45 protein-coding genes (2 of these 45 running past the window's edge) are annotated in these 57,671 nt (G+C 36.7%); 24 read left to right on the top strand and 21 right to left on the bottom strand.

Going from position 1 to position 57,671, the window contains the following annotated elements:
- The 4 genes from ACUNWD_RS07060 to ric all read right to left on the bottom strand — a co-directional run.
- Window positions 1-478, bottom strand: the 5' portion of a protein-coding gene (locus ACUNWD_RS07060) for an HPP family protein (protein WP_445587088.1). The gene continues 200 nt to the left of window position 1, outside the view; the window shows 478 of its 678 coding nt (coding positions 1-478); it begins with the start codon at window positions 476-478; its stop codon lies beyond the left edge, outside the window.
- Window positions 453-911 carry a hypothetical protein gene (locus tag ACUNWD_RS07055; protein WP_445587087.1) on the bottom strand — a complete coding sequence of 153 codons (459 nt, stop codon included), beginning with the start codon at window positions 909-911 and terminating at the stop codon, window positions 453-455. The genes ACUNWD_RS07060 and ACUNWD_RS07055 overlap by 26 nt, the downstream gene beginning before the upstream one ends.
- A gap of 193 nt (window positions 912-1,104) precedes the next feature.
- Window positions 1,105-1,536: an RrF2 family transcriptional regulator gene (locus tag ACUNWD_RS07050; protein WP_445587086.1), complete on the bottom strand. Its 432-nt coding sequence runs from the start codon at window positions 1,534-1,536 to the stop codon at window positions 1,105-1,107.
- 21 nt (window positions 1,537-1,557) lie between these two features.
- Window positions 1,558-2,286 (bottom strand): iron-sulfur cluster repair di-iron protein, encoded by a 729-nt coding sequence (gene ric, locus ACUNWD_RS07045; protein WP_445587085.1) that lies wholly within the window; start codon window positions 2,284-2,286, stop codon window positions 1,558-1,560.
- Window positions 2,287-2,433: 147 nt separating this feature from the next.
- Here ric and ACUNWD_RS07040 point away from each other — a divergent pair, with 147 nt between their 5' ends.
- Window positions 2,434-4,689 (top strand): nitric-oxide reductase large subunit, encoded by a 2,256-nt coding sequence (locus ACUNWD_RS07040; RefSeq protein ID WP_445587084.1) that lies wholly within the window; start codon window positions 2,434-2,436, stop codon window positions 4,687-4,689.
- Between the two features lie 68 nt (window positions 4,690-4,757).
- Here the strand turns inward: ACUNWD_RS07040 and ACUNWD_RS07035 are convergent, their stop codons facing one another.
- From ACUNWD_RS07035 to ACUNWD_RS07015, 5 genes are all read right to left on the bottom strand, one after another.
- The gene (locus ACUNWD_RS07035) at window positions 4,758-5,210 is read right to left on the bottom strand and encodes a JAB domain-containing protein (RefSeq protein ID WP_445587083.1); all 453 of its coding nucleotides are present in this window, start codon (window positions 5,208-5,210) and stop codon (window positions 4,758-4,760) included.
- 78 nt (window positions 5,211-5,288) lie between these two features.
- Window positions 5,289-5,546 (bottom strand): hypothetical protein, encoded by a 258-nt coding sequence (locus ACUNWD_RS07030; protein WP_445587082.1) that lies wholly within the window; start codon window positions 5,544-5,546, stop codon window positions 5,289-5,291.
- Window positions 5,547-5,596: 50 nt separating this feature from the next.
- Window positions 5,597-6,571 (bottom strand): DUF3871 family protein, encoded by a 975-nt coding sequence (locus ACUNWD_RS07025; protein WP_445587081.1) that lies wholly within the window; start codon window positions 6,569-6,571, stop codon window positions 5,597-5,599.
- 2 nt (window positions 6,572-6,573) lie between these two features.
- The gene (locus ACUNWD_RS07020) at window positions 6,574-7,410 is read right to left on the bottom strand and encodes an AAA family ATPase (RefSeq protein WP_445587080.1); all 837 of its coding nucleotides are present in this window, start codon (window positions 7,408-7,410) and stop codon (window positions 6,574-6,576) included.
- A 141-nt stretch (window positions 7,411-7,551) separates the two neighbouring features.
- A complete protein-coding gene (locus ACUNWD_RS07015; RefSeq protein WP_445587079.1) occupies window positions 7,552-7,917 on the bottom strand; it encodes a hypothetical protein in 366 nt (121 codons plus the stop codon).
- A 259-nt stretch (window positions 7,918-8,176) separates the two neighbouring features.
- Between ACUNWD_RS07015 and ACUNWD_RS07010 the strand changes: the two genes are divergently transcribed.
- Together ACUNWD_RS07010 and ACUNWD_RS07005 are read left to right on the top strand one after the other, a co-directional pair.
- The gene (locus tag ACUNWD_RS07010; protein WP_445587078.1) at window positions 8,177-10,462 is read left to right on the top strand and encodes a glycosyltransferase; all 2,286 of its coding nucleotides are present in this window, start codon (window positions 8,177-8,179) and stop codon (window positions 10,460-10,462) included.
- An 80-nt stretch (window positions 10,463-10,542) separates the two neighbouring features.
- Window positions 10,543-10,857: a hypothetical protein gene (locus ACUNWD_RS07005; RefSeq protein WP_445587077.1), complete on the top strand. Its 315-nt coding sequence runs from the start codon at window positions 10,543-10,545 to the stop codon at window positions 10,855-10,857.
- A 17-nt stretch (window positions 10,858-10,874) separates the two neighbouring features.
- On the opposite strand, the gene ACUNWD_RS07000 is transcribed toward ACUNWD_RS07005, so the two are convergent.
- Together ACUNWD_RS07000 and ACUNWD_RS06995 are read right to left on the bottom strand one after the other, a co-directional pair.
- The gene (locus ACUNWD_RS07000) at window positions 10,875-11,642 is read right to left on the bottom strand and encodes an SOS response-associated peptidase (protein ID WP_445587076.1); all 768 of its coding nucleotides are present in this window, start codon (window positions 11,640-11,642) and stop codon (window positions 10,875-10,877) included.
- 2 nt (window positions 11,643-11,644) lie between these two features.
- Entirely contained in the window at window positions 11,645-11,887 is a 243-nt protein-coding gene (locus tag ACUNWD_RS06995) for a hypothetical protein (protein WP_445587075.1), read from the bottom strand.
- A 221-nt stretch (window positions 11,888-12,108) separates the two neighbouring features.
- On the opposite strand from ACUNWD_RS06995, the gene ACUNWD_RS06990 reads away from it, so the two are divergent.
- Both ACUNWD_RS06990 and ACUNWD_RS06985 read left to right on the top strand, forming a co-directional pair.
- Complete coding sequence (locus ACUNWD_RS06990) at window positions 12,109-12,852, top strand: DNA/RNA non-specific endonuclease (RefSeq protein ID WP_445587074.1); 744 nt, start codon at window positions 12,109-12,111, stop codon at window positions 12,850-12,852.
- 26 nt (window positions 12,853-12,878) lie between these two features.
- Window positions 12,879-13,445 (top strand): hypothetical protein, encoded by a 567-nt coding sequence (locus tag ACUNWD_RS06985; protein ID WP_445587073.1) that lies wholly within the window; start codon window positions 12,879-12,881, stop codon window positions 13,443-13,445.
- 11 nt (window positions 13,446-13,456) lie between these two features.
- On the opposite strand, the gene ACUNWD_RS06980 is transcribed toward ACUNWD_RS06985, so the two are convergent.
- The 9 genes from ACUNWD_RS06980 to ACUNWD_RS06940 all read right to left on the bottom strand — a co-directional run bounded on the left by ACUNWD_RS06980 (window position 13,457) and on the right by ACUNWD_RS06940 (window position 23,638).
- Window positions 13,457-13,891, bottom strand: a complete 435-nt coding sequence (locus tag ACUNWD_RS06980) for a hypothetical protein (protein WP_445587072.1) — start codon at window positions 13,889-13,891, stop codon at window positions 13,457-13,459.
- 462 nt (window positions 13,892-14,353) lie between these two features.
- Window positions 14,354-15,688 carry a hypothetical protein gene (locus tag ACUNWD_RS06975; RefSeq protein WP_445587071.1) on the bottom strand — a complete coding sequence of 445 codons (1,335 nt, stop codon included), beginning with the start codon at window positions 15,686-15,688 and terminating at the stop codon, window positions 14,354-14,356.
- Between the two features lie 6 nt (window positions 15,689-15,694).
- Window positions 15,695-17,734, bottom strand: coding sequence for a hypothetical protein (locus tag ACUNWD_RS06970; RefSeq protein ID WP_445587070.1), 2,040 nt, complete (start codon window positions 17,732-17,734; stop codon window positions 15,695-15,697).
- Complete coding sequence (locus ACUNWD_RS06965; protein ID WP_445587069.1) at window positions 17,734-18,717, bottom strand: DNA-methyltransferase; 984 nt, start codon at window positions 18,715-18,717, stop codon at window positions 17,734-17,736. Before ACUNWD_RS06965 ends, ACUNWD_RS06970 begins: the two co-directional genes overlap by 1 nt.
- Window positions 18,718-18,821: 104 nt before the next feature.
- Window positions 18,822-19,766, bottom strand: a complete 945-nt coding sequence (locus ACUNWD_RS06960) for a DUF4268 domain-containing protein (RefSeq protein WP_445587068.1) — start codon at window positions 19,764-19,766, stop codon at window positions 18,822-18,824.
- Window positions 19,767-19,924: 158 nt separating this feature from the next.
- Window positions 19,925-21,169, bottom strand: a complete 1,245-nt coding sequence (locus ACUNWD_RS06955; RefSeq protein WP_445587067.1) for an AAA family ATPase — start codon at window positions 21,167-21,169, stop codon at window positions 19,925-19,927.
- A gap of 5 nt (window positions 21,170-21,174) precedes the next feature.
- Window positions 21,175-21,468, bottom strand: coding sequence for a helix-turn-helix domain-containing protein (locus tag ACUNWD_RS06950; protein ID WP_445587066.1), 294 nt, complete (start codon window positions 21,466-21,468; stop codon window positions 21,175-21,177).
- A gap of 178 nt (window positions 21,469-21,646) precedes the next feature.
- Window positions 21,647-22,375: a hypothetical protein gene (locus tag ACUNWD_RS06945; RefSeq protein ID WP_445587065.1), complete on the bottom strand. Its 729-nt coding sequence runs from the start codon at window positions 22,373-22,375 to the stop codon at window positions 21,647-21,649.
- A gap of 72 nt (window positions 22,376-22,447) precedes the next feature.
- Window positions 22,448-23,638: a phage integrase SAM-like domain-containing protein gene (locus tag ACUNWD_RS06940; protein WP_445587064.1), complete on the bottom strand. Its 1,191-nt coding sequence runs from the start codon at window positions 23,636-23,638 to the stop codon at window positions 22,448-22,450.
- Between the two features lie 473 nt (window positions 23,639-24,111).
- Here ACUNWD_RS06940 and ACUNWD_RS06935 point away from each other — a divergent pair, with 473 nt between their 5' ends.
- Window positions 24,112-24,774 carry an IS6 family transposase gene (locus ACUNWD_RS06935; protein WP_445587063.1) on the top strand — a complete coding sequence of 221 codons (663 nt, stop codon included), beginning with the start codon at window positions 24,112-24,114 and terminating at the stop codon, window positions 24,772-24,774.
- A gap of 281 nt (window positions 24,775-25,055) precedes the next feature.
- Here ACUNWD_RS06935 and ACUNWD_RS06930 read toward each other — a convergent pair whose 3' ends face one another.
- Window positions 25,056-26,102: a LacI family DNA-binding transcriptional regulator gene (locus tag ACUNWD_RS06930; RefSeq protein WP_445587062.1), complete on the bottom strand. Its 1,047-nt coding sequence runs from the start codon at window positions 26,100-26,102 to the stop codon at window positions 25,056-25,058.
- Window positions 26,103-26,689: 587 nt separating this feature from the next.
- On the opposite strand from ACUNWD_RS06930, the gene ACUNWD_RS06925 reads away from it, so the two are divergent.
- From ACUNWD_RS06925 to ACUNWD_RS06840, 18 genes are all read left to right on the top strand, one after another.
- Window positions 26,690-28,909, top strand: coding sequence for a GH92 family glycosyl hydrolase (locus ACUNWD_RS06925; RefSeq protein ID WP_445587061.1), 2,220 nt, complete (start codon window positions 26,690-26,692; stop codon window positions 28,907-28,909).
- A gap of 123 nt (window positions 28,910-29,032) precedes the next feature.
- On the top strand, window positions 29,033-29,707 hold the full coding sequence (locus ACUNWD_RS06920) for a D-lyxose/D-mannose family sugar isomerase (protein WP_445587060.1): 675 nt from the start codon (window positions 29,033-29,035) through the stop codon (window positions 29,705-29,707).
- Between the two features lie 3 nt (window positions 29,708-29,710).
- Entirely contained in the window at window positions 29,711-30,928 is a 1,218-nt protein-coding gene (locus ACUNWD_RS06915; RefSeq protein WP_445587059.1) for a carbohydrate kinase family protein, read from the top strand.
- Window positions 30,925-32,067: a hypothetical protein gene (locus ACUNWD_RS06910; RefSeq protein ID WP_445587058.1), complete on the top strand. Its 1,143-nt coding sequence runs from the start codon at window positions 30,925-30,927 to the stop codon at window positions 32,065-32,067. Before ACUNWD_RS06915 ends, ACUNWD_RS06910 begins: the two co-directional genes overlap by 4 nt.
- Window positions 32,068-32,120: 53 nt before the next feature.
- Window positions 32,121-34,601: a glycoside hydrolase family 38 N-terminal domain-containing protein gene (locus tag ACUNWD_RS06905; RefSeq protein ID WP_445587057.1), complete on the top strand. Its 2,481-nt coding sequence runs from the start codon at window positions 32,121-32,123 to the stop codon at window positions 34,599-34,601.
- 461 nt (window positions 34,602-35,062) lie between these two features.
- Window positions 35,063-35,656, top strand: a complete 594-nt coding sequence (locus ACUNWD_RS06900; RefSeq protein WP_445587056.1) for an RNA polymerase sigma factor — start codon at window positions 35,063-35,065, stop codon at window positions 35,654-35,656.
- 65 nt (window positions 35,657-35,721) lie between these two features.
- Complete coding sequence (locus ACUNWD_RS06895; RefSeq protein ID WP_445587055.1) at window positions 35,722-36,933, top strand: FecR family protein; 1,212 nt, start codon at window positions 35,722-35,724, stop codon at window positions 36,931-36,933.
- Window positions 36,934-37,062: 129 nt separating this feature from the next.
- The gene (locus tag ACUNWD_RS06890) at window positions 37,063-40,440 is read left to right on the top strand and encodes a TonB-dependent receptor (protein ID WP_445587054.1); all 3,378 of its coding nucleotides are present in this window, start codon (window positions 37,063-37,065) and stop codon (window positions 40,438-40,440) included.
- 46 nt (window positions 40,441-40,486) lie between these two features.
- On the top strand, window positions 40,487-42,286 hold the full coding sequence (locus ACUNWD_RS06885; RefSeq protein WP_445587053.1) for a RagB/SusD family nutrient uptake outer membrane protein: 1,800 nt from the start codon (window positions 40,487-40,489) through the stop codon (window positions 42,284-42,286).
- 271 nt (window positions 42,287-42,557) lie between these two features.
- The gene (locus ACUNWD_RS06880; protein ID WP_445587052.1) at window positions 42,558-45,800 is read left to right on the top strand and encodes a glycosyl hydrolase; all 3,243 of its coding nucleotides are present in this window, start codon (window positions 42,558-42,560) and stop codon (window positions 45,798-45,800) included.
- 17 nt (window positions 45,801-45,817) lie between these two features.
- On the top strand, window positions 45,818-47,878 hold the full coding sequence (locus ACUNWD_RS06875; protein ID WP_445587051.1) for a hypothetical protein: 2,061 nt from the start codon (window positions 45,818-45,820) through the stop codon (window positions 47,876-47,878).
- 57 nt (window positions 47,879-47,935) lie between these two features.
- Window positions 47,936-49,264 carry a family 43 glycosylhydrolase gene (locus ACUNWD_RS06870; RefSeq protein WP_445587050.1) on the top strand — a complete coding sequence of 443 codons (1,329 nt, stop codon included), beginning with the start codon at window positions 47,936-47,938 and terminating at the stop codon, window positions 49,262-49,264.
- Between the two features lie 12 nt (window positions 49,265-49,276).
- Entirely contained in the window at window positions 49,277-51,475 is a 2,199-nt protein-coding gene (locus ACUNWD_RS06865; protein WP_445587049.1) for a hypothetical protein, read from the top strand.
- Between the two features lie 176 nt (window positions 51,476-51,651).
- Window positions 51,652-52,794 (top strand): glycoside hydrolase family 43 protein, encoded by a 1,143-nt coding sequence (locus ACUNWD_RS06860; RefSeq protein WP_445587048.1) that lies wholly within the window; start codon window positions 51,652-51,654, stop codon window positions 52,792-52,794.
- Window positions 52,795-52,874: 80 nt separating this feature from the next.
- Entirely contained in the window at window positions 52,875-54,713 is a 1,839-nt protein-coding gene (locus ACUNWD_RS06855; protein ID WP_445587047.1) for a hypothetical protein, read from the top strand.
- Between the two features lie 289 nt (window positions 54,714-55,002).
- A complete protein-coding gene (locus ACUNWD_RS06850) occupies window positions 55,003-56,598 on the top strand; it encodes a glycoside hydrolase family 43 protein (RefSeq protein WP_445587046.1) in 1,596 nt (531 codons plus the stop codon).
- A gap of 162 nt (window positions 56,599-56,760) precedes the next feature.
- Window positions 56,761-57,081, top strand: coding sequence for a hypothetical protein (locus tag ACUNWD_RS06845; RefSeq protein ID WP_445587045.1), 321 nt, complete (start codon window positions 56,761-56,763; stop codon window positions 57,079-57,081).
- Between the two features lie 328 nt (window positions 57,082-57,409).
- On the top strand, window positions 57,410-57,671 hold the beginning of the coding sequence (locus ACUNWD_RS06840; RefSeq protein WP_445587044.1) for an RNA polymerase sigma-70 factor. 323 nt of this gene lie beyond the right edge of the window; 262 of the gene's 585 nt are visible here — the first part of the coding sequence; the start codon lies at window positions 57,410-57,412; its stop codon lies beyond the right edge, outside the window.

Below are 57,671 nucleotides of genomic sequence, written 5' to 3'. Positions count from 1 at the left end.
TAAATACTGGATAAATGATATAAAAATATCCCAGGCTAAGTACTTTGGGGGTTCCCAGGTTTGCAATTAAGGCAGTTGCACCTCCAGGAGGATGCAGTGTCTTGGTGCATTGCATAGCTACTATTGATAACGAAACAGCCAATGCTGCATTTAACCAAAGCATTTCATAATCAGCTAAAAGTTTATAAATGCTAACCCCAACAAAAGCACTTAGTAAATGTCCTCCAATTAAGTTGCGAGGTTGTGCCAATGGACTGTTGGTTGCACCGTAAATCAGTACTGCTGATGCTCCAAATGACCCAATTAAAAACACCTTATCGCTAATGGCAAACGAAGAAAACACCTCGTGAGTGAATCCAATTAATCCAATGCCCAAAAATGCACCAATAAATGTCCAAAGGTGGTCTTGTGGGTTTACTATTGTTTGTCGATAGAGAATATATCGAACTACTCTATAATTTCGATGAAACCTTTTCACTGGAATTAAGAACTTTAATTGACAATGTTATCAATAAAATAAGTTTGACTGCTTCAAACAAAATGAATATCAAATGAACAGGCGAATCCGCTGGCTCATAGCCTGCAATTATTTGTTCAGCTCTTTGTAATAACTGAGGTAAAAGCCAAAATGTTTGAGACATTAATATAATTGTAATCAGCCCAAACAGTCTAATTAGTGCCGGTCTTTTAAGAAGGTTTCTTCTATAAAGAAGATAAAAGAATCCCCATCCAATCGATAAAACTGCTAATTCTATACGGTTTAAAACAGTAAAGACCAAACTACCAATACTTAATCCAATTTCCCTGGTTACTCCATCTGCCCGGAACTTGAGCCATGCTTCCAGAAAACTTATTGAGCTAACGAATCCAGCCCAAAAAGCAAGATACATAGATGTGACTTTTACAAGCATAATAAATCATTTATAAAGATTCAATTACAGAAGTATATAGTTAGAGTTCATATTTCAGGTAGTTCCTCAATAGACAAAGCATTTTAAGAAGTAAAAGCCTAACGAATGAAATCAAGACAAGGAAACAACTGAAATAACGCTTTCAATTACCTAAAAAAAAGCTCTGCTGCTATGCGAAATACCTATAGCAGAATTAGTGGATCAACACTGCGTCCCCTTTTTGTATTTTCCTTGCCAATGACTGAATGGTTTCTTTATTGACAAGTTCTTCAAATCCATCCCTGATTTTTGCGAAGTCATCGTGTAAAGGACATTTATTGTTTGCATCACAACTTTTAAACCCAAAACTGCATTTTGTGAAAACCCTCTGCCCATCCATGGCAAGAATAATTTTTACCAGTTTTAATGGTTCATCGTCTTCATCAAAAGCAAATCCACCATTTCGTCCTCTAATACTGTAAATTAAATTAAACCGGGTCATCAACTGCAGAACCTTTGCGGTAAAATGTTCAGGAGACTCAATTTCACGAGCTACTTCCCGATACCCCGGACGCTTACCTTCCCAGTTCTGTAACTGGATATAAACCAAGGCACGTATCGCATATTCTGCAGATTTTGTAAGCATTTAATTTAGTTTTTCGCAAATTTAACTTTTTTTCATTACTTCTTGCTCCAACTTAGCAGCCATGGGAAACAGAATATTATTCTCTAAGTGAATATGCCGATGCAGATCTTTCTCAAATGCATGTAGTGTTTCGTAGGCAGCCCTGTATGTATTGCAGGCATCATCCGGCACTATATAATTTTTCGTCAATGAAGAAATTTTTTCAAAACGTGCCCCTTCATTTTCATGCTCTCTAACCATTGCTTCAATTGGTTGGTTCACTGAAGAGCCATTACCAATGTCTATTTGCTTGTTTTCATTATTGAGGTACATTAATTTCTTTGCTAACGGGAATAAGATCAATTCTTCCTTTTGCATGTGCATCGTTAGTTGACCTGCGGATTCTTTAAAAAGTGCATTGATTTCCTTTAGCTCAGGATGCCGGTCACCATGAACTTCCTCTATCTTATCCAATAACTTTATCAAGAGTGGGATATTTTCTCGAACAAAAGAATGATGTTTAGAGATTATGTAATCTATCAAATCATTTGCTGACATCGTATTGAATTGTGTCGTAGTATCATCCTTTGTGATCGATTCTTCCAGTTGTTTCAATATCCAGGATTCCTGAATTGACTTTTCCTTACATACATCTTTTAAGCTTTGCCCACCACCACAGCAAAAATCAATATGATATTGATCAAATACCTGAACGGTCTGAAAATAATTCCTGGCGATTTCTCCAACGGGTGTTTCTATACTGATCATCATGCTTAGTTTCTAAAAATTAACAATTAAAAATCCAAAATTCAAATTAATGTGGATATTAACGTCCACATATCGACAAAACTAAAAGAATATTTTTATATTTGCAATAGACGATCAATGGAGTTTTATATCTACTAAATTATAATACTTATGAAAACAAAGAAGTTATGGTATGGATTCACCGCAGTTATGGTACTATCATTTGCGGTTTTGCTTTTTTTTGGTTGGGAAATTTATCGGAAAGCCCCTCCCATTCCAAAGCAGGTTGAGACCGTCTCTGGTCAGGTCATTTTAAGTGAACAAGACATCCGTGATGGACAAAACATCTGGCAGTCTATTGGAGGCCAGGAATTAGGCACTGTATGGGGACATGGAGCCTATCAAGCCCCGGACTGGACTGCAGACTGGTTACACAGGGAAGCAATGTTCATGTTAAATTACTGGGCAAAAAATGACTTTAATAAGACGTACGAGGAGCTAAATAGTGAGCAACAAGCAGCACTTGAAGCGAGGGTCCAGATGGAAATGAGGACCAATACATACAATAATGAAAATGGGAAATTATTGATTTCAAAGCTTAGAGCCAATGCTTTTCTGGAGGTTGGGAACCATTATAGGTCGCTCTTTATGGATGGAAAGGAAACAGCTGACCTTCGGGAAGCGTATGCGATTCCCGTTAACACGATCAAAACACAGGAGCGTATGGATAAAATGAATGCCTTTTTCTTCTGGGCAACCTGGGCAACAGTCACAGAGCGTCCTGGAAAAGATATTTCATACACAAACAACTGGCCACCAGAGGAATTGGTTGGGAATAAACCTGGAAGTTCTTTAATTCTTTGGACAGGTTTTAGCGTTATTATTTTACTTGCCGGTATTGGCTGGTTGGCATGGTATTATGCTTCTAACAGGGATGAAGATGAACATTTGGAAGTACCTGCTGTAAATCCGGTTTCAGGGATGAAACTCTTCCCTTCGATGAAAGCAACTCTGAAATACTTCTGGATTGTTTCCCTTTTAATGCTGGTACAGATTATAGCAGGTGTTATCACCGCACATTACGGGGTTGAGGGAAGTGCGTTTTATGGTATTCCGATGGATAAATGGTTACCTTATTCCATTTCAAGGACCTGGCATGTACAGATTGGTATTTTCTGGATAGCTACATCTTGGCTGGCAACAGGTTTATTCTTTGCTCCGGCGATTGCAGGTAAAGAGCCAAAGTTTCAAAGAATAGGCGTGAATGTATTGTTTATTGCCCTTCTGGTAATCGTTGTTGGATCGTTGGCAGGACAATGGATGGGAGTTATGCAAAAGTTAGGACTTGCTGAGAATTTCTGGTTTGGTCACCAAGGTTATGAATACGTAGATTTAGGACGTTTCTGGCAAATATTCTTGTTTGCAGGACTGTTTATCTGGTTGTTCTTAATGGGTAGGGCTTTATTACCTGCATTAAAAGAAAAGTCTGAAAATAGAAATCTACTGATCATGTTTTTAATTGCTTCAATCGCAATTGCTTCATTTTATGGAGCAGGGTTAATGTGGGGGCAACAAACCCATTTAGCTATTGCAGAATATTGGAGATGGTGGGTGGTCCACCTTTGGGTTGAAGGTTTCTTTGAGGTGTTTGCTACAGTTATAATAGCTTATCTTTTCGTCAGGATGCAACTAATACATTCACGTATTGCCACTACTACAGTATTATTCTCAACGATTATCTTCTTAAGTGGGGGTATTTTGGGAACTTTCCACCACTTGTATTTTACCGGAACACCAACTGCAGTGCTGGCATTGGGTGCAACCTTTAGTGCTCTTGAAGTAGTTCCCCTGGTACTTATGGGTTTTGAGGCCTATCATAATTTAACGTTAAGTAGGTCAGGGGAATGGGTCAAAGCATATAAGTGGCCAATTTATTCCTTTATTGCAGTAGCCTTTTGGAACTTCCTGGGGGCTGGTATCTTTGGATTCTTAATCAATCCTCCAATTGCACTTTATTATATGCAAGGACTGAACACCACACCTGTTCATGGTCATACTGCACTTTTTGGAGTTTATGGGTTCCTTGGCATTGGGCTTATGCTGTTTGTTCTTCGTGACATGAATTTGAATAAAGAATGGAGAAACGGACCAATCAAATTTGCTTTCTGGGCAATTAATATTGGTTTATTACTGATGGTACTTATAAGTGTTCTGCCTGTTGGTCTCGCCCAAACATGGGCAAGCGTGAAGTATGGATTGTGGTATGCCCGATCAGCTGAATTTATGCAACAACCTTTCATGGCAACCTTGAAGTGGCTAAGAGTTATTGGTGATACCATCTTTGCCGCAGGTGTATTTGTCCTGGTCTACCATATTTTTGGTCTCGCATTTGGCTGGTCGTACGAAAAAGACTCGTTAGAAAATTAGTAAAGACTACTCTGTAACTCACTAGGGGAACTCCTATAAAATAGCTGTTCCCCTTTTCTAATATCAGATCAAATCATCCCTTCATCCGCAAAAGACAGATAACCTTCAGAAAGCATAATCAAATGATCTAACACCTGTATTTCCATAAATTTTCCAGCCTCCTTTGCTTTTTCAGTAATCTTTAAATCTGCATCACTAGGCTTGGGATTACCAGATGGATGATTATGAGCCAGGACTAAAGAACTTGCGTTAACCTTTAAAGCTGTCTGAAATATTGTTCGGATATCAATCACCGTTCCTGAGATTCCCCCAACTGATACCAATAAGTAACCGAGTACTTTATTTGCCCTGTTTAGGAACAACGCATAAAAGCATTCCTTTAATTCCAATGGGTATTCCCAAATCTGACGAAATACTTTTTCTGCCTCACCAGAGCTAGTAATCTTCACCCTTTCTGATGGTCTTATTTTAGGCTGATAACTAACTGTGATTTCAGCTATCTGAAATGGATTATGCTTCATTTTTATATGATTTTTTGTTATTCGGAACATCGTCCATCCATCCAAATCCCTTAGGAAAAAGACGGACGGACAAAAATCCTATGCTTTAATTGTGAAGTACCAGACAAAATAAGCTTTGTCGTCAATGATAAAAACCTCTTCCAGTTTCAGTGTCATTTTAACGGCTTTTACACTGTATATATGCCCTCTTAGAAGTGGTGGGACATCAACCTTACTAATAACTTTGAAGGGGCAATAGAGCCTTAATAGCTTTCCATTTGAAGTAATTACAAGGATGCTATCTGTACCCACAATTTTAAATAAATCAATGATGTACTTTCTGGCCTGATCAGTCATTCTACTTGGGATTATTAATGATAAAAAAATAGTTCAGCTAACAAATATTATTAGCTGAGATACCAGGATTTGTTATCACTACTAATTTGATCGGTCAGGAATCGTATGAATGAATAACAGGATGAACTTCTGTCCAGAAAAGTATCAATGTATGATGATTTATTAGCCCCGGTGAAGAGATTATAGAGCTTCCAAAGATCAATATCACCATTGGTCTCCCTACTAAATGACTCATCGTGATAATATTCCCTGGCTACCAATCCAATTTGTGTATCACTGAGAGGAAATGGTATAGCTTGCTTTTTCATTTTAGCAGGTAGGTACTGGTACAATCTGGCTTTCCCCAGTAAATGGGCAAATTGTGATTCTGAAAGACCATGATTACAAAATGAACTGAGCATGTTTATCATAACAGAAGGTTCAAACTCCGTCAGTAGGTTGAATATACCCATCGCCAGCTCCCTTACATTCCGGGCCCTCAGCTCCATCATAGCCCCATCTGTTGAAATACAGAGATTGGTACATACCCAGTTTTTATAACCGATAAACACCTTGAACCGCTCTTCATTCTTTTTGCTGTAGAGGTTTTCATGATTATATGCTCTTACTCCTCCAATAGTGAGTGATAGGCTATTCCCACTAACAGATTCAACAATATCGGGTAGTTCAATAACAAAAGCCATACGCTCATAATAAACCGTTTTCTCAGCATCAGTAAGTTCTTTTGCTGCTTTTCCCATAGCCTCAGGTATTCTTCCTTTAATGGCATGAGAAACCCTTATAGCAGGTTGTAAGATACGCTCCCCATCAAAGAATTGGCGAGCAGATTCATATACAGTTTCAATAAACTCAGTATGGGAAATGGTACTTTCATTATCCTTGGCAAATACAGGGATGATACACTTTGATTTAAGCTCATCAAACAGCACTGGTTTTGTATTAGCATGGATAAACTGATCAGATGAAACCACATCCATCAGCATAACAGGATTCTCAACAATAGGGTTCTCTTTTACTGTTTCCATGGTTACTTTGCTTTTTCCACGATTGGGTTCTCAATAACTTGCTTCCTTTGGATGGTTTGAGGCTCAATATCCTGTCTATAATCAGGATACTGGATTAAAATTTGCCTTAATTCATCTACCGAATGAGACTGGTTGATCATCTGGATCACATCGTTTAATGACCTTCCCGACTCACACCAGTTTTTGATACGTTCACCTGTCTTGCCTGTAATGGTAAAGCTGGGTTTGTCCATAAACATTTGAGTACGGTCTTTAGAAGCTGTGACATGGTGCTTAATATCAATGTCAAATACAAGGGTGAACTCGTAGTCTAACCCTTCTCTGGTTACACCTTTTAATCCAACTTTCTCAGGGACCATCTTACCGTTCTTTTCAGACAGCACATAATCCTGTTTACTCCTGATGGTAGCTATTACATGACAGGGGGATTGAAGGATCTTCTGGACAAACTCATTATGCCTCGGCGTAATCTTGGCCCAATTGGTAAACGAATTACCAGCCATCGATCCGTGGATATCCAGAATACCTCCTGATCCTTCCCATTCATGGCTGATTGAGTCGATAATAATAACTTCCAGTTTGGATTTGATACAGACATCAATAGCCTGGATATACCTTTCAGGAGAGTAGGGTTTTGAAAGTGGCAACACTTTGTAGTCACCTAAATGAGCGTACAGATCAGAAGAATTATTCTCCGTATCAATAACACCAATTTTAGTCCAGTCACCAACCATACCATAGGCAATTAATAGTGATGACATCGTTTTACCTGAGCCACTTGGTCCCTGTATACCCATCTTGATTTTAGCTTGTTTGCGTTCAGCACGTCTTAGTTCCATATTGATTATGATTTGAATAATGATTACTTTTAAATAAATATGAAGAGTGGAATCTTTTTTCATAAATCAAAAAAGAGGGTTGCTATCACAGCACCCTCTCCTTCCTTAAAGTCTATTTTAATTAAAAGAGCAGAGAAATAATTATTCGCTCACAGAGTGTTCAACCGGCTGGATTACCTTACCTTCATGAATCGCTTCTTCTGCATTTTCAGCTTCAGATAAGTACTCCCACCTGTGGTTAAGCTCCATTACTTCACCTGATTCCTCAATAGTGATCTCATAAGGTTCACACTCTACTTTTCGTATACTTCCAGGTAGCTGTAGCCCTACCATACTTTTACAGGTTTGCTCATCAAAAGTAGATGGTATAGATGCTCTCTTAGCAGTAGCATAATACCTGCCTGATTCTTTTGATTTAACCATTTCAATCCCACCTTGCAGGATCAAAGCAAAAAATTCTTCACCCTCATGGTTTTTCCTAAGGGCATGATCAACAATTGTTACCATGTCTTGAAATTTTAATTAATAAATACGTTTTCATGAAGCTTAGGCGGGGATATTGCCCAACTCCATAAGGCAGGGGGGGTGTTTGTTTCGCTACATATGACAATCAATCAAGAGGAGGGTGCTAAAAATTTTGGGATAATATTTTAATGTCAAGTAATCTTAATTTCTCTTTAGCATTTTAGTATTATTATATTGAATGGATATAAATTACTTAAATCTGATTATTTTCATATAAACAGCTAACCTATAATTCCCTAAATTGGATTTTGAAAAACAAAAAGAATTAGTTCCACCTAGAATCCAATCAACTACCAAATCACTTAAAATGAAATCTTTAAAACTATATTTTATAATCTCAATAGTAATAGTCGCTAGTCTGCAAGCATATTCTATTTATGTAACAAACAGAGAAAAACATGAAGTCATTTCCCGATTAAAAGAAGAATTCGAGGTGAATGACCTGGACGAAGCTATTAAACTCTTTCAATTAGTTGATAAAGAATTGCAGTATCAAAAAAGATCATATGTGACCAACAAAATAGTAAACTCGGTTAGCGCATTTATCAGTATAATCATTGCTTTATTAGGAACCGGGGTAGCATTTAATAAGTTAATCATTGAAAGGCAAAAGATAAAGGAAGAGAAACTATCGTTAATATTTAATGAACTCTGGAGCGGAATAACAAGCGATAATTCTAATGTTCGGGCAGGTGGCGTTACGGGATTACAACAATTTATAAAACCTGCATTGTCATCTTTTCATGATAGGGTTGCAATAGGGTTATCAATTGCCGGCAAGAGATCAGATAACAATTTATTACTGAAAAGAACCATAACTTCTGTCTTTGAAGTAGCCGTTAGGGATATTCCGAATTCGATGACGTCAGTTAACTGGCAGGGTATGCACCTACACAGACCAAACTTTTCAAATCTCGATTTATCTAATTTTGATTTTAGGGATACTGAAATATATAAAGGTGATTTTAGAAATTCAATTCTGAGGGATACCAGGTTTAATGCTGCAAAACTTATAGGAAATAATTTTGATTCTGCTATTGTTAAGAATACCAATTTTGATTACGCAGATCTAACGGATTCATCATTTTGTAACGTCGTATTAGATGAAGCAATATTATACAATGCCAAGATCAAAAATATCAACTTGTTCAATTCAGATTTAAGAAAAGCGAATTATTCCAGATATTCTCTTAATTGGAAATTAGTAAAGAACTGGAGAACAGCCGTTTTTAATGAAGAGGATAAAGAATATCTAGCTTCTAATTTCTACCCAGATGTTTCTGGTTCAAAAATCTTGATCCTTATGTGGGAGTTTCCACCAAAAGTAGAGGGTGGGACATGGTCAGCATTGCATAACTTAATAGAGGAATTAAGGAATAAAGGGAAGGATATTACTGTGATAATTCCCTGGTCTGTTGACGCATATGACTTCTTTGTTTTTGGCAATGAAGTAAAAATAATACCAGTAGGAAATTCAGATAAATCCAAATCTGATCTTTCAGATGAAGTCTACACTCCTTATTCAAGCTATGTGAGCCCCTATACAAGCTCACCTCACCTACAGCATTTGTACAGTAAAGGGAATATTGAATTGTTTGACAGAATTAACAAATTTAGAAATGACACTATCGGAGCAATTCAAGAATTAAAAATTGAGTTTGACATTATTTATTCACATGACTGGATCACATTTGAAACAGGGTTTTTATTGAAAGATGAGTTCAACAAACCTTTGATCTGCCATTTCCATTCCACAGAATATGACAGACAGGAAAAATCATCAAAAAGAATAAAACTAATTGAAAATAAGGCATTAAAAAAAGCAGATAAAGTTATTGTGCCAAGCGAAATCACAATGAAGAAGATTCAGTCAAATTATAATATTTCAGATTGTCCGATAAAAAATCTTCCTAACCTGCTTGGGTTGAAAAAGCTGACATTTGAAGAACTGGGTAATTTTTCATCAAACAAAGTATCCTTTATTGGTCGGTTAAGTTGGCAGAAAGGGCCTGATTTGTTTATCGATACTGCAATTGAAGCTTCAAAACGAAATATTGATTTTGAATTCCATATAAATGGCAAGGGAGAACAGTTAGACGAATTAAGGTCTAAAGCTGATAAGAAAGCCTATGATCCCAACTATGATTGGATGGATTATAGGAGAAAATCGTATGTGAAATTCCAGGAGTTTACAGAATGGTCCAAACGGGAACAGTTATTTAATAATGTTTTCTGTATTATAGTTCCATCCAGGCATGATCCGTTTAATATGGTTATTCTTGAAGCTATGCAAGCAAGAGTGCCTGTTATTTACACTGAAGAATGCGGTATTGGTGAATATATAGATGCTGGTATTAAAATTGACGAATATAAAATCGACACTATATTAAACAGTTTAGCGGAACTAAAAAATAATAAAGAATTGTGGTCTTCTACTGTTCGAAAACAGGAAGTAGAGTTAGTGAAATTTAAAGAAAGAGAATATGTTAGCGACTATATTAATGAAATTGAAGACACTGTGGATTAAAATAATACTCCAATTTTTCAATGAGAAATAATTCCCATTTTTGAGGTTTCAGATCAGCGATCACGCAAAATGATGGTGGTATGGTAGTATATCAAATTACATACATTAACAAGCATCCCCAAAGATCAGATAGAGCAAGAATGGCTATAGACTTAAAGAAAATCTACTGGCAGGATTGTAAGCTTCCAAAAGATTGGTATTGGTTTGAAGGAAATATCTCAATAGTTTCTGTGGCGGATAGAGAAACTGATTGCGTTAAAATTGAATGTCTGCTTCTGCAAGATCCTTTTGATAACGATTTTATAAAAGAATTGAAGAAAAATAAGGATATAGACTGTATTGCTTACGAGCAGGGTGATGACTTTTACGTCACTGTCTTCTCACGTTTTCCCTAAAAATATTCCTATGCGAACTAGAAAATAGACAACTGATCCTGTGGATCATTGAGTTCAGGATAAAAAACTTTTGATGAGGATTCTGGAACATTACCAATAGCATTCTTCCCTCTCAATGTTCCAACTGTGTACGAATCCATTTTTTCTTGACTAAAAGGTTTAATAAGATCAGAGACGACCTGTTTGTCGGAATCACTCTTAATTGGTTTTAACCATTCATCAGCATAGTCTTCAGGAAGAATGACAGGCATTCTAGGCTCGTTCAGTTTAGGGTTGTTATGAATGCATGCCATCATTGGATTTGCGGAAGTAGTGACTATTGAAAAAGTATTCAGTATTTCACCTGTTGATCTATCTGTCCAATCATTCCAAAGACCAGCTAATATCATTGGGGTTTCATCTTTATTGAAAATATAATAGGGATATGTCTTTCCTTTAAAATGATGGTATTCAAAAAATCCATTGATATAGACTAAGCAACGTTTTGATTTAGCTGATTCACGAAAAGCTGGTTTATCAAAGATTGTCTCTCCACGAGCATTCAATGTTTTATTCCATATGCTTAAATCTTTAGACCATGAAGGTATTAATCCCCAAGTTGAGGAAACTGGAATAAATGGATTTGAATCCGTATAGATCAATACAGTTGGATGGTTGAATCCATCAGCAAAGAACAAATCTTGACCTCTGTCATCTATTACATCAGCCTCCTTTTCCCATACCTTTCTCCAGTATTCATAACGCTTTTTCTGAGCATACAGGATTGATCTAAAACTGTAACACATAACTATTTCCAATATAACATTTCAATTTCAGTAAATTCTTCCTTAAATACGGAGGAAAGATGGTCATAATCCCTGTAAAAAGTTACACTTTTATCATGTTGCTCCAGGTTTGATGAAACAACAATATACTGACCTGTTTTATTCTTAAAAAGATCAAACTTGATTTTAGCTTCTACCAACTCTAATTTAAAAGAATGGATATAGCAAAACTCTGGGTATATAATTATATCTTTTTCTTCCATCATTCTACTAGTCTAAAACAACAAAATCAGTTGTTGGTTGAAATTTAGGAATTTGGATTCTAATAAAAGAAAACCCCTCACAGTTAAATGAGGGGGTGGTGGCTCAACTCTTAAGCAAAGCACTCGAGCCGTTCAATTTATACTTTCTATGTCAGTAAAAAGTTAAAGCAAGTTAACGACATATTGAACCAAAGTCAATAACTTTACAGAATAATATTTTATTAATGAAAAAACTTCCATTCCTATTCCTAATTTTTATTGTCTTTTCTTGTAAAACAAAAGAGCCAATTGTTGAAGAAATACAGGACGTTGACCTTCATCCAATTTCTTCAGGTGAAGTAATAGAGCACACCTACTATTCACTATCTTATTCAGAAAATGATGAACAAGCATATTGGGTATTTTACCACTTGACTCCTGAATTAATCAATGGAACAGAGGAAAGAACAGATGATTTCAGGGAAGATCCTTTAGTATCGACAGGATCAGCAACCTTAGATGATTATAAATACAGTGGTTATGATAGAGGTCATCTATGTCCTGCTGCAGATATGAAGCTTGATAATACATCCATGTCTGAGTCATTCTTCCTATCAAATATGTCTCCTCAAAATCCAAGCTTTAACAGGGGTATCTGGTCTAAACTTGAAAGTCAAGTTAGGGATTGGGCTATAGAATACAATGGAATCTATGTTGCTACAGGACCTATTTTAAATGCCAATTTGGGTACTATTGGAGATAATGAAGTATCTATTCCATCGAAGTACTACAAAGTCATTTATGACGAAGAAAATGGTATGATTGCTTTACTACTAGCTAATGAAGGCTCACAAAATCCACTATCTGATTTTGTGGTAACTGTTGATAGCATTGAAGTATTGACAGGTGTTGATTTTTTCCCTGGATTAGATGATGCAATTGAAGCAAATCTGGAATCCACGGTAAATATTACTAACTGGAATTTTTGATTCACTAGAACCTAAAATAACCAAATATGAAACAAGTAAGATTAGAACTGGATTCTATAGAAATGCTTACCAAAAGGGACAGGTGGAATCTGTATTTCATTATTTATACTACACACCCAGAAGACAGTTCAAAATCCTTAGTAGCTATGCTTCCAAAAGCTGGGACTATTCAATTAACAAATAAATCAGAAGATATTTATAGGTTTAGACCCAAACAAAATGGTTCTGATGGACTGAAAGTTTTTCAGAGTAAGTTACCAGATAACAATTCTGTTTCTATTAGACTTTCTCTTATGCAATCCAGAAAAAAACTCCGTAATACATTTGAATATATTTCAGAGCTAAAAGGTAAGCTTGATATAGATGGTTCTAAGATATTAAAACTAACAAATATTGAGTGGTTAGTGATAGATTCAAGCATAGATATTGTAGCAGATGCTTTATCGAAAATGAAAGACAGAAATCTTGGTTTTATTTCAATGGATGAAGAATTTGAGGATGAATTCTTTGAAAATCCAAATCAAGAAAGGTCTGGAGTTGTTAGCACTGGTAAAGCTAGATTGAGGTGGACATGGGAACTGAAAGAGGTATAAAATTATCTGTATTATATTTCAAAACCTATTAACCTATACTTTCCTCTACTGACTTTTTCTAGGCATGGATGTCCATTATGCCATTTTGGGGTAACCGCATTTTTATGTACGTCAGATGTTAACAGCATTCCGCTTAATTGGTTATCACTTATTTCTGTAAGTGAAGGTATAATCTCTTCACGAATTACATCACGAATATCTTTGGGTGAGAATATCTCTTTTCCCCTCAACGAAAGCATTAGCCCTCCAATATAATTGAGCTTAATTTTCAACCAGACTTCTCTTTTCAGAAATATCTCTCTTTGACGTTTATCAGTTATATATTTTCCAGCTAATGTTTGAAAAAAATCATCAACACTAGTTTTATGATATTCTTGGATATGAAACTTGATAATTTGATTTCTATCATAAGTTTTAGGAATATTTGATGTTCTATTCATTCCCATCAGTATGCGTATTTAGGTAATTTGGCGGACTTTGTTCTCATTTTCAGAGATCATAAAAAAAACATTTTTCAAGTTCATTTATTAAGTTAAAACTAATTTAGATAACGAACAAGTAGAAAAATTAAGATAACAGGAGTAACTTATATTCAGACTAAGCCCACTAAACCCAACATAAATCCACCTCTTTCCCCTTATTCATCAATGTTTGGGTGTATGGGTGTAAGGATTCTATAAAACTTTGTATTTGAAAATATTATTATTCTTTAGAATAAGACGACATTTTATTATAGAAATAGAGGAGTTATTTTCTGACACTTCTACGCCCATACGCCCAATCTGTTTATTCATGGGCTTTTTGATGGGTTTTAGGTGGGCGTACTGGGTTTGAATAGTTCTATTGCAATTTGGTTTTAGTCTAGTTTGTGCGAATTGCAAATGTGCTTGGCTGTGTGGACTGGATTATCATTTAATTATTGATTTAGCAAATTTCTCTAAAATCATTGAACTTGGGTGGTCGGATAACGAAACCAATTTATTCGCTAAAGCAATTGGAAGCAATGAGTTATCGTACATATCCGAACGTAATTTCTCAATGTATTTAAGTATCACATCAATATTATGAAAATCTTCTTTTTTGGGGTTCATAACAACCTCTGGTGAAGATGTCGGCAAAGTAATTAAGTAAATTTTCTCGTCTCTTGATTTAAAAATTAACTTACTCCCATAGTAAGATGTTTTTCCAAAAGGCTCCGTTGTATTGATGTCACCTGGTTTCACATATTTATAGATATACTTATTTGAAAACAAATATGCTTGACCTGGTTTAATTTTATCTTGAATTTCCATTGCGTGCTCAACAAAAGGACCCGATTTTTCAATCCCTACAATATAAATATCCTCAGAGTAAGCAAGGTAACTTAACAAAGCTCTCATCGGCTTATGCATATTAGCAGTTTGACCAAAAAATCCTAAAGGTCCATCCTTGATAAATACAACTTCTCGTAAAGCTGACTTTCGCCTTTTATATACATTTTTAATGTAATCTATTAGTATAAAATGTTCTGCGATGTTAGTCAAATACCCTAAGACACCACCAGCACCAAAATCATCATCAACAGCCTCGTGCAATCGAAATACATCTGTTAAGAATACTAATCCATCAGCGTGATTAATACAATATTCATCTGTTAGTTGGTTTTTTTCAATATTGATTCTTTTAATATCGGGATTATCTGGATGAGATGCTAAGTCGTAAGTGGTTTTAGCTGATGATGGATTATAAGATTCAAATAGAAACCAACTTAGCGTTTCTAGCAAGTCTTCGTTTTTAAAAAAGTCATAAATAGCTTTTCGTACAGAAAATGTTAGCGTTGCACGAGTTCCATCGTCTTTTTTTAAACCAATATTTTTAGTTGGAATAACTAATTTTCTCCTATGAAGTTCTTTTAGCTTTGAAATATTATCAGGAGAAATATACGGTTCTTCTTTTAGAGAATTCAAATCCTCAATTGATAAAGCATTAGCTCCAAATTGAAAAAATGTTAATGTTGATGAAGGGAACTTGGATTTAACAGGAATTGTTGTATTTCCTCCATCAACGGCAACTATCCATTTTATAGAGTCTTTAGCATCATAATCAACATCAATATAATACGAGGAAATCGTTTCAATCTCTTCAGAATCACGTGGCAATTCATGATTATAGAGGAATTCTTGAACCAACTTATCCTTAATTAAATGAATATGGTTGCTTTTACTTGCCGCTTCAAATGGACGTTTACCTTCGTTATAAGACATAGAAAATTATTTTGCAGAGAATTTATCAATTTGAACAGGTACAATAAACGGATTTGAATATGATTTCATACGAACAAAACCTTTATCATTCTTTGCACTAAAACGCACAAGACTACTCGTAAAATCCTCAAAATCGTAGTATTTCCTAAGCTCTTTTGTTTCATCCTCATTGTTTAAGTGTGCGATAAACCAGTTCTGAGTGTTTTTTAGAATATTTGAACTTATAGAACTTACTTCCTGAGTCGCATATATCATGGCCAAATTTAGCTTAGCACCTTCCTTTGCAATTCGATTATATATTTGGCTTAAATCTTTATCCTCTTTTTTAGGGAATAAATTGTGGGCTTCTTCAAAATAGAATTGAATGTAATTATTCGGTTTCGTTTCAATAAAATTCTGCATTGAATCCGTAAATATTCGTGAACATATCTTTTCACTATATAATCTTTGGATTAAAGGGTCACCTTGCGACAGGTCAATTATTACAATTTTGCCAAGCCTTAACGCAGAAATAATTTCTTTCTCAAATGCTTGTTGAACAGTTGGCGTATGCAAACTTGATATTGCCCTTAAGATTCTAAACCCTGAAAGATTAGCAGAACCATTAGGTGTAGATTTTCTAGTTAAAAAAACTAAAAGAGCTTTCATGTCTTCGTCAAGATAGTCAAAGCCTTTGCTCTGCTTGTACTGAGTGAAAACTTGTGACAAAGTAGCATCTCCCATTGCCTCATACAAAGATGTAAACCAAGTAATACATTCATCGAGTGTAATTCCTTTATGAGGTTCTATTTCAGGAGTAATTGTACTTATTGTTTTTGCATCTCCAAAAAACTTGACACGATTATTGGTGGTTTTAAAGCCTGCTGCATATAAACAAGCTTTGTAAAGGGCTATTTTTCTATCATATAGATTAGCCGCATTTTTTTCATCACTTGTCCTATCCGATATTGATTTTGTGTAGCCGTCAGGAACATTTAAGTCCATTGCACAAATGGATTGAATATAATTACTTGTATTAGAGGTCAAAGTCGCACGTACCAATTCAAAACCAGCTTGAATTTCTGTATAGAAGTTTGTTTTTAATACCTTGAATCCTTCGTCAGTTTTATCCAAAACACTATATCTAATTACTAAATCCTTGTACATGTCAAAAATAGCAGTGCCTTCGTCTTGTAGATTTGCATTTGCATATTCACCATTAATGTCAAAAATAATTTGCCCTACTGGCAATTTAGGAGCGCCAGTATCACTATCTAAAGGCTCTAAAAGGTTTTCATGTGCAGGAAGTTCTTTTATAGAGTTATATTTTGATTTAGAGGAAATTTCAACAGTAGCTTGAATTACTTTTTTGACAGAATTAGATTTACCCGTTCTTGTCATTCCAAAAAGTGCAGTTCTTTTCCCTAATAAATCCCCTGGATTAATAAAAACTTTAACATCATTTACTGATTCATCATGAAGAAGCTGTCTTCGACTCGAACTATATCTAACATTTCCAATTGCAAATTCTGATTCACCCCCTGCAAGTATATCCTTGTCTCTTTGATTAGCTACTATTTCAAGTACCTTGTCAGTTGCTTTATAAACTTTGTAGTTGTGAGCAGAATAAAAGTTTTCGACGTCTGCTCCAAATTCTACTTTTCCATTTTCCTTATAAAAAGTTCCTAAAATACGACATTCCAGACCAGAGAAGCTAAACTCGTATTTAGTAAAATCATCAAGTTCACTTTGTTTTCCAGAAGTCTTTAAATTATCCTTATAATACTCTACCATAGAGGCAATAACATTGCTGTCTGTGGGTAATTGAGCAGGGTCCAAAACTCTTAGCAACAATGCTTCATGAATTTCCTCGTCATAAGGATTGTCATAAAAAGCTAACAAAAAAGAACCTTGAGGAATCCCTTTTACTTTATATTTCCAATAATCAGATATTAGCAGCTTTAGTTTATTGTAGTTAATTGCAAAAGGTCGACCAACAAAAAGTTCTTCTTTTTGACCTTCTTTGAAGAAATCTACATCAGTAATTTTTGTAATCAGGGAATTCATTATTGCACGATTTTTAATTTAAAATTGTTATTCGGTTCTTCAAACCTATAAATAGATTGATTAGCAAACTCAGCGTCAATTTCAATCCCCAACCACTTTCGACCTTTTTTTTCACAACAATACCCTGTTGTATTGCTACCAGCAAAAGGGTCTAAAACAAAATCACTCTCATCTGTTAAGAAATCAACAAAAAAATTAACGATTCCAGCATGCATCCTCGCTGGATGAGGAACTATATTTTCTCTACGACATAATTTTTGATAATAATCATTTGAAGAAGTATTTGAAAAACTCAAAACATTATGAGGCAATCTTACATCTCTTTTCTCATCTATTGGTTCAAGCTCAAAAAAGTTATGAGAGATGCTACCTCCGTGATTCTTTAAAAAACCTTCTTCTGAAATAACATGCTCTGAAGGTCTCTTGCCTTTATTATAACTTTGTTTCTCTAAAAGTTTTTGCATGCTTTTACTGTATGGCCTTAATACCTTACTGTTATCGGCTTTAGGGAAATCTGATTTTGCTAACCACCAAATATGAGTATAACTATCAACGGTTCTTAAACGATTTACTGTTACCCACTGAGCTGGCGATGGTAGTTTAGATGGATTATAACAAATGAATTCCTGTATTAATCTTAAGTTTGAATTTTGCACTAAACCCAATAATGACTCTAAATGCAATAACGACTGTACAGGTCTTTCAGATTCCCATGAATTTCCAATTTCTATCACCAAAGAACCATCGTCGGCTAATAATTCTTCAAAAACAGGAGCTAAACTTATAAACCATTCTTTATATGATTCGCCCTGCAAATTTCCATACTTCTTTTTATTGTTTAAAGGGAATGGAGGAGAAGTCACGATTAGATTTACTTTTCCCTTTAATTTTGATGAAAGTTTCCCTTTTAGCAATTTAATAGAATCCCCTAAGAGAAGTTGTCCATTTTTTGTTTTATAATATGTTTCCTTTAAATGCGCCATAAAAAATTAAAAAGCTTCTAAAATACAAAACCTGTGATGGTTTCTTTCATGTGTGGTGGCAAAAATTTGGCTCTTTTGCATGCTGAAGAACCAATGTAATTAATTCACAACTGCTTGATTTTAGGTCTGAAGAACTTATCAAATTTCTCAATGTTATCCATGAACCATTGATGTTGGTTTTTCCAATCAGATTTATCGCTTACGTTTGCATCTCTTTTAAGGTACACCCATGAAAGCTTATTATCTGGTAATTCATCCCATATTACATTCTCATCAATTTCTTGATATGATTGATTTTCATATTTAGATTTTAATTTTCTGAAATCTTCTTTTGATGTGTCTGATTTAATTAGAAATTCGATCCTCAAAAAGTTGTCCCTTACACTGTGAACGACAGACAAATGAAAATAACTTTTCCCTAATGCAAAATTGGTCCAATGATTTGGTGATGGTTTTTGGTTACGAAGGAATGATCCATTATCCTCAAAATACTTCTTCATTGCTGTCCAGTATTCAAGATTGAGTGTTTTTGCTTCCGTCAAATCTTGTGAACCTGCTGCACTTTTTACTGTCTTAGACCAATTATTTGGCTTACTTACAATTTGGAACATCGGAGCTGGTAAACTTTCACCTATTTGATATGCTTCTATCTCTATCCCAAAGAAATTAAATTGCTCATCCGTAATTCGGTTTAACCAGTCAATTGTAGCCCTATGCTCCTCCGTAAACTGTTTAGCTATCCAAATCACTGTCACAGCATCTAAACCTGCCGCATATGTCATTATCTGACCTAAATGGGTATGATCTGTACGTTCAAGTTGGTTCTCAATTAAAACATAGTGATCGTCAATCGTATTTTTACAAAGTATATCAGCTCTGAAAGGACCTACATTCTTTTCCTGTTGAACCACCTCTAGCTCAATTTGAATTTCTTCACTTAACTGCGATATGTTTTCTTCCTTCGCTAACCAGGGAGTAAAATCAGATGCTTCTCCTTTCCACAGTTCACGAATTTCAACTTTTTTAAGTTTTCCTATTTTGGGTGACATTATAATTTGGGTGTTGATTTTGAATTACTAAAAGTAACAGTTTTATTGTAAAGTATAAATATGTGATATAAAAAAAGCCCACCTAAAGGTGAGCTCATATTAACATCTATTTCGTCCATCCGTTTTTTTCCTTAGTGGATCGGACGGATGGATATTATCTATTCCTCTGCTGCTGGCAAATCAACTTCACCTTCATCTTGCTCGGGATTCGCATTATTGATACTACCCATTTGATATTCCTTGTAATATTTATGAGCAGTACTTTTTGAAATTTTCGTCCCTTCTGATATCAAATTCTCAGAAATTCGTTCAAATGACATACCCTTATTTTCGTGCATTTCAGCTATTCTTTTTCGTATAGTCGACTTGGGAATAGCATCTTCAGTTCTTTCAACAAGATCCTCAAATTCAACTCGTTCATCTGTCATCTCAAATGTCAAATTCTCATTGAACTTGATTTTGAAACTATGTGATTTATATTCATCAGGAAGATAATTTCCTTTTACAACACATATATGGCGATATTCGTTGTCAAATGGATCTCTTCTTAATTCGATTACTTGCCTCGCTTTACCCTCGATTCCTTGGGAACCTAGCAGGTTGTTTTTACTTGGAGGCAATTGTTCAGTGCGTTTCCCAGTGTGGTGTAGAAAAACAAACAAGCAATTATATTTGTCTGCCAATATAAAATACCTATTAAGAAAATCACGGACTTTATTTGCCTGGTTGAGTTCGCCACCAAAGATGTCAGTTAAGGCATCTATTATTACCAGATCAGTCGGATTCTTAGCAAGAATAGCATCAAGACTGTCAACCAGCCTTTCCGAATCGAAAATGTATCGTAATCTTTCAAGTGAGCTCGCATCATAATTATCCCCGAGTGATTTATTTAGCAAATGAGATATTGCATAGCGGTCATCTTCTGTTGAAACATAGATTACACTATTATGCTCTGCATTAATCTTCCATCCGAGGAATTCGTCTTTTCCCTGTACAATGGAAATAGCTATTTGCCTCAAAAGGGTACTTTTGCCGATATCACTACCACCAGCAAGAATTGTTATGCCACTCTTTATGAATAGTGGGGCAATTAACATCGGTAATTCTTTAACACCAAATTCATACAGCTCTTTACCAGTGTAATAAGCTTTGTTTGGAGCCAATTCAGTTTTTGGCTTTTCATCAAGCTGAATTTTTTTGGAAGGGTTATTTTCTTCAACAACAGCTGTGCCTTCATCAGATTCTGCTTTTACCATAATCGTTTCATCCGGAATGTAAGAATATTGATCCAGATTTCCATTATTGGATTCCTCAGTTCCTTCTTCAGGTTGCTTATTCGGGTCTGTTTTTGAATCAGTAGAATCCTTTTCAAATTCATGTGATTCGAAGAGTGGATCGTTCATATCATTTATATACATGACACCCTCCTTCCTCTGTTGACGGGTTTTACTTCATGAAGACTCAGAAATTCGTCCAGTTGCTTCTGAGTGATGTACGTTTTTGAACCTACAATTGTACATGGAAGAATTCCCTGTTCTTTCCAATTGTAAATTGTGCGATTCGTAACTGAAAGCAAATTAGCAATTTCAGTAATTGTGTAAACTTTAAAATGTTCTTGAAACTTCGGTTGATTATCACAGAGCAACTCTATAATTTTTGTTTGCCCTTCTTTTAATCTTTCAAATTCTATTGCTAAATCCATAATTTTTGTTTTTAGCGTTAAAAAATTTATTACCACCAGTCAATTGAGCCAAGCTGGTGTTTACTCAGCTTCAATTTCCGATACAAAGATCTGAAGGATTTAAAGGCAAAAACAGTTGCTAAGGGTTGCGCAACCATAAGGTAAGTTCCTGTATATCAGCAATAATAATCTGCTATTTTTAGATGTTTTTTAAATTTTGTCTCATCCTGATTAGGAGTGTTTCAATGTTTCCTATGGAAGTATTATCTGGAGTTATGAATTTATTTTTAACACTAGCTTCACTTATGGATTCTTGTTTGTTGGTTGAAAATGATTGTGAAATAAATCTATATATTTCCGTTTTATGCTTGGTATTAAAAATTTTCTCGTCATCAAGTAAGCGAAAAAACAAAGAGATATCTGCTACAGATAAATTAAGGTTGAGCTTATTTGATTCTGACTTAATATGAACAAAATCAATTTTTTCTGTAAGCTCTGTGATTAATGTATTTGTTATCTCAAATTTATGTTTAGAATATTTTTCAATGTAATTTAAGTAAGTCGGATTGACATCATTTAAATCTATTTTTTTGTTTTCAACAATAGGTGGAGCACCATAAGTAGCTTCATAAACTCTGATACCTTTTTGCATAAAATACTTATTGTCATTAATCTTTATTGTCTCATAATCATCTATTTGTTTTTCAAGGCGAGTCTTCAAATACGCCATATCATTGACAGACAAAGTACTATCAAGAAGTATCTTATTTTTCAATGTCGCTAAGGTGCTGATTAAATGAGTTATCGATTTTATACCTTTACAAGTAACTGGAAATTCGCCTTCGTAAAGTCCAATAATTTCATCGATTTCGTATTCTTTTACACTCAGTATTTTCAAATAATTGTCTTGGATGTCAATGTTGTCCATTTTAAAACTAAATTAGAGGAATTTGAAATATGGAATTTTATTTTCTTACGATGTGATATAAAATGAAATATCTTAACCAATTATTAAATCATTTGCATCATCCAGTACATCATTTTCAAAGCTATCAAGATAGACTTGGGTTGTTTCTTCGCTCTCATGTCCCAAACCCTCACTGATAATAGATGTAGGGATTCCCGACTTTTTAGCTATGGTAGCCCAACTATGACGACTGACATATGTGGTTAAAGGTATATCAAGGTTTAATAATTCTGAAATTTTCTTGAGTTTTTTGTTCATAAGCCTCATGGCATTCCGGTAATCCTTATATTCATAGCCTTTCCTGTAAATGATTGGGAATATATATGAATCTTTTTCATTCAGATCATTGTACCTTGATAAAATTTCTTTAGACTTGTCAGTAAGCTTAATACTAAAGTGCTGACCAGTCTTTCTTCTTGTATAATTCAATCTTCCTGCTTCAATATTCTTTACTTTTAGAAAAGCCATGTCAACTACATTCATTCCACGATTATAAAAGCTAAACATGAACAAGTCTTTCCATAACTGAAGATTATCTTCCTTTGAAACATCAAGCTCTTCAACCAATTTGATTATATCTTTATTTACAGCCCTTTTCCTAGTTTTTTGGTGTTTGATTGAAATGTTTTTAAATGGGTATCTTTCATTTTCTAAAATCCCTTCTTTAATGGCTTTATTAATCACAGCCCTCAATGTTCTTAAATGTACAGAAATAGTATTGACACTATTCCCAATTATTTTCATGTGCGATTCGTAATCTTTTATCTTTTTTGCATCTATATCTGCAAGTTTCACCGATTTTCCTTCAGCAAATCTGTTAAAGGAATTCTTCATGTATTTATACACTCTGGAGTTTCCAGTTTTTCCTTCCTTTTCAAATCTTTCAAGTAAAAGATCAACATAGTCATTTAAGGTTTCACCTGATGATTTAAGTTTGAATTTATTTTCAATGTCATCAATAGTAAAGTGCTGGTGTTTATTTTCAAAATCAGTGATTATCTTATTCATTGTCAATAAACCATTTTTTATTCGGGAATTGACTTCTGCTTGGTAAGGATGCTTTTTGTTTGTGCATTCTTTATCAATGTTCCACTGTTCAATTGTTGCTGATCTTCCAAGATAAAATTCTTTTTTTCTTCGATTGTGAAGCACCTGTATTATGATAGGGTGTGTTCCATCACTAAGTGTTTTTTTTGTATTAAATTTAAGTTTTACTGAAGCCATCGGTATTTCTTTAGGTGAAACATAGGTGAAACATTATTTTCAAAAATATGCAATTTATTTCATAATTTCACTTGTTGTAAAGCTTGAATAGTGCTGGTTTTGAGAATGGTCATGAATGTTTGTGAAAATATATGAAACTAAAATCTTGCTTTGGGAGCAGGGGGTCCCAGGTTCGAATCCTGGTATCCCGACAGATTGGGAAATCAAATGACATCAAAAGCCCGCAAACGCCAGTGTTTGCGGGCTTTTTTGATTTTTTAACATATCAATTTAGACCATATAAAACCAGTTCCCACGTGAACTATAAGGTGACCTGAATTTTTTGTTAAGTTTAGGTCACCTTTTCTTTTGTAATGTCAATTAATACTGACAATACAGAAGATTGTGGTATAGCTCCATTTGGGGTTCTGTCGCATTAATTGTTCTCAATTCAACAATTTCTAATTTTGCCATTCAACTAAAATAATTATTCGATGTTCAAGCGCCACAGATATCCCAAAGCGATAATTCTTCAAGCCGTTTATTTAAAATTGAGATTCACTTTAAGTTATAGGGATGTAGAAGAACTGCTTTTAATAAGAGGAGTAAATATTGATCATTCTACAATTCAAAGGTGGGTTTATAAATTTACCCCTTTGATCGAAGCGAATATACATAAGAGGAAGCGGCAAGTTTGCGACAGTTGGAGGATGGATGAGACCTACATCAAAGTTGGTGGTAAAGATCGTTACCTATACAGAGCTGTGGATAAGTATGGGAATACGATCGACTTCTTGTTAACCAAGCGAAGGATGAACGGATCTGCTCAGAAGTTTCTGAATAAAGCCATAGGTAACAATGGTAAACCACGTATAATCAACATTGATAAGAGCGGTGCCAATAAGCAAGGCATTAAAACCTACAACAAGCGAAATTTTAGGAACGTGAAATGGAGGCAATGCAAGTATTTAAATAATATTGTGGAGCAGGATCATCGTACCATCAAAAGAAGAATAGCAATCACCACCGGATTCAAAAGTTTTGAGTCAGCGCAACGAACACTGGCAGGAATTGAAATAATAAATATCATAAGAAAGAATCAAATTATTGATTCCAAATCCACTAGCTACAAAACTTTCAATTCTTTAGCTGTATAATTCTGAACAATGGAGATCTATTAGATTAAGTTGGATTAACGCGACAGAACCTTTTTAAGTTCTACTATGGTCGTGGCATTTGTGTTGTCTTATTTCATATGATGCGGACAGAATAGATGTCGAAATAGAACAGGAAGTTTATTTTCTGTTGTTTCTATAGATAAATCTATTTGGAGATCAAATAGAAGCATCTAGTTTAATCGTTTGTTCAATCTATCATCTTAGATCATCTGAACTGCGATTTATCGTTGCTTGAGGTGGTGGTGATTGGTTGCAGGCCATCAAATGTCTGTGAATAAATTTTTCACAATGTTTCCGCAAGATTCCCGGATATTCAGTTTTACGGGCAAGACAATCTGTTGTGTTTTTGCTTCGCGATCATTGATTTGGTTCAGCAATACCTCGAATGCAACCTTCCCAATCTCTTCTTTGGGCTGACTGACAGATGTTATCGCGGGATATGAGAATTTGAATAGTTCGATGTCATCAAAAGATGCAATTGAAATATCGTACGGAATTCTGATGTTAAAACGTTTTAGTGCATTCAATCCCTCGATGGTAAGCTTATTGTTCAGAAAAAATATTGAGTCAATTTTTTCTTCAAGTATTAACTGCTTTAAAGCTTTTTCCATATTTTCTCTAATGTTATTATTGTATGGGATTTCTTTGATCAGCTTATTTTTAACTTGATGGCCATTTTTTCGTAATGCCTCCTGGTATCCAGATATTCGATGTTTCATCGTCGTTAGATGAGAGGGGGTTACAGAAAGTAGTGCTGTCTTTGTTAGACCAAGCGAAAGCAGGTGTTCTGTCATATCGAAAGCCCCCTGGTAATTCCCTGAAACGACGTAGTTGGTTTTTACACCAGGTACATATCTGTCTATTAAAACGAAAGGAATGTTGCTGTCCCTGAGTCTGCGTATCTGGTTTCTGTCGCTAAAAGAAGTAGATAGAATCAAGCCGTCAACACCTTTGTTCATAAGTACTCTGAGCATTTCATCTTCCTTTTCGGGGTTTTCTTCTGAGCTCATGAACATTATGCTGTAACCATTCTCTGAAGCTTTTTCCTCAATACTTTTTGCAATTACTGAATAGAAGACATTTGAAATATCAGCAATGATCAATCCAATTGTCTTTGAATTTCCAAGCCTCAAACTTCTGGCAACCTGGTTGGGTCTGTAATTTAATTTTTTTGCCAAATCCCAAACTTTCTTTTGCGTTTCGGCGCTAATTCCTTTTTCATCTCCCCGGTCATTTAGAACCATGGAAACCAGTGTTGTGGAAACTCCAAGTTGGTTTGCTATGTCTTTTAAGGATGTCGTTTTCACTGATGTGTTTTTATTGATATTCAGGTCTATAATATCAGCTAAGATTAAAAATATATTACAAATAAAAAATGGTAATGGGATAAAACTACAAGTTTTGATTATTAAATAAAAGGGTATTTATTTAATTAATTGTTTTAAAAGTGTTTTTTTTGTTTAGATAGGTTTAAGATTTTTGAATGTATATAAGAGTCAGATATACAGTGTTTGAGAATTTATATGTTGCTAAATATCTGGCCGGAAATTCAGATTAAAACGATTTAGTTTGGTTTATTGAAAAAAAGACAATTACTTTGAATTCTATTGGGATGGGAAATAAGCTAATTTGCTATTTGTAAGGATGATCTGGATGAAAGGAATCGCAATTAATGAATTTTCTAAATGAGGAAATAGGCTTTGATATATAAGAACAAGTATATGTTAGATTGTTAGATGGTCGTGGTTTTTGTTCTGGAAAGTTCAATATCGGGTGTGATGCGCTAAAAAGAACTGCAATAAATTGGGGCTATTGCAGCGTATTACAGTACAACGAATCTAATGGCGTTCGAATAATTTTATACGATAATTTAAACCTAACTTATTAATCAACTATGAAAACCATCCGTTTATTTTTTCTTTTTAGCACCTCCCTTTTTCTAATTTTTAATTTGGGATGTTCACTTGAATTAGATTCAAAAAGCGTGTCTCGAAACAGTGGATTTGAAACCCGGGATCTGATAAAGTATGTGGATGAGAGTATAGGAACTGAAGTAGGTAAATGTTCTTATGGCGTTTCAATTCCGTTTGGTTCTATTCGTCCTTGCCCACATAATTTTGACAGACGAAACGGGTATAATCTTCAGAAAGATATCAGTGGATTTACCCTGATAAATACGGGTTCGGTATATAAATACTCGTGCCTGCAAATATCACCGCAAATAGGATTGGATTGCTGGGATGATAACAATGGCCCAACTAGTCACGATTCAGGCAAAATGAACGAAATCTGCCAGCCTGATTATTACACAGTAGATCTGACCAAGTATAACATTAAAACTGAATTTACATCTTCTCATTTCTCTTCCATATTTAGAATTACTTACCCGGAAACAAATGACGAAAATGCAAGTCTTGTTATTTACCCATCTTATTCGTTATTCTCCGAGTCAAACTTCTCTACACTCAATTATAATCCGAGTACGAATCAGATTACTGGATACATATATGTAGATGATGGATGGTATTATTCGAAAGGCAAAGTTTACTATGCTATTGAACTTAGCAAACCGGCTAAAGATTTCGGTTTATATAAAAATCACGAAAAAGAGTTCGTTGAAAACTCGGATACAATCTCAGGTGAAGGCGTTGGTTGCTTTTTCAAATTCGACACTAAAGAAGACGAGCAAATTTTTCTGAAGGCTGCTATTTCCACGCGCAGCGTCGAAAATGCTCAGAAATACCTCCAGGAAGAAATTCCAGGTTGGGATTTTGATCAAGTAAGGTCAGAAGCGACATCAACTTGGAACAAAGCTCTGAGCAGTATTCTGATTGATGATGAAACTATTTCTGACGACGAGAAGACAATTTTTTACACGGCTCTATATCATTCTCTAATTTCACCTAAAAACCGAACCGGCGACTGCCCATGGAATTACGACGGGCCTTATTTCGATGATCATTTATGTGTATGGGATACCTTCAGAAGCGAATTCCCATTACTAACATTAATACAAGAAAGCACTGTAAGAGAAAATATTAAATCTTTTTGCGAGATATTTAGTCACTATGGTTATGCTTATGATGCCTTTCTTGTTGGTGCAGGAGACATGATACAGGGAGGAGATAATGTTGACGTATTGATTGCCGATGCCTATTCGAAAGGTATGGAAGGAATAGACTGGGAAGAAGCTTACAAGGTTTTGAAAGGCCATGCCACAGAATCGGGCCGTTCTCCTCATTATCTGAAAGACGATCAGGGGTGGGTGCCAATTAACACCCTGACGAAAATGTCCCTGGGTTCTGTTTCCAAGTCGCTTGAGTTTTCCTATAATGATTATTGTGCCTCGGTTGTTGCAGGCGGACTGGGGTACACTGAAGACTCTGTTCGTTTTGCGAAGAGAAGTTCAAACTGGCAAAGCCTTTGGGACAAAAGCGTGACCAGTGAAGGTTTTAGCGGATTTGTGCAGGCAAAAGATACTACTGGTAAATTTGTATTTCTCGATCCGGCAACTAATCCGAAGGGCTCATTTAGCCTTCACTTTTATGAAGGGGATAGCTGGACTTATTCCTTTTTCGCACCACACCAAATGAGTAAGTTGATTGATATCATGGGAGGAAAAGATGCTTTCATTAAACGATTGGATTACTATGTAGATAACCGGATTGAAATCTACAATGAACCTTGCTTCATGACACCATTTTTATTTGCTTATGGTTTAAGATCTGATCTGAGCTCGAAATACGGACGGAAAGTCTCTCAAAATTTTACCCGACAAAATTATCCCGGTGACGAAGATTCTGGTGCAATGAGCTCATGGTTCATTTTTTCAAGGCTTGGGTTCTTTCCGGTGGCTGGGCAAGACCTTTACCTCGTAAACGGTCCTCGGTACAAAAAAGTAACCATCCAGATGGAGAATGGGAAAAAGCTGATTATCAATGGGGATGGTGCATCTGATACTAATCTCTATGTTCAGTCAGCTTCAATAAATGGAGAAGACTTAAGCACTGCTTGGTTTAAACATACCGACATAAAAGACGGAGCAGAATTGAATTTTAATATGAGCGACCAACCCGGCAAATGGGGAGAAACAACACCTCCACCGTCGTATTGATTTAAGGTATCGCAGTATTATTACTCGCATGTTATCTGATTTTTAATGCGCTGGAATATAAAAAGAGGCACAATAAAACGTGTTTTACGTATACTATAATCTTAACCTAAAAAACAATAAAATATGAAACGAAGTGAAATAAACCAGATTTTGAGGAGTGCCAAAGAATTTATGGCAGAAAAACAGTTCAACCTACCGCCGTGGGCATATTGGAGTGTTGACGATTGGAAAGCAAACAAGGAAGGGGCTGAAGAAGTCATAGATAATATGCTTGGGTGGGACATCACCGATTTTGGATCGGGTGAATTCTACAAAAGGGGACTTTTTCTATTCACCATTCGTAATGGAAAGTTCGGTGTTGACAAGAAGACCTATGCCGAAAAAATCATGATCGTTGAAGAAAACCAGGAAACCCCCATGCATTTTCACTGGGCAAAAATGGAAGACATTATTAACCGTGGAGGCGGAAACCTGGTTATTGAACTCTATAATTCGGACAAAAGCGAGCAGTTGGACACTACGCCTGTTCAATTAAAAACCGACGGAATAAAGCGGACTGTTGAGGCTGGCGGGAAAGTAATTCTTAATCCAGGTGAGAGCATTTGTCTGGAGCAGGGTGTGTACCACCGGTTTTACGGTGAAGAAGGAAAAGGTAAGGTGTTGGTTGGCGAAGTGAGCATGGTCAATGATGACACCAATGACAACCGTTTTCATGAGCCTGTCGGCCGTTTTCCAGTGATTGAAGAAGATGAGGCGCCATTACATTTATTAGCATCAGATTATAGTAAATTTCTTTAGTTTATGGTTGAGCAAAAACAATTTAGAATATCAGGTACTGGCTGCACGCTAATCGATTATTTGTATTCACCGGTAAGTTTTAAAGATCCCGAATTTACAAAATACCTTTCAAAAAGCCCAGGTGATGGGGGATTGTCTCCCGGCAAGCTGGTTTTTAAGGAGGAGTTTGATAAGTTCTCGGGAGAAAACTACATGCAGGTGCGTGATGTAATTACCAAGAGCAAAAAACCTGTGGGAATAAACATAGGTGGCCCTTCGATCGTTTCGCTGATCCATGTTTCTCAACTTTTGAAAAAGTTCCCGATAGAAGTAGATTTTTATGCTTGCAGAGGAAATGATCAGGGGGGCGAGTTCATCGAAGAAATGCTCAGTAAAACGCCTGTGAAGATTGGGAATTACAAGATAGGAAAGCAATATACACCATTTACAGATGTTCTTTCAGATCCCGACTTTGATAATGGTCACGGTGAGCGGATTTTTATCAATAACATTGGCGCAGCATGGGAAATGGAACCGGAGAATTTGGATGATTCATTTTTTGAGAGCGATATAGTCGTTTTTGGAGGTACAGCATTGGTTCCGAATATCCACTCGGCATTGGGCGATCTGTTGGAAAATGCCAAGTCGAAAAGAGCCGTTACAGTGGTTAATACGGTGTATGATTTTCTGAGTGAGAAGAAAGATCCTTCAAAACCCTGGATGCTTGGGCAGTCAGTGGAAACCTACAAGTTCATTGATCTTTTGATTACAGACATGGAAGAGGCATTGCGATTGAGCGGTAAGTCAAGTGTTGATGCTGCGATGAGTTTCTTTAAATCGGTGGGTGTAGGGGCGTTCATTATAACTCATGGATCAAAGGACCTTCATTTTTATGCTGATAGCGCTTTGTTTGGACAAATACCACACGCGAGTTTGCCTGTTTCGGAAAAAGTCGTGCAGGAACTAATGTCTGAGCCGGAGAGAAAAGGCGATACCACAGGTTGTGGTGATAATTTTGCTGGAGGGGTTATAGCGTCAGTTGCGAGCCAGCTTCTTGAAAAACAAGAAGGGCCGGTTGATTTAAAAAACGCTGTTGCCTTGGGGGTTGCATCGGGTGGATTTGCATGTTTTTATAACGGAGGAACTTATTATGAAGAATATCCCGAACAAAAAGCCGGTTTGGTGGAATCTTATTACAAGTCTTATTTATCGCAAATCAAAACCGAAAAAACGGTAAAATGAGGGAGGCAAGAAAAATCATTGTCTTTGGTGCAGGCAAGATCGGCCGTTCCTTCATCGGGCAGGTCTTTAGCCGGTCAGGTTATGAAGTGGTTTTTGTTGATATCAATGCCCGGCTTATTGATTTGATCAATGATAAAAAAGAATACCGCGTTGTGATTAAAAGTAACAAGGGGGATGAAATTATCACGGTATCTAATTGTAGGGGAATCCACCTGAATGATAAAGAAAAGTTGGTTTCTGAATTGACCGACGTTCCCTTGATTGCTTTGTCGGTTGGACAACAGGGATTGCCTGCTGCTTTGCCATTGATCGCCGAGTCGTTATTGAACAGGCCGCAGAAGCATGGGCACTGGCCGTTGGATATCATTATTGCTGAAAACATGCGTGATGCTGATCTGTTTATTGCTGATGAATTATCCAAGCGATTACCAACGGATTTTCCATTGCAAGAGCGTGTTGGTTTGGTCGAAAGCAGTATTGGGAAGATGGTGCCCATCATGTCGAGAAAGGATTTAGAGGATGATCCCTTGCAGGTATTTGCAGAGCCATATAATTCTTTAATAGTGGCAAAATCCGGGTTCAAAAATCCGGTTCCAGATGTAGGTTTTCTGGCTCCTAAAGAAAACATTAAAGCTTGGGTTGACCGAAAATTATTCATACACAACCTTGGACATGCAACAGCGGCTTATTTGGGTTTTCAGAAAAACCCAAAGTGGATTTACATTTACGAAGCTTTAGCAGATCCCGAAATATTTCAGTTAACCCGGGAAACCATGTTGCAGTCTGCAGAAATTCTGATGGCTCAATATCCAGGCGAATTTACCCATTCTCAGCTTGAGGCGCATATTGACGATTTATTGGAGCGTTTTCAAAACAAGGCATTGGGTGATACTATATTTCGGGTTGGTTGCGATTTATATCGGAAGTTAAGCCCTGAGGATCGATTGGCTGGTCCGATTCATGCAGCTATTAAGTTAGGTAAACCATACGACTTTATTCTGAATGCTATTATGGCTGCTATGAATTTCAAGGCACCCGATGAAAATGGAGAATATTTTCCAAATGATGAGAAATTCTCTGCTGAAACTCACAAAGGGGTAGATTATATCATTAAAGAGATTTGCAAATTGAAAATCTAATTTAAGAAACTTGCATGGAATATCATGGGGATTCTTTTTGTTAAAAGTTACTTATGAATCGAAGAAACTGGATTAGGAACAATGCATTGTTAACTGGAGGTATAACGTTATCTCCCTTGGGATTAAACCAGGTAATTGGTAAAGAAAATAACAGGGGACAAGCAAAAACTGAAATAAAAGAGATACATATTATTAACCTCAGCCATACCGATTTTGGGTATACAGATCTGCCATCAACAACCTGGCAAATACATGTAAATAACATTCCACTGGTACTGCAATATTGTGAAGAAACGAAGGACTATCCTCAGGAAGCAAAGTTCAGGTGGACCATGGAATCGCTATGGATATTAGAAAGATTTTGGAATCAGGCTACACGTGTGCAAAAGGATAAATTTGATAAACTTGTGGCTGAAGGGCGTATTGAAGTAACTGCCATGCCCGGGAATTTAACCTGCCTGATGGACGAATATGAATTTAATAATGAATTAAACCGTCTGGGGTCATTTTACGAAAAGTATAAGCCAAAGGTGGCTATGCAGAATGATGTGAACGGTTTTTCATTGGGACTTATCCAGTCATTAAACAATCTTGGCGTCCAGCATTTTGTTTCGGGATGTAATGGGTATAGTGGAGGAGTACCCCTGCCAGCACCATCTTTTTTATGGTGGCAGAATTCTAAAAATCAAAAATTGTTGGTATACAATGGTGAAGGATATCCTAATGGTTACGACTATTTTCATAAAGAACATTTTCGAAGGGGACCTGTGCCACATAGGTACGATATTTGGTATAACCAGCCGACTGGTAACGAGATTTTCAGCAACAAAAGAAATGATATCCTGAAATCATTCGACATTCTCAAAGGCAAGCTCGAACAATTAAGCAATCAGGGATATCCGTTTCCTTATCTGCAACTGTCATTTACCAATCACCTGACTATTGATAACGATATACCCTGTCGGCAATTGAGTGAATTTATTAAAACATGGAATGAAATGGGGCTGCAGCCAAAGCTTGTATTATCTACCCCTTCGCAATTTTTTGAAAAGATAAATAAGGTTCTTCCTTCTGATTTAACTTCGTTAAAAGGAGAATGGTGCGACTGGTGGGCAGATGGAGTGGCATCTACTCCCGTTGAGCTTGCTGTTTTGCAGGAGGCCAAGCGTCGAAATAAGGATATTGGGTCTGCACTTGAATGGTTAAAACCCGATGTGCCTGGTTTACCTGAAAGATTAAATAGCTTGAACCATGATTTGGTATTTTCAGCGGAACACACATGGGGCGCATACGATAGCGTTGCTCATCCATACGATGAAAGAACCCTGGGCAACCATCTGCAAAAATTCGATTATTTCTTTCGTTCTAACGAAAACTCAAAGCTTATTAAGGCAGATATTATAAAAGCAAGTGGCAGCTACAAGCCTTTTTCACTGACAAACAAAATTGAAGTTTTTAATCCGGGCAAAACTGAAAGAATTGGTTGGGTGGAAATCTCTGCTACAGCTATGCGATTTGAAGCAAATGGTGCAAAGGATTTGCTGACTGGAGAGTTTTTTAAGTTTGAAGAAATTCTTGGGTCTGAATGGGGTTCCAGAGACGGAGCATCTGTTCCTCCGCCGGAGATACCCAATGATGTTTGGCCCTATCATCCTGCAAAATACAAGTTCTTTGTAAAAGGGCTGAAGCCGGGGCAAAAGAAGAAGTTCGAACTGGTAAACAACCGTGCTTATACTCCAAAAAGTCTTGAGGCAAGTAAGTTCTTCGATGTAGTTGTCGACAATTCTTCGAAAGCTATTGTAGACATCAAATATAAACCGCAAAACAAATCGGTTTTTGACATAGATAGCCCTTACCTACCGGGGCAGCTAATTATGGAAAGACCACAAGGAAAATTTCCTCGAGAGGCGATTGCCAATAGGAGTCTTGATTCTAAGAATATTTTACACAGCACCCCAAAGGTGGTTGATTTTAAGAAAGAGTCCAGCGACTATTGTCTCAGGTATAAATCAGTAATGGAAGAAGATTTTGCCAAGCGTATTGAGCAGCAGTGGGATGTATTTGATGATTCACCCAGAATTGAAATTACAACCACAATATGGATGAAAGAAAACCTGGAACCAATGGCATCGTATTTAGCTTTTCCGTTTAGCTTACAGACTCCTCGTGCATTTTACAAGTCACTGGGCGAAGAAGTCGAGGTGGGGGTGGACCAAATGCCCAATACCTGCGCTGAATATAATACAATTCAAACTGGGGTTTCATTCAAAGGAGGTGACATGAATATTGCATTGAGTACCCCTGATTTGCCAATGGGAATATTCGATGGATTGGTAAGAGGGAAAAGGCGGGTGACATTCAAGCCCCAAACAGCCCATTTTTACAACATGGTGTTCGAAAATTACTGGATCACGAATTTTGCCATACTTCGTCCGGCAAAAATTGTAGCCAGGCATATTATTCAATGTGGCCAGCCGGGTGAAAATTTGGAACCTGTAGAAAATACAGAAATTTGGGCATATCCAACAATGTAGTTAGTAGGACAAGTTACAGGATAAAAGACGAATTCTGGGATCCCGACATTTTATAAATATGGGGTTAATTGATTTCGACCCCTTCTACATTTTTACTGGGTGAAAAATAATTGAAAAAAATTGATTTTCCTCTCTAAATTTAATGAGTACTTTTTTAATAATTAAAACATCATTTTTTAGACACTATTTTGTTCAATCTTCTTCTCTGTATCAGGATTTTAAACTTGATTAACTTTCTTTTTCTTGAGATCTGATCTCTATGGTTTCGGAATACAGATTTTGGTGTTAGATTTGATAAAGATTCATGATACCTGCCCCTGTTGCAGTAAACAACAAACTTTGATATTTCTCTTCTTAAATCTGATGGTAATTACTGCTGATGCTATTTGATCTCATTCTGATTTAATAATATATATTCATTAAAATATTTATATTTATCATCGCTAAACTGATACTGATTGATGTTAAACGATAGATATATATGGGAAGACTTCAAAAATGAGAAGGATTATGCTCTGTCACATATTTATCATCAAAACATTGATTTTTTATTCTTCTATGGAAGAAAATTTACGGATGATGAAGATATTATCCTTGATACCATTCATGATTTATTTTATTACCTAATTCAATCTCGCAGAAAACTGGGGGAAACTGACAATATTCGATTTTATCTGATTACCGCCTTCAAAAGACGTTTAATTAAAGAAATTCAGAACCATAATAAGCAGGTGTCAATCGGAGATAGCTACCATAATGAACCTGAATTTTCTTTTTCAATTGAAGAGGATATGATTCATAGTGAAGATTATTCAAAGCAAGCATATCTAATAAATCAGGGTATGAATGAATTAAATGCACGTCAGCGGGAAATTTTATATTACAAGTTCAATTGCGATTTAGAGTATGATCAGATATGCGATATCATGTCAATTTCATATGATACAGCTCGCCAACTCGTATCCAGAGCAATACGATTAATGAGAAAATACTTGTCTGAAAATGATTTTTATTTGTTCTTCATCTTCAGTCGATTAACAACTTTTTTTAAATAAATTTATTTTTATCTGTCACAAAACTACTTCAAGGTGCTTTTAACAGTGTATTGTAAGAGAAAATAATGACGGATAGAAAAAATAACAAGCTTTCAATAGAGCGACTAATTGAGGATAAGGAATTTGTCTCACTTGTTAAATCTGCTAATTCAGTAAAACAATGGAATCGGTTTCTTGAGGAACACGCTGAATCTCGAACAGAAATTCTGCAGGCAAGAGAAATTATTTGTGTTATAAATGAAAAGAATAAAACACTAGATAAAGAACGAAGGTACAAGTTGTGGCGCGATATTAGCAATTATGAAAAAGAATTCAAGCAAAGAAATAACTTTCGTAGAATTACTAGCTATTTTAAAGTTGCTGCTTCAATACTGCTGATTGCTGCTATTGGAACTTTGGTTTATGTTGAAATTCGATCAAATGACTCATCATACCAATTTGCAAACTCACAAATTCAGGAGGAAGTAAATCCATTATTAATTTTATCAAGCGGGGAAGAGGTCGAAATCCAGAAAAATGATCCTAATATCACTGTGTTAAAAGATCAAAATGCAATTTTGGTTGATGATGACAGTATTATGGCGAATAATCCAGTCGTGGATAAAAAAACTCAGGAGATACGATTCAATGAAGTTATTGTTCCTTACGGAAAGAAATCAAAACTTATATTGAGTGATGGAACTAAAGTATGGTTAAATGCTGGAAGCCGTTTGGCATTTCCTCAGCATTTTAGTGGAAAAATACGTGAGGTATTTTTGGAAGGAGAAGGATATTTCGAAGTTACCAAAAATGGCAGAACACCGTTTATTGTGTCAACTAATAATATTAAGGTTGAAGTGCTTGGAACTAAATTCGACATTTGCGCATACAAAACTGATATATCAACAGAGACTGTCCTAATTGAAGGGCGTGTAAATGTATGGGATAGTGAAAAAGTATTTCGGAATAAATATGAAATGCTTCCAGGACAAAAGGCCACATTTGACAGGGGAAATAAAGATATTGATCTGAGTTTTGTGGAAAATCCTGAAAGATATATTGCTTGGATTGAAGGGTGGTATTCATTTTCAAATGAAGATCTGGTGCAGGTATTTAAAAAATTGGAACGGTATTATAAAATCACCTTTGACTACGACGAAACTGTAATTTCTAAAACACTTCCAATATCGGGAAAGCTTGATCTTAAAGATTCTTTGAACGAAGTAATGGTTGTCTTATCGGGTGTTGCAAAATTTGAATACGAGATAGACGGAGAAATTGTAAAAGTTGTTAAATAAATAGACTAACTGCCTATGATTGAATGAAAAGAATGAGCTTCATATAAAAGAAAATCGGGGAGTTGCAGCCTCCACCGATTTTCAAAGTTTATTTAATAGTAGAACTAATAACAAACCAATTGTAAAAGTATGAAAAAGAAACGAAATGAGCTATGCTGTTGGTACAGCAGTGTTCCAAATTTTTTTATGAAAATGAAACTGCTAACTTTTTTAATTCTGTTTTCTGTGGCTTCTGTGTCGGCTAATAGCTATTCACAGGAAACTAAATTCAGTATGAATCTCGACAACATATCGGTGAGACAGGTTTTGCAGGAGATCGAAGAAAGTAGTGAATTCATTTTTCTATACAGTGAAAAATCAATAGACGTAGATCGAAAAGTCAGTGTTAATGTGAAGAATCGAGACGTAAATTCGATTCTTGATCAAGTATTTAAAGGCACATTAAATTATTATGAAATTCATGATAGGCAAATTGCCATTATGTCAAAAGAAAGTTCCGAATTACCAAATATTTTTGATAATAAGGCAAATATAGTACAAGCCAAAAATATTTCTGGGCGTGTTACTGATACTTCTGGTGTTCCTTTGCCTGGTGTAACGGTAGTTGCGAAGGGAAGTACTCAGGGGACAGTTACTGATAATGACGGAAAGTACTCAATATCAGGATTGTCAAATGGTGATATCCTAGTTTATTCTTTTGTTGGAATGAAAACACAAGAAATCACTGTTGGTAATAATTTAGTTATTGATATTGATTTAGAAGAAGAAACTGTTGGACTCGAAGAAGTAGTTGCTGTAGGTTATGGAACTCAAAGAAAAGAGAGTGTTGTTGCAGCTATTTCAACAATTAACGCAACAGAGATCGTTCAAAGCCCTTCCTCGAATATTGGAGTAGCTTTGGCAGGACGTTTACCTGGGTTAACAGTACTGCAAAGAAGTGGTGAGCCTGGAGGAGAAGGTATCGAGTTGTTTATTCGTGGTCGTAGTACGTTGAATGAACAAAAGCCTCTATTGATGGTAGATGGTGTTGAACGAGATTTTAATTCCTTGGATCCACACGAAATAGAAACAATTTCTATATTAAAAGATGCTTCTGCAACAGCTGTTTATGGTGTGCGTGGTGCAAATGGTGTTATTTTGGTAACTACTAAAAGAGGAAAAGTTGGGAAACCTAAGATTGATGTAACTGGAGAATATTCGTTGCAAGCACCCACACGCCTACCAGACATGGTTTCAGCCTATGATTATGCCAAACTAGAAAATCAGGTTCAGGGACAGCAGGGAGCTGATCCAATTTACTCTGAATTTGAACTGGAACGTTATCGAACGGCTGACTCAACAAATGTATTCCCCGTGCGTAATTTTATGGATGAATTTACTAAAGACTTTTCACCTATGGCTAAAGTGAATGTTAATGTTAGCGGAGGAACAGAGAAGATGAGTTACTTTACTACCGTGGGGTTTCAAGGGCAAAAAGGATTGTTTAAGAATGAGCCATTTGATAAATATAATTACGATGCTGAATCTAAAAATACAAGGGTGAATTTTAGATCGAATTTTGATATTGAATTAAATTCATCTCTGAAAATGTGGCTTAATATCGGTGGGTATATGGACAAAAAAAATGATCCATATGGTTTTGATGGAAGCAATATATATGGTTATGCACTTGCAGCAATTTTATCACGGCCGAACCTTGCGTATAATGATTTAACTCCAGATGGAGAAGTTGCAGGTTCAACCCGGTATGCTACGGGAGGAGCTAATACAACACCATACGGTTTCTTAAACCGTTCCGGTTTTGTTCTATCTACAATTAATAATGTTACTACAACCCTTGGTGCAGAGCAAAAACTCGATTTTATTACCGAAGGTCTGTCTGCAAAAGTGATTGCTTCCTACGATGCGATGTCTGTAAATATTCAACAGAGACATCGAAGTTATGCGGTATACGAGTTAACTTCTGTTGTGGGTGATTCATTGGTTTACAGTAAACTAGGATCAACTAATAATACACCTTTGGTTGATACGCAAGCGCAATCTTTTTCAAACCTTTTCAATATTGATGCTTCAATAAATTACGTGAAAGAATTTGGAGTTCACGAGGTTACGGGAATGTTATTATTCAATCGGTACCAACGATTAATAAATATTGAATTGCCATATAATTATATTGGTATTGTAGGTCGGGCTACATATAATTATAATCGGAAATATTTAGCGGAGTTAAATTTTGGATATAATGGTTCTGAACAGTTTGCTCCAGGAAAACAATTTGGTTTCTTTCCTTCATTTTCTGTTGGTTGGGTGGCTTCAGAAGAACCATTTTTAGTAGATAAAAACGCAGTTGATTTTCTAAAAATAAGATTCTCTTATGGACAGGTTGGTAATGACCGAATGGGGGCATCTCGTTTCTTGTACATAGATGATTGGGGAACTGGGGGCGGCTATCCTGGACTTCCTGCTGGAACATATGAAAATACAATGGCCAATCGAGATATATCTTGGGAGGTAAATAATAAATATAATGTTGGAATAGAAGGGAGATTCTTTGACTTTCTAAGCCTTGATCTTGATGTTTTCTATGAAAAAAGGGACAATATTTTGATACGTGAAGGTGGAACCACTCCTGTATTTATGTTTGGACAGACAAACTTACCACCAGCAAACTACGGAGAAGTTGAAAATAAAGGATTTGAATTATCACTAGGCTATCAGAAACAGTTTAATGATCATGCGATGTTGATGGCTAGACTAAATGGTGCTTTCAATAGGAATAGAATCAACTATGTGAATGAAGTTGAACTTGGTGAAGATTACGCGTATCCTACAAGGCAAACAGGGCATCGTATTGGTGAATTCTGGGGATATGAGACAGATGGATTCTTTAACACGCAGGAAGAGCTTGATAGCTGGTACGATCAGACGCCATTAGGAAAAGCTCCTGAATTAGGTGATTTGAAATATGTTGATCAGAATGATGACCAGATAATTGACGAAAAAGACATCGTTCCTATTGGAAATCCCAATGTGCCAGAGTGGACTTTTGGTGGTGCATTGAATTTTATATACAGGCAATTTGATGTAAGTTGCATGTTTCAGGGCGCTGCTAATAGAAGCTATTTTCTTAATGGAAGAGGAACTTGGGAAAATGCAGGTAATTTTACAACTTGGCATAAAGAATCATGGACACAAGCGAAGTTGGATAATGGTGAAAAAATTACTTACCCAAGACTGGCTCCTGGAGGAAGTTCAAATCTAATAGCAAATGACTTTTGGATTGTAGATGGAAGCTATATACGATTGAAAAATGCAGAAATTGGTTATACTATGCCAGAAAATATTTCGAGAAAAATTTCTGCTTCTAAAATTCGAATTTATCTCAATGGATTTAATCTGTTAACTTTTGATAAATTTCCTAAAAAATACTTTGATCCGGAACAGGCAAATCAATTAAGCCACCCTCTCTTTAAAGTATATAATGTTGGAATTAATATTACTTATTAATTCTGTATAACAATTTATTTGTATAATGAATATAGATAAGCATATTATGAAAAATAGATATAGCGTCATAAAAATAATATTCCTGATCTTCTTACTTAACGTTAATAATGCATGTGAGGACATATTGGAAAAGACTCCAGATGGAACGATGACTCTGGATGAAGTGTTGAGCGACTACGATAGAACAAAGGGATTGTTATCAGCAGCATATTCACAAATGGTGTTAGCTCGTGATAACCTATTCTTTTTCCAAACATTGGAAACACTTTCTGATAATGGATTTGAACCACGGGAAGATGGTTATTCATCCTATTGGTGGAATTCAGGACAGTTATCAAAAACAAATGCATGCGTTTGGCCTGGAATTGGTTTTGGAGGAGACCCTGGGAATGCACCAACGGCATGGTGGGGAATAAATTGGAAAGGAGTCAGGTTCGCAAATATTGCGATTAATGAGATTCCAAATTCTACGGTTGTGTCGGAGCTGGAAAAAAGTAGGTGGATTAATCAGGCTAAATTGTTACGTGCCTATTATTATTTTCAGTTAATACAGTTTTATGGTCCCCTACCATTCTTTGATGTTCCTTTTGAGGCTGATTTTAGTGATTGGAAATCATTAGAAAGACCAACTTATCACGAGATAGCTACTAGAATAGCAGACGAATGCGATGAAGTAATTGCTTCTGGATATTTACCTTTATCTCGCCCAACAAATGAATTGGCTTTATTACCAGCTGGATTTGCTTACGCGTTGAAATCTCGGGTTCTTCTGTACAATGCAAGCCCGTTGAATAATCCTGAAAATGATAAAACCAAGTGGCAGTTAGCTGCAGACGCGGCTAAAGATTTATTGGATCTTGAAGCTTATTATCTAGTAGATATTGACCAGTATGAAAGTTTGTTTACCAGTCCATTTGCAACCAATGTTCCTGAAATAATTTATCGTAGTCATCTTGAAGATTCGCATATTGGAAATGTAAATGGTATTTCTTTGGCTAATTATGGATTGGCAAATTGTCATAAGACGGGTGATAATCCGACTCAAGAGCTAGTTGACTGTTTTGAAATGAAGAATGGAGCAATCCCCGTTAGCTATATTAATAGCGATCATACTAGTGTGACAATTAATCCGGCTGCTATAGAAGCAGGCTATGGTGAAGGAGAAGGAGATAATCCTTACTTAAATCGTGATGAACGTTTTTATAAAAATATTCTTTTCAATGGAGCTGATTTTGGTGTGCCTTCGGGTGTTGAGTTTAATGCGATTATAGAAACTTTTGTTGGAGGTGGTCAAGGGTTTAATGATAATGTTTCGTCTGAAACCAAATTCTCATGTACAGGATATTATGCCCGAAAAGGTAGAGATGTCCGGTATTATGGTCCTAATGGGTTAGGAAATGGCGTAGCTCATCACATGGTAATTTTCCGCTTGGCTGAAGCATACCTTAATTATGCTGAAGCACTATGTGAATTGGATGATTTGAATGGTGCAATGGAGCAATTAAATGTAATTCGTGAAAGGGCAAATCAACCAAGAATTCAGGATATCCCTGGTTTCACATCAACTAAGGAATTTATTCGTGAAAGGATTCGTAACGAACGTCGTGTTGAGTTTTGCATGGAAGACTTACGATTCTTTGACCAGCGTCGTTGGAAAATACTTGGAGAGACCAATAAAGTGGTTACAGGAATGCGTATCACGAAAGTTGCGGATAATGTGTTTAACTATCAAAGAGTGAAAGTATATGATCGTTTATCATATACAGACAAATATCTAGTTTTGCCAATTGCCCAGGATGAGGCAAAAAAATTGTCAGGAATAGAACAACCAGAACCTTGGAGATAATAATTGTATTTATATAGAGTGACAAATCTTGTGAAAGATTTGTCACTCTCTCTTATATCTTTTCAGCGAGGAATATAAAAAAAACAGACGTATAGCGAATCATATTCACGATTGAGTCGGGCAATATTTTTTGATAAAGTTGATCTGGAAAGTGTTTAGATGTTTTCTGGAATCTGTCTGTGATTGGCATTTGTTGAGTGTTTTGCGTGTTTGTATTCTAATTGTTTCTTACTTTTTGTTGGAGTAATTTTATTCGATTAATTAATCTTTTATGGTCAAAAAAGTCCGAGCCTACTGGTGTTTGATATTTATTATGGTTATTAGTGCCTGTGGCGTAAATGATAAGATGAGTCTAAATAAAAGCCTTGAAAATGCTTTTATTTCTCCTCCAGATTCCATTCAAACCAGTGTTTACTGGTATTGGATTTCAGACAATATATCAAAGGAAGGTGTGGAGAACGATCTGATATCGATGAAAAAAGCCGGTATCAATCGTGCATTTATCGGTTATATTGGACGAGATGAAGTGCCTTATGGAAAGGTGAAAATCTTTAGTAACGAATGGTGGGAAATTCTTCATGCGGCGCTAAAAAAAGCGACGGAGTTAGACATCGAAATTGGTATTTTTAATTCGCCGGGTTGGAGCCAGTCTGGAGGTCCGTGGGTACAAGCTGATGAGGCAATGCGCTATCTGGCGACTTCAGAGTTACATGTAAAAGGGCCGCAAAATCTGAGTCAGAAATTGGGAAAGCCGATTGATCCTTTTCAGGATGTAAAGGTAATTGCCTATCCCGAACCAAAATTCTACGAACAGATTTTTGACACAAAAACAGGGATTATTTCATCGTCACCAGTAACGGCAGGCTTATCTAAAATTGTGGATAAAGATGCCAGTACAGGTATTAACTTCCCGTCAAGTGGTGATTTCATAATTGAATTCGAATCAAAAGTGCCTTTCACTGCGCGCAGCCTATCTATAACTTCTATTGAAAAACCAATTAACAATCCTGCTGCTCTTCAGGTAAAAGAAGAAGACGGGAGCTACCGAACGATTTCAGAATTTCAGATAGATCGTTATAATGCTGCCTTAAATGTAGGTTTCATACCGTATGCACCAGTAGTTGTGTCCTTTCCGGCAGTAACTTCGAGTTGCTTTCGTTTGGTAGTGAAAGATGTCAACACGGGTATTGGCTTGGCAGAAGTTGAACTGTCTTCGGCTCCACGGGTGGAACGTTATTATGAGAAGACACTGGCAAAAATGTACCAGACACCACTGCCTTATTGGAACGAATACCAGTGGCGTCAACAGGAAAAAGTGAATGAAGAAGATGCAGTTATTGCTGCTTCTAAAGTTGTTGATCTCACTAGAATGATGTTTGCTGATGGCACCTTGAACTGGGAAGTACCAGAAGGAAACTGGGTGATTTTAAGAACAGGAATGACACCAACAGGAGTTACTAATGCTCCGGCGTCTCCTGAAGCGACTGGTTTGGAGATCGATAAAATGAGTAAAAAACATGTCGAAAAACATTTTGATGCTTACATAGGAGAAATTCTGAAACGTATTCCAGAAGCTGATAGAAAGACTTTTCGAGTAGTAGTTCAGGATAGTTATGAAACAGGTGGACAGAATTTTACTGATGGCTTTTTAACCGATTTCCAGGATAGATATGCATATGATCCGGTTTCATTTTTGCCGGTTTTCAATGGGTTTGTGGTAAACAGCCAGTTGGAATCAGATCGTTTTTTATGGGATGTTCGTCGAATGGTGGCCGACAAAGTGGCTTATGATTATGTTGGGGGGTTACGAGAAGTTAGTCATAAATATGGCCTGTACACTTGGCTTGAAAATTATGGACACTGGGGATTTCCGGGTGAATTTCTGATGTATGGAGGACAGTCGGATGAGATTGGTGGTGAATTTTGGAGCGAAGGAGAACTCGGTGATATTGAGAACCGAGCAGCAACTTCCTGTGCGCATATCTATGGAAAAACAAAGATTTCAGCCGAATCGAATACCTGTGGTGGCCCAGCATTCAGTCGTTACCCTGCTCTGTTTAAGCAGCGGGGGGATCGCTTTTTTGCTGAAGGAATCAATAATACACTCTTGCATGTTTACATTTCACAGCCATTTGAAGACCAAAATCCTGGAATAAATGCTGATTTTGGAAATGAATTTAACAGGAAAAATACATGGTTTTCACAACTGGATGTATATGTGGATTATTTGAAGCGGTCAAATTACATGCTTCAGCAGGGACTAAATGTAGCTGATGCAGCTTATTTTATTGGCGAAGATGTCCCAAAAATGACTGGAGTTACTGATCCTGAGCTTCCTGTCGGATATCAATTTGATTACATGAATGCCGAAGTGATCGAAAAATACTTGACTGTAACAAACGAATTGCTTACACTCCCACATGGAACTCAATACCGAATTTTAGTTCTGCCGAAGTTGAAAACCATGCGTCCGGAGTTGCTTGCTAAAATTATAAAGCTTGTAAATGATGGGGCCGTTGTGCTTGGACCCTGCCCTGATCATTCTCCAAGTTTGCAAAACCAACCTGATTCAGATAAAAAGGTTCAGGAAATGGCTGCTGATTTATGGGGGGAAGTGGATGGTGTAAATGTGAAATCGCGCAAAGTTGGCAATGGTTTGGTAATGGATGGATTATCGATGGAGGAAGCTTTTGCGATGATCGACTGTGTTCCTGATTGTAAACTTCCTGAAGACAATAGCATCCACTACGGACATCGCAAAACGGATGGTGCAAATATTTATTTTGTGAGCAACCAGACCAATGAAATAAAATTGGTAATTCCTGAATTTCGTGTAAGTGGGTGTCAACCAGAATTATGGGATGCGACAAATGGCTCTGTCCGAAAACTTCCCGCATATGAGCAACTTGATAACACAACATCAGTTCCTTTAAAACTGGCTCCTTATGAAAGCGTATTTGTTGTATTCCGCAAAAAAGCTGGGAAAGCCAAAGAAAATGGTGTAGAAGCAAATTATCCCGAACCAACTGTTTTGGCTGATTTTAACCAATCATGGAAAGTGCAGTTCGATGTGTCACAGCGCGGCCCTGAAGAGCCTGTAGTTTTTGATAAACTGATCGACTGGACCCAAGCTTCCGACGATAGAATCAGGTATTACTCGGGTAATGCTACTTACGAGCAGACTTTCAGGATAGAGGCAATGCCAACCGGCGAAAATATTACGCTTAATCTGGGTGATTTGACAGCTATGGCAAAAGTTTATGTGAATGGTAAATATGCAGGAGGCGTTTGGACTCCTCCATATCAATTAGATATAACTGATTTTATTACTGAAGGGGAGAACATTCTTAAAGTTGACGTAGTAAATACTTGGGTGAACCGGTTAATTGGTGATTTAAATCTGCCAGAGAAGGAACGTGAGACTTGGTGCCCGGTTAATCCGTACAATGCTGGCAGTCAGTTGCAACCATCTGGTTTGTTTGGGCCAGTAACTGTTTTCAGAGTGAAATATTAACGTGCAAATGATGTAAAATGAAAGTATTTAGTAGTCATGTCATGTTATTTTTTTTGGTGACGCTGGCTGTGTTTGTAAATTCTTGCCAAACTCGGGAAAAAGTTGATGATTTTTCTCCTTTTGGAGATAAAGAAACGTATTGCCGGGACATTTACCCTGATACGTGGGTGGCAAATGATGCATTGGGAAGACCAATGCCAGCTTATGAAGAGGTTGGTCAAGTGAAAAATGATCAACGGCGTGTTGTGGGGATATTTTATGTTACATGGCACACGCAGGATAAAATTCAAATGAAACAACCTTACCTGGCAGATGTAACTAAAATCCTTCAAGAAGATAAAAGTGCCAGGCTAGATGCTAATAATAAGCTATGGTACACTCATTCGTATCATTGGGGAGAACCTGAAATGGGGTATTTTCTGAGTCAGGATGAGTATGTGATTCGAAAAGATATGTCAATGCTTTCCGATGCCGGGGTGGATGTTTTGGTAATGGATGTTACCAATGCTGTTAGGTATTGGGATGAATGGGAGGTAATATTCCAGACTATGCAATTGATGAAGTCAGAAGGAAACAAGGTGCCAAAATTCATCTTTTGGGCTTTTAACGGACCAGTAATCACAGTGGTACAGGATTTATACGACCGTATTTACAAAGAGGGAAAATATAAGGATTTATGGTTTTACTGGGATGAGAAACCTTTACTGTTGTACAATGGAGAACCTTCGTTGGATGCTAATGGAGGTGGAGTAAAAAATCCAAATCCACACTACGATGTGGCTGCTGAAACCGATAAGGACAGTCCTCATTTTGGTGACTCAGATTATTCGGAAGAGTTTTATCAGGATTACACAAAAGAAGTAAAAGAGTTTTTCACCCTGCGTACTATGTGGTGGGGATATTATGAATGGGGAGGAAAGCGATTTGTAGGGACTGAAGACAACTGGAGTTTTGGTTACAGCATGGCTGATAAAAAGATTCAGGCCTTATCGCCCAAAGAATTACTTTCTACGCACAACGGACAATTTGAAGAAGCAGCGGTTACCCCAGCACAGCATCCGGTTACTATGACAGAGGAAAATATGGGAGTTGGTAAATCCTGGTCACTGCGAGACGGCGAACCTAATTTGGATGAATACGACTTACCTGATTCAGCGTATGTTCCATGGTTAGGTAAAACAATGAAAAACCCGGTTGAATACGGTATTTATTTTCAGGAGCGCTGGGAAGAGGCATTGGAGGCCGATCCTCAGTTTTTGTATATAAACGATTGGAACGAATGGACAGCAGGTAAATACCAGCCTGATGGAGGGGGAACAACACCTTGGTTGGGGCGCGACAATCCATTCTTTTTTGTTGATCAGTACAATTCGGAATTTAACCGCACAGTGAGCCCGATGAAAGGTGGTTATACCGATAATTACTATATGCAAATGGCGCAAAACATTCGTCGTTTTAAAGGAGTTCGGCCGATACCAAAACAAGAAGGCTTTGCTTCGATAGAAATCGATGGAAATTTTTCGGATTGGGATAAGGTGAAGAATGAATTTCGTGATACTCAAAATGATACTTTTCACCGCGATGCATTAGGCTATGCTGGTATTCATTATGTGAATAATACAGGTAGGAATGATATTATAACTGCGAAAGTTGCAGTCGATAAAGAGGAGGTTTCTTTTTATGCCGAAACCAGCAATGAATTGAGCAATTCGAGTGATACTAACTGGATGTTGTTATTGATTGATGCCGATAAAAATCCAGAAACAGGTTGGTATGGATACGATTTTCTGATTAACAAAAACGTGAAAGATGAAGAAACCACGACTTTGATGCGTTACGAAGCTTCTCAAAACGAAGGTAAGTGGAAAGAAGTATCTGATCTGCAATACAAAGTATCCGGTAATCAGCTTGAAATATCTGTTCCTCGTGAACTTTTAAGTTTGATTGACAATAAGTTCACTTTTGATTTTAAATGGACAGACAATCCAACCGAATTGAAAGACCCAATTTCATTTTGCACACACGGAGATGCAGCTCCTAACCGAAGATTTAACTATAGAATGATTTGGAGTAATTAACCTTCGGGATTTGAGAATACGGTTTTGATAGAAAGAGACGTATTAAAAAATTGAATAATGATGAAGTTGAAATTTTTTGCTTTATGTTTTTTACTGATTGTAGGATCTGGAAATATTATCGCCCAAAATCCAATTGTGCCTCCAGGCATTTATGTTGCAGATCCTACTGCCCGGGTATGGGATGATGGTAAAGTTTATTTGTATGGTTCTCGCGATGAAAATCCAGATTATTACTGTTCATGGAGATATGACGTCCTCAGTTCTGATAATATGATGGATTGGGAGATCTATCCAAATCGCATATCTTCAAAAGGAGAAGATGATGTAATACCGTATAGTGATGACTTATTGTTTGCACCTGATTGCTGGTATAAGGATGGGGTGTATTATCTCTACTACTGTCTAGCCAATAATACCTTAACTGAAGGGGTAGCGGTGTCAAATTCTCCTACTGGCCCATTTGTTAACGGTACAAACATTGAACTGGGAGAACATCGGCAAATCGACCCTGCGGTTTTTGTTGATGACGATGGACAGGCTTATTATGTTTGGGGGCAATTCCAGTTAAAGATTGCTAAACTTAAACCAAATATGAAAGAAGTAGATCTAACCTCAGTAATAGAAAACGTTATTACCGAAAAAGATCATTTTTTTCATGAGGGGGCATTTCTTACCAAACGCAAAGGAATTTATTACTTGGTGTATGCACATATGGGAAGAGCAGGGAAACCAACCTGTATTGGTTATGCTACAAGTAATTCTCCAATGGGACCTTATCAATATGGAGGCGTGATTATCGACAACGATCATTGTGACCCGGGAAACTGGAATAATCATGGTTCTTTAGTTGAATTTAAAGATCAGTGGTATATTTTTTACCACCGTTCCACCCATGGTAGTTATACCATGCGAAAAGCATGTATTGAGCCCATTTTTTTTAATGAAGATGGTAGTATTACTGAAGTGGAAATGACTTCGCAAGGGGCAGCAGGTCCATTGGATCCTCTAAAAGAGATTGGTGCAGAACGTGCATGCTTGATGAACGGAAATGTTCGGATTCAGGCATATTCACCGAATGAAGAAGAGCTTGGTGGAATTCAAAACGGAGACAATGCAGGATACAAGTATATCAATTTTGACAAGGATGTTAGTCGAGTTGACATTCGCGTTGCTCCGGGAGAAAAACCAGGAAAAATTGATATTGGTGTTGATAATATTTGGGGACCGTCAATCGGATCGATTGAAATACCAGGTGGTGGCGATTTAAAAAAATGGAATACTTTTTCATGTGATATTATCCCGGTAACTGGAACAAGAGCTGTCTGGCTTCGATTTAGAGGCGAAGGAGAAGATATCTTTCATGTAGATAGTTTTCAATTTAAATAAACAATAAATGCGATGAAACTCACTACAATGGGAACAAATAATTTACGAAGTTTTATTACGGCATATTTAATAGTATTATGTTTTGCTGCTATTGGGAAACAAAATTTCAAAGAGAAACAGATATATAAGTTAACAACCAACGAAATAGCTAAAGAACCAATAAACCCGCTACTTTATGGCAATTTTATAGAACTTGGCTACGGTATCCAGGTAGAACCTATGTGGAGCGAGATGTTCTTCAATCGCAGTTTTGAGCCTTTTGAAACATACCGGGTGATTAACAAGTTATGGTACGATCTGTATTATGATGAAAAAGATCTTTCAAAAGGTTATGAAACAGATTGGAGCAAGTTCGATTGGTATCATAGCGGTTATGACCATAACGCATGGTTTGCAGCACCAGGTGATCCTGGCCAGCCATATATAATTGAGGATTCCTCCTCATTTATCATTCATCAAACATCCCAACGCAATATCAGGCTTCAGGAAGTTAATGGAGGCTCTGGTCATGGTGTTCAGTGTTTGAAAGTCATTAATAATGAGAAAAGCAGGATGGGAGCATTGGCGCAAGAAGGAAAATTTATGCGAAAAGGTGTTGATTATGAATTTCGGGGGATGATAAAATCACTGGATGGACCAATAAAAGCCGAAATTCGAATGTATCCGCAAGGTAAATGGGATAACCCTTTTATTTCAATTCCTTTTGAAATCAAAAGTGAAGATTTTGATGAAATTAGGATGAAGATCCCAAATCCATCATATGATGGTTATGCGACATTTAGTCTATGGATCCCAGCTCAGTCTTCTATCGTTGTAGATGACTTTTCGATGAAGCCAAGAGATTCATATTATGGTTGGCGGCAAGAGGTGGTTGATGTGTTCAAAGAGTTAAATCCTTCAATTGTTAGGTTTCCTGGGGGATGTTTTGCTTCATTTTATGATTGGCGTGATGGAATTGGTCCATATTCCGATCGTAAACCAAAGCCGTCCTACTTTTGGGGCGGTCAGAATTATAATGATGTTGGAACTGCAGAGTATGCTATGTTGTGTAAAGCTGCAGGTGCCCAAATGCAGATGTGCGTCAATGTATATCACCCATCAAAAAGAAGATATGAAGTTGATTTTCCTGAATGGCAAAGTCCTATTGATGGTGATTTCCCAGAGTTTATGAGTTTATCCCAAGGTGCCAAATCTGCAGCTGACTGGGTTGCTTATTGTAATTTAAAAGTAGGGGAGCATCCCATGGCTGACTTGCGTGCAGAGCATGGATATCAAGAACCTTTTGGGGTTAAGTATTGGGAATTGGATAATGAAGTCCTTCGTTGGTTTGAAGCTGAAGATTATGCATGGGCTGCAGTAGTTTATTCGAAAGCAATGAAAGAAATTGATCCAAACATTAAAATTGGATTAAGCGCTTATGGTGAAAGATCAGGGTACGATTATCATGAAAAATTAGAAGATATGTTGACTATTGCTGGACCCTATATCGATTTTTTAGCTGACCGTGGAGATGCTGAAGGCATCTCTGAAATGATGTTAAATAAATTGCGCAAATACAATGAAGCAAATGGTACAGCTATAAAATATTGCGATACCGAATGGCTGGCTTATAATACTGATGTTAAACGCGATGCATATAATTTGGCGGAGCGTGAAGGTGGATCAACTAAGTCTTTTGCTTTTAGCAAATGGTATTATGCATTAAATCTTTTAAAGAATTTCATGTCTTTTCAACGGTTAGGAGATGATATGTTATTCGTAAATTTCAATAACCTGGCAAACACACATAGTCAATGTGCTATGGATACGCCAAAGGACGGAGCCTACTTAACTGCATCGGGAAAAGCACTTCAATTTCTGTCAAAGAGTAAGGCCGCTTGGGTAGTTGAAATAGAAAATTATCAGCCAAAGATGGTGGAAGATTTTCAGGTTCAGGCAGCTTGGGATAGAAAGCGCGAAAAGATGGTATTGTATGTATGCAATCGTACTGCAGAGAATACAACAGCAACCTTCGATATTTCAAATCTGAAAGTAGTTTTTAAGAATGCAAACACCACTCGTTTACTTGGCGAAAATAGGCTGGTTATGAATACGCTTGAGAGTCCAAAAACAATCGAAGAGTTTGTTGAAAGTCGTAAAATACAAATGAAGAAAGGATTAGTTGAAGTGAAATCGCCTGCATGGTCATTTACAGAGGTTGTGCTCGATTAGTAAATTTCCTACGTCTCATGGGATAATTGCGATCGAACATAGAAAGCAGGCTGATGGAAAAATAAAAACAGTTTGTAATTAGCCGACGAAGTTAGAATCGTTCGAAATAATAAAAACTAGATCAAGACGGTATGCTGAAATGATTCAACAGAAGCATAGCAGTAACAACAATCAATATGAGCAATAACAAAATATTAATCGTTTTATTTACATTTCTTGTCTCTTTTGATATGTCATGTAAATCTAATCCGGAATCGATAGTAAAACCGGAATCTGAGACGGAGACAGAAGAAAAAGCAAATCAGGATTATTTTGAATATTCCAATCCGCAACTTTATAACTCCATTGATGACGGAAATATGTTTCGTGATCCATGTATAATAAAAGAAGGGGATACATATTATTTGACAGGCACAAGATGGCCGCATTTCGAAGAATGGGGGGTGGTTAATGGAACAGCAATTTATGCTTCTGAAGATTTGAAAACATGGCGATTGGTTTGCAATCCAGTAACGCGACCTGAGGCAAATGGTTTGGAATGGTGGAAATATTATTTCTGGGCACCGGAAATGTTTGTCGATAATGATAAGTATTATTACACTGTAAATTGTAGTCAGAATGGACCTGGTGGACAACTCCAGGAAGTTGCTTTGTTCGTCGCCGATCAAATCGAAGGCCCCTATACTCCTATTAGCGTTGATAAATCAATTATTGTTGGTAATGACGCTCATATTTTCAAGGACACAGATGGAAAAACATATATGTTTATTTCAGGGATAACAGGCTTTGAGATTGATCTTATGACAGGAAAAATTATTGGAGATGTTTTTGAATGTGTGAAGCCAACCTCTGATCAGGGAGAATGGACAAGCGCTTCTGCAACGGGTTTTGAGGGCCCCTATGTAATGTTGAGAGATGGGATTTACTACCTCTTTTTCTCAACATGGGCACGAGGCTACGAAATTGGTTATGCTACTGCCACTAATATAAAAGGTCCGTGGACAATGAATTCCGATCCAATCTATGGTTCGATGAACGAAGCAGCTTGTGCGCGAACTGGAACAACGTATGAATCGGGTTATTATGAGAATGATTTTGTAGAATCCGGGCACAATACAGTGTTCTCAGGCCCCGATGGACGTGATTGGATTGTGGCTCACGTTTTTGCACAACCGTTCACCGGAGGTTACTTGGAAAACCATGTTGAAATGGCTTTTGATCCGATTGAGTTCAGGGCCGGAAAGATAGTGGTTTTCGATGGTTCGCGTGAGGTAAAGGGGCCAACACTTGGGATTAAGCGAATACTAATAGAAAATTAGTAAAAATAATCATGTTAGAAACCATTCTTAAAAGCGATAACTCTATATGGTTTTAAGAAATAATTATAAAACACATTAGAATGAAAAGACTATTTTTTATTGCAATAGCTTTATGTATAGCAGCCAATGGCATTTCTTGTAAAAATGAGGTTGTAATTGAAGAAAAACCTGGTCCGGATCCTAACACAGAAGTTGATCCACCATTGGATGAGGAAGGTGGCCCTGTATCTGCTATGGGCGATTTTTTGGTTGCTACTGATGATCTGGGCCGAAGTCTTCCAAGCTTTGAAGAAGTAGGAGACGAGAAGAAAGATCGTTTTATTGGACTCTTTTATTGGCTCTGGCATACACCTATTCGGTATGATCGTTCAGAAGATTTTAACGTTACTGAGGAGCTTCAGAAAAACCCGACTCGTACACAATGGCTTTTCGCTGATTACTATTGGGCTGAACCGGAACTTGGATATTATTCTTCGTTGGATGAATTTGTGATGCGAAAACACCTTGCTCTTTTCAGTTTGGTCGGAATCGATTTTTTATATCTGGATTTTACCAATGCGATTATAAATAATCCAGAATTAAGATCTTTCCTAAAAGTAATGAAGGAAATGGAAGCAGATGGATATAATTTACCGAAGATTGTTCCTTTTTTCAATCACGATCCACAACCCAAAATCGAAGAATTCTATACTGATTTTTATCTGAATCCTGAATACCGAAAACATATGTTCTATTATGAGGGAAAACCATTGGTTCTTTCTCCTGAAAAACATAAAACGAATTGGCAGATAAATAATTCCTTTACATGGCGTGCGATGTGGGCAACTTTTGAAGCGAACTCAGAAAACGAAGGTAAATGGCGCTTTTTTGATCAGGTGCCAATGAGTCCTGCTTTTTGGAATGGTAGATTGGAACAAATAGTCGTAGCTCCCTCGTTTGGCGGACCAATTTGGGATGTCCCTCAATATGGATCAAAAAGTTCGACTACGTCACATACGCCAACCTATAATCAGTACTGGCTGACTGAAGATACAGGAAAGGGACTATTCTTTGAGGAGCAATGGAACGAAGCACATCGAATCGGAGCAAAGATACTTTGTATTACCGGTTGGAATGAGTGGAAAGCTGGTGCATGGTACTGTAGTCCCGAATTGGCAGCAGCCAACTTTCCGATGCAAAATCGGATACTGAAGGAAGGTGAGTCGTATTTTGTAGATGAATTTAACGAAGAGTTTAATCGTGACCTTGAACCACAATTGGGTGGATATACAGATAACTATTTTTATCAGATGGCAGCTAACATCCGTCTTTACAAAGGGATGAAGCCAATGCCGGAAGTTTCAGAACCGAAAAAGGTTAGTATTGATGGATTATTTGACGAATGGTCAGATGTTAGTCCTATTTTCCAAGATTTTAAAAATGATACAAAATCAAGGGGGGCACAATCGGTATTTTCTCACATTTATTATTCAAATAATACAGGAAGAAATGATATTATTGAAAGCAGGGTGACTTATGATAGTGAGTTTGTCTATTTTTATGTTAAAACTGCTAATCAACTCACTTCATATGAAGACAAGAACTGGATGTTACTTTATATTGATTCAGATAGAGATAAAAGTACTGGTTGGGAGGGATATGATTACGTAATAAATTTAGATTCAGAATCATCCACGAAAACATCCTTGCACAAGAGAGAAAATAATAGTTGGAAAAAAATTGCAGATTGTAACTATTCCTATGCAGGAAATGAACTGGAAGTAGCAATACCATTGTCTTTAATTAAACAAAATGACGAACCAGATTTATATTTTCATTGGATAGATAATATTCAAGAAATCGACGATATACACGAATTCTTTGTAAATGGAGATTCTGCACCAGAGAGAAGGTATAATTATTACTATAAATCAAAGTAGCTAGTGCAACTAATTTTGTTCTCTATTCTTTCATTTTTGGTATTGAATATGGAATGATTTAAATCAGTTGGTATCCTTGATAAAAGAAGTTTAAGTGAGAAAATAATGCACTTTCACTAATTAACTAAGCGGTGAATCTGAAATTGTTTTTTGTTGATTTGGGATGTCTCAATATTCCTAAATAATCGAGGAGGTTTTTCTTGCTTAAACAGATAGGAGCACAAATTGGATCAATCTAGCAATAGATGAAAATTTAGATTTTTAATAGTAAAAATTAAATTATGTAATTATGAAGAGAAAGCTATCATTAATAATGATATTCTTGGTTTTTAGAAGCATGGTGTATGCTCAGGTTGATACGTACACGAATCCTGTAATTCGAGGGTTTAATCCTGATCCAAGTATCTGTCGGGTTGGTGAAGATTATTATGCTATTTCAAGTACTTCGTATATCTATCCTGGAATCCCTATATACCACAGCAGGGATTTAGTTCATTGGAAAATGATAGGACATTGTTTAACACGGCCTGAACACTATCTTCTTGATAAGAACAACAATAGACCTGAGATTTATGCAGGTACATTAAGATATCATAATGGCATTTTTTATATGATTACGACAGATGTATCGGGAGGCGGTAATTTTTATATTACAGCATCTAATCCGGAAGGGCCGTGGAGTGATCCGGTTTTGGTTGATCGTCCGGTTTTTGACCCCAGTTTGTTTTTTGATGACGACGGGAGAGTATACTATACTCGTAGAGGCGAATTTGCCGATAAGGATATCGTTCAAGCTGAGATCGATATAAAAACCGGTAAGTTATTAACTCCTTTAAAAAGTATATCTAAAGGTCTGGTTGGAGACGATACCGAAGGCCCTCATCTTTTTAAACGGGATGGTTGGTACTATTTGACCATGGGTGAAGGCGGTTCTCGTTATTTACATATGCAATCTATAGCCCGTAGCAAGAACCCTTGGGGACCCTTTGAAAAATGTCCACATAATCCTGTAATTTCGCAGCATAACGGATGGTGGCATCATACCGCTGCTCTGGGGCATGCTGATTTCATTGACGATCATCTGGGAAATTCCTGGGCGGTCTGTTTGGGGCAGAGAAAAGCTGGATATATGGATTTTTCAGTGATTGGACGCGAAACATTTCTAATGCCGGTTGAGTGGAAAGATGGATGGCCATATGTAGAAGAGGCTGCACTAACCAAACTCGAAGTACATACAAAAACTTTACCAGTATACCTTTGGCCAGAGGAGCCAGTGCGCGAAGAATTTGATTCTTCGAGACTGGCTTTGAAATGGAATCTGATGGCGTATCCATTCGAAAAGTTGTATTCACTTAGTGAGCGACCAGGGTATTTAAGGTTGTTAGGCACCAAGGAACCATTAATGCAGAGCCAACAAGTTGCATTTGTAGGGATCAGACAAACTGAGTTGGCCGGTGAAATTGTCACCAGCATGGAGTTTGAACCTACAGCTGATAATGAAGAAGCTGGAGTTGCTGTATACCAAAGTCCTGAATGTAAGTATTTGGTATTTTCAACACTCAGGAATGATAAAAACGTGGTTTGCATGCGTAAAATAGTTGGAGATATGGTCGAAGAATCCGACGGAATTGTCGTTGACAGTTCAAGCATATTGCTTAAAGTGGTCTTTAATCCGGATAGATATGTATTTTGGTTTTCTGATGATGGCAATCAATGGGAAAAACTTGGAAGCGGATTAACAAATTTAGTTTCGACAGACGTTGCTCGTTCCTTTGGAGGCATCTTTTTAGGATTATATGCTTCTGGAAATGGAGAGAAATGCAAGAATCCGGCTGATTTTGACTGGTTTGATAGTAATATGCGGGAAATTCGATTTAACGATTAGAAATTCTGACAGCAAATACATTACCAATGGGACTTTATCAATATCAAGGTGTAATTTTCGGATACTGGCTTTCTCATAAAATGAAGAAGAATCGGGAAAGAGCACGAATAGTTATTATCTTAAGAACAAAACGGTCTGGTAAATAAATAGGAGATATACACTATGAAAATATTTGGACTTTTGTTTTTCTTCGTGTTGTTACTCTTTTTTTCTGCCGGAGCGCAAAAGGTCATTCCTCTTTACGAGCGCTCAATTCCGGGAGAAAAAGAATATGAAAACAAAGAATACGATGAAAACGGGATATTTTTTGCTGTTTCAAAACCGGATCTTACCATTTATTTACCACAGGATGAAAACAACGGGAAAACTGCTGTTGTAATTTGTCCCGGTGGAGGGTATCAGGCAGTTTGTGCCAGTTACGAGGGCCACAAAATAGCGAAGCAGATGAATAAGAAAGGGGTGGCTGCTTTTGTGTTGAAATAATTCAGTAATTTAAATTATTGTAAAATATATGTTGATATCTAGAGTTTTACTGCCAATCCTTGATTTCCCAATGTCATTCATTTTTTTATCAAGTTATGCTCCAATTTAATGAAGTATTAATTATTTCTGATTCAGGATGCTTTGTTTTTGGAAAAGCTGTTCTTTTGTTGAATAATTACTTTGTTCAACCAGTTTTTCTTTTTTGGCTAGTACAAACATACTGGAGCTTCATAATGAAAAATGCAACAACCTTCAAAAAGCACTTCTTGGTGTAAAATAGCTCATTTCTTATTCAAGTTTATATTTTTGTATGAAATAATGCTTGTAGGTGCAATCAATCAATGTAAATAATCAGAAGGAATTGGTTCGAAAGCTTAAAAAGGGTGACATAAATGCTTTCAACGATTTTTTTTATGAGTATAGCTCTAAGCTGTATCATTTTGCATATGGTTACTTAAAATCTAAAGAAGAGTCGGAAGAGTTGGTCCAGGAGGTTTTCTTTAAAATTTGGGAAAAAAGAAATGACATAAAAGAAGAATACCAGTTCAGTTCATATCTTTTCTCAATAGCTTTCAATTACATAAAAAAAT

The sequence above is a fragment of the Sunxiuqinia sp. A32 genome (genome assembly GCF_052690465.1).
This window is presented reverse-complemented; position numbering and strand designations above follow the sequence as displayed.

What these genes read in the sequence shown, in the direction of transcription:
- ACUNWD_RS06920 (WP_445587060.1), top strand. Translation starts at nt 29,033, where the DNA reads ATGAAACGAAGTGAAATAAACCAGATTTTGAGGAGTGCCAAAGAATTT.
- ACUNWD_RS06915 (WP_445587059.1), top strand. Translation starts at nt 29,711, where the DNA reads ATGGTTGAGCAAAAACAATTTAGAATATCAGGTACTGGCTGCACGCTA.
- ACUNWD_RS06995 (WP_445587075.1), bottom strand. Translation starts at nt 11,887, where the DNA reads ATGATGGAAGAAAAAGATATAATTATATACCCAGAGTTTTGCTATATC.
- ACUNWD_RS06865 (WP_445587049.1), top strand. Translation starts at nt 49,277, where the DNA reads ATGAAACTCACTACAATGGGAACAAATAATTTACGAAGTTTTATTACG.
- ACUNWD_RS06975 (WP_445587071.1), bottom strand. Translation starts at nt 15,688, where the DNA reads ATGTCTTATAACGAAGGTAAACGTCCATTTGAAGCGGCAAGTAAAAGC.
- ACUNWD_RS06885 (WP_445587053.1), top strand. Translation starts at nt 40,487, where the DNA reads ATGAAAAATAGATATAGCGTCATAAAAATAATATTCCTGATCTTCTTA.
- ACUNWD_RS06940 (WP_445587064.1), bottom strand. Translation starts at nt 23,638, where the DNA reads ATGGCTTCAGTAAAACTTAAATTTAATACAAAAAAAACACTTAGTGAT.
- ric (WP_445587085.1), bottom strand. Translation starts at nt 2,286, where the DNA reads ATGATGATCAGTATAGAAACACCCGTTGGAGAAATCGCCAGGAATTAT.
- ACUNWD_RS07015 (WP_445587079.1), bottom strand. Translation starts at nt 7,917, where the DNA reads ATGGTAACAATTGTTGATCATGCCCTTAGGAAAAACCATGAGGGTGAA.
- ACUNWD_RS06980 (WP_445587072.1), bottom strand. Translation starts at nt 13,891, where the DNA reads ATGGGAATGAATAGAACATCAAATATTCCTAAAACTTATGATAGAAAT.
- ACUNWD_RS06935 (WP_445587063.1), top strand. Translation starts at nt 24,112, where the DNA reads ATGTTCAAGCGCCACAGATATCCCAAAGCGATAATTCTTCAAGCCGTT.
- ACUNWD_RS06945 (WP_445587065.1), bottom strand. Translation starts at nt 22,375, where the DNA reads ATGGACAACATTGACATCCAAGACAATTATTTGAAAATACTGAGTGTA.
- ACUNWD_RS06910 (WP_445587058.1), top strand. Translation starts at nt 30,925, where the DNA reads ATGAGGGAGGCAAGAAAAATCATTGTCTTTGGTGCAGGCAAGATCGGC.
- ACUNWD_RS06925 (WP_445587061.1), top strand. Translation starts at nt 26,690, where the DNA reads ATGAAAACCATCCGTTTATTTTTTCTTTTTAGCACCTCCCTTTTTCTA.
- ACUNWD_RS06905 (WP_445587057.1), top strand. Translation starts at nt 32,121, where the DNA reads ATGAATCGAAGAAACTGGATTAGGAACAATGCATTGTTAACTGGAGGT.
- ACUNWD_RS06880 (WP_445587052.1), top strand. Translation starts at nt 42,558, where the DNA reads ATGGTCAAAAAAGTCCGAGCCTACTGGTGTTTGATATTTATTATGGTT.
- ACUNWD_RS06955 (WP_445587067.1), bottom strand. Translation starts at nt 21,169, where the DNA reads ATGAACGATCCACTCTTCGAATCACATGAATTTGAAAAGGATTCTACT.
- ACUNWD_RS06845 (WP_445587045.1), top strand. Translation starts at nt 56,761, where the DNA reads ATGAAAATATTTGGACTTTTGTTTTTCTTCGTGTTGTTACTCTTTTTT.
- ACUNWD_RS07040 (WP_445587084.1), top strand. Translation starts at nt 2,434, where the DNA reads ATGAAAACAAAGAAGTTATGGTATGGATTCACCGCAGTTATGGTACTA.
- ACUNWD_RS06890 (WP_445587054.1), top strand. Translation starts at nt 37,063, where the DNA reads ATGAAAAAGAAACGAAATGAGCTATGCTGTTGGTACAGCAGTGTTCCA.
- ACUNWD_RS07025 (WP_445587081.1), bottom strand. Translation starts at nt 6,571, where the DNA reads ATGGAAACAGTAAAAGAGAACCCTATTGTTGAGAATCCTGTTATGCTG.
- ACUNWD_RS07035 (WP_445587083.1), bottom strand. Translation starts at nt 5,210, where the DNA reads ATGAAGCATAATCCATTTCAGATAGCTGAAATCACAGTTAGTTATCAG.
- ACUNWD_RS06870 (WP_445587050.1), top strand. Translation starts at nt 47,936, where the DNA reads ATGATGAAGTTGAAATTTTTTGCTTTATGTTTTTTACTGATTGTAGGA.
- ACUNWD_RS07050 (WP_445587086.1), bottom strand. Translation starts at nt 1,536, where the DNA reads ATGCTTACAAAATCTGCAGAATATGCGATACGTGCCTTGGTTTATATC.
- ACUNWD_RS07020 (WP_445587080.1), bottom strand. Translation starts at nt 7,410, where the DNA reads ATGGAACTAAGACGTGCTGAACGCAAACAAGCTAAAATCAAGATGGGT.
- ACUNWD_RS06895 (WP_445587055.1), top strand. Translation starts at nt 35,722, where the DNA reads ATGACGGATAGAAAAAATAACAAGCTTTCAATAGAGCGACTAATTGAG.
- ACUNWD_RS06875 (WP_445587051.1), top strand. Translation starts at nt 45,818, where the DNA reads ATGAAAGTATTTAGTAGTCATGTCATGTTATTTTTTTTGGTGACGCTG.
- ACUNWD_RS06970 (WP_445587070.1), bottom strand. Translation starts at nt 17,734, where the DNA reads ATGAATTCCCTGATTACAAAAATTACTGATGTAGATTTCTTCAAAGAA.
- ACUNWD_RS06855 (WP_445587047.1), top strand. Translation starts at nt 52,875, where the DNA reads ATGAAAAGACTATTTTTTATTGCAATAGCTTTATGTATAGCAGCCAAT.
- ACUNWD_RS06965 (WP_445587069.1), bottom strand. Translation starts at nt 18,717, where the DNA reads ATGGCGCATTTAAAGGAAACATATTATAAAACAAAAAATGGACAACTT.
- ACUNWD_RS07005 (WP_445587077.1), top strand. Translation starts at nt 10,543, where the DNA reads ATGGTAGTATATCAAATTACATACATTAACAAGCATCCCCAAAGATCA.
- ACUNWD_RS06950 (WP_445587066.1), bottom strand. Translation starts at nt 21,468, where the DNA reads ATGGATTTAGCAATAGAATTTGAAAGATTAAAAGAAGGGCAAACAAAA.
- ACUNWD_RS06900 (WP_445587056.1), top strand. Translation starts at nt 35,063, where the DNA reads ATGTTAAACGATAGATATATATGGGAAGACTTCAAAAATGAGAAGGAT.
- ACUNWD_RS07000 (WP_445587076.1), bottom strand. Translation starts at nt 11,642, where the DNA reads ATGTGTTACAGTTTTAGATCAATCCTGTATGCTCAGAAAAAGCGTTAT.
- ACUNWD_RS06850 (WP_445587046.1), top strand. Translation starts at nt 55,003, where the DNA reads ATGAAGAGAAAGCTATCATTAATAATGATATTCTTGGTTTTTAGAAGC.
- ACUNWD_RS07030 (WP_445587082.1), bottom strand. Translation starts at nt 5,546, where the DNA reads ATGACTGATCAGGCCAGAAAGTACATCATTGATTTATTTAAAATTGTG.
- ACUNWD_RS07055 (WP_445587087.1), bottom strand. Translation starts at nt 911, where the DNA reads ATGCTTGTAAAAGTCACATCTATGTATCTTGCTTTTTGGGCTGGATTC.
- ACUNWD_RS06985 (WP_445587073.1), top strand. Translation starts at nt 12,879, where the DNA reads ATGAAACAAGTAAGATTAGAACTGGATTCTATAGAAATGCTTACCAAA.
- ACUNWD_RS06990 (WP_445587074.1), top strand. Translation starts at nt 12,109, where the DNA reads ATGAAAAAACTTCCATTCCTATTCCTAATTTTTATTGTCTTTTCTTGT.
- ACUNWD_RS06860 (WP_445587048.1), top strand. Translation starts at nt 51,652, where the DNA reads ATGAGCAATAACAAAATATTAATCGTTTTATTTACATTTCTTGTCTCT.
- ACUNWD_RS06960 (WP_445587068.1), bottom strand. Translation starts at nt 19,766, where the DNA reads ATGTCACCCAAAATAGGAAAACTTAAAAAAGTTGAAATTCGTGAACTG.